Below are 55,724 nucleotides of genomic sequence, written 5' to 3' on the forward strand. Positions count from 1 at the left end.
GGCTCGGGTCGGCGAGAGGCCGCAGGAGCTGCTTCTTGGCCAGCGCGTAGCTGCTCGCCCGGTCGCCGCCGATGCAGACCCCCAGGATGGCCGGGCCGCAGCCCTGCCCCTGGGCGTTCACGACCGCGTCGAGGATCACCCGCCTGACGCCCTCCAGGTCGCGGCCGGCCTTCAGCCCGCCGTGCGGCAGGCTGTACTGGGCGCTCTGGTTCTCGCTGCCGCCGCCCTTGAGCAGCAGGTCGAAGCGGAGCGCGTCCGGCTCCTCCCACTGCTCGAAGCTGAAGGAGGGAAAGGCCTCGCCCGTGTTGTCGTTGCTGTTGGCGCCTGTCACGGAGTCCACCGCGTTGGGACGCAGCAGGCTCTCCTTGGTGGCCCGGCGGATGGCGGCCAGGGCCGCCTCCCGGATCGGGCGCACCGGGTAGTCCCAGGGGTGCTTGACGTAGAAGACCGGCGTGCCGGTGTCCTGGCAGATCGGACTCACGCAGCGCTCGGACAGCTCGACGTTCTCGAGGATGGTCGCCAGGCTGGTCGCCGCGGCCGAGCCGGCCGCCTCGCGGCCCTGGCCGGCGCCGAGGGCCGCGGTCACGTCCGCCGGCAGCTTGGTGCTCGCCCGGCGGATCAGCTCGAAGAGGTGGCTCTCCAGGTCGGGGATCGTCTTCATGCCGGCCTCGCTTCCCGGGCCCGGGCGGCGGACCCAGACCGCCAATATAGGCCAGCGGCCGCCGGCCTTCAATCGCGGCGAAGCCGCCGCCGGCGTGGCGCGCGGCGGCCCTTGCATCCCCGCCGGCCCTGAGGCACACTGCCCGGACTGCCGCACCCCGAACTCACCGCCCCGACAAGGAGTCTCCATGGCCGCCTCCGCGGTGGAGCGCGTCCTCGCCCGCGTCAAGGGCGAGGGGATCGAGGTCGTCGACCTCAAGTTCGTCAACCTCTTCGGCGGCTGGCACCACATCAGCGTGCCGCTCAGCCAGGTGGATGCCTCCCTCTTCTCGGAGGGCATCGCCTTCGACGGCTCCAGCGTGCCCGGCTTCAAGTCGCTCGAGGCCGGCGACATGCTGCTCCTCGCCGATCCGGCGACGGCCGCGCGCGATCCCTTCTGGGACCGGCCCGCGCTGTCGATGATCGCCCAGCCCGTCGAGGCCGACACGAAGGCGCCCTTCGCGCGCGACCCGCGGGCCATCCTCGCCAAGGCCGACGCCCTGCTCGCCGCGAGCGGCATCGCCACGGGCAGCCTCTGGGCGCCCGAGTTCGAGTTCTACATCTTCGACGCGGTGACCTACCTGAACGACATCAACACGGCGATGTACCGCATCGACAGCGCCGAGGCGGACTGGAACAGCGCCGTCGGTCCCGACAGCAACCTCGGCTACAAGATTCCCCGCCAGGGCGGCTACCACGCCAGCCCGCCGCTGGACCAGCTCTTCAACCTGCGCGCCGAGATGGTCGCCGAGCTGGAGGCGGCCGGCATCCCCGTCCGCTATCACCACCACGAGGTGGGCGGCCCGGGCCAGAGCGAGATCGAGGTGCTCGAGCAGCCGCTCCGCGCCGCGGCCGACAACGCCCTGCGGGTGAAGTACATCATCAAGATGACGGCGGTGCGTCACAAGAAGACCGTCACCTTCATGCCCAAGCCCCTCTACAACGAGGCGGGCAGCGGCATGCACTTCCACCAGCGCCTGATGAAGGGGCCCAGGAACCTCTTCTGGGATCCCAAGGGCTACGCCGGGCTGAGCAAGCTCGCGCTCCAGTACATCGCCGGCCAGCTCGTCCACGCGCCGGCCCTGCTCGCCTTCACCAACCCGAGCACGAACAGCTACAAGCGCCTGGTGCCCGGCTTCGAGGCGCCGGTAAAGACGATCTTCGGGCTGGCCAATCGCAGCGCCGCCATCCGCATCCCGAAGTACGCGGACACGGCGGCCACCAAGCGCTTCGAGTTCCGCCCGCCGGATGCGACCTGCAACGTCTACCTGGCGATGGCCGCGCAGCTGCTCGCCGGGCTGGACGGCATCCGCCGCCGGCTCGACCCGAGCCAGCTCGGCTTCGGGCCCTACGACGTGAACGTCTTCGCCCTGCCCGAGGCCGAGAAGGCCAGGCTCGGCAGCCTGCCGACCAGCCTGCGCGAGGCGATGCTCGCCCTGGAGGCCGACCACGAGTTCCTGCTGGCGGGGGACGTCTTCAGCCGCGAGCTGATCGCGGCCTGGATCCACGCCAAGATCGAGGACGAGTACAACGCGGTGCGCAACCGGCCGCACCCCTACGAGATCTCGCTCTACTTCGACGCCTGAGAGGCGGCCATGTTCGTCAACGACCCGATCCATGGCTTCATCGAGCTGAACGAGCTCCAGGGGGGGCTGCTCGAGCTGCCGGAGCTGCAGCGCCTGCAGTGGATCCGCCAGCTCGGGCTGAGCTTCCTCAGCTACCCGGGCGGCGTCCACACCCGGGCTTGCCACGTGATCGGGGTGAGCCACGTCGCCGGGAAGATGGCCGAGGCGCTGCAGCTGCTGCCCGAGCAGCGCTGGCTGGCCGAGGCGGCCGGGATGCTGCACGACGTCGGGCACACGCCTTTCAGCCACGCCCTGGAGAGCCTGCTGCCCGAGGACCACATGGAGCTGACGGGCAGCCTCATCACCGGCAGGGCGCGCTTCAGCTTCCCGCGGGCGGGCTGGATCCCCGAGATCCTGCGCCGCTACGGCCTGGATCCCGAGGAGGTGGCCGACCTGGTGACGGGCCGCCACCCGGACGCCATCCTCCAGCACGTCATCCACGGGCCGATCGACGCCGATCAGCTCGACTATCTCCTGCGCGACAGCTACTTCACGGGCATCGCCCACGGCAACATCGACCTCCACCGCATCCTGCACACGCTCAAGGCCGACCGGGTCCTGGGCGGGCTCTACCTCATGGAGAAGGGCCTGGACGCCATCGAGGAGATGCTCGTCGCCCGCGACCACATGTACTCGGCGGTCTACGCCCACCGGACGGGCCGCATCGCCGAGACGATGCTGCTCAGGGCGATGGAGCTGGCCGTGAGCAGCATCGAGGGCTGGTACGAGATGACCGACGGCGAGCTGATGGCCCGCCTGCGCCTGGCCGGCGGCGTCAGCGCCGAGCTGGTGGACAAGATCCAGTACCGGGACCTCTACAAGACGGCCTTCAGCATCGCGAGCCGGGGCGAGGGACAGCTCCGCGCCGCCCTCGCCGAGACCTCCCGCGGCCTGGGCCGCCAGGAGATCGAGGCCCTGCTCACCGAGCGCTGCGGCTTCGGGCCCGGCGGGCTGCTCGTCGACATGCCGGTCGACATGCTCGCCTTCACCGAGCCGCGCCTGAAGCGGGTGGAGCTGCCCATCCTGCGCAAGAGCGGCGAGCGGACGGACCTCTACGAGCTGTCCGCCCTGGCCCGGGCGCTGGCGGAGAAGGAGTCCTCGCACACGGTCTTCGCGGTCTACACCGCGCCCGAGGACCGCGCCCGCGCCCGCGCGGTGACGGAAACCTGGCTGGGGCTGTGAAGGAGATCCAATGAGCGAGCACAGGCAGCGTGGCTTTCTCGCCACCCTCTTCGACTTCAGCTTCGAGGACTTCCTCACGCCCGGCGTGCTGAAGCTCCTCTACACGATCGGCCTGCTGGCCGCCCTCTTCGGCTCCCTGCGCTTCATCGGGGGCGGCTTCGGGCGCGGCGTCTGGACCGGCATCGGCGCCCTGCTGCTCGCGCCGCTGCTCTTCCTGGTCTACAGCCTGCTGGCCCGGGTCGTGGTGGAGCTGGTGATGGTCTTCTTCCGCATCGCCGAGCACATGGAGCTGCTCGTCGAGGCCGAGGGCCGCAGCCCGCGCCGCCGGCGCGGGCGCAAGGAGAAGGCCGAGGCGGCCGAGGGCGCCGGCGCCCCGCCCGAGAGCTGAGCCGCGCCGGTCGGCCCCGGGCGACCCCCGTTAAAAAGAGCAGGGAGGGCACCTGTCCCTCCCCCGATCAAGTCACATGACCGACAAGCGGCCAGTAGAAGTTACTTCTTCTTGGTCGTGGACTTGGTGGCCTTCTTGGCAGCGGCCTTCTTCTTGCCAGCCATTGCGATCTCTCCGCGTAGTAGGGAAGGGAACTGGGCCGGGACTGTCCCGGCTTGCTCTTGGCGCGGACTATCGCGCCGGTGCCGCCAGGCATGCAAGCAAGAATCGCATGGGCGGCGAAAAAAAACGCAGCGACCCCAGCGCTCACGCGCCGCGGAGCAGGCGCGCGTGGAGCGCTGCGAGCGCGGCAGCGAGCGCGGGCTCGGGGACCAGCCAGCGGCAGCGATCGGCCGGCGCGGGGATCGCCTCTGCGTCCGCGGGCGGCGGCGCCGCGGCGCCCGGGCCACTGAAGACGAGCGAGAGCGTCGCCCAGCCGCGCTCGGGCGGCGCGAACGTGCCCGCTGCCGCGAGCCGCGCCAGCCGCGCGGGCAGCGCGGGATCGTCGGGCGCGAGGTAGCGCCCCGCGCCCGCTGAGAGCAGCTCGGGATCCAGAGCCGCGAGATCCGCGCCCGCCGCGCGCAAGAGCACCAGCCGCTCGCGCTGGGCCAGCGCCAGCGGGCGCAGGGGTCCCGTCGCCGGCCGGTGGTGGATGAGCGTGCCCTCGCCCTCATCGAAGGTGCTGAGCACGCGCAGGGGCGTCGCCCCCGGCAGCGCGGCCCGCACCGCCCGCGGGTGGACGACCTTGCTCCCCTCCTCGGCCATCGCGAGCATGGCGGCGGCGGGCAGCTCCGCCAGGTAGCGCGCGGCCGGCACGCGGCGGGGATCGGCGTCGGCGACGCCGGGCACGTCCGTGTAGATCTCCACCTCGGCGGCGCCGAGCGCGGCGCCGAGGGCGACGCCGCTCGTGTCGCTGCCGCCGCGGCCCAGCGTGCGGATCTCCCCCGCGGCGTCCGCGCCCTGGAAGCCGGCCACGACGGCGATCCGCCCCGCCGCCAGGCAGGCCGCGATGCGGGCGGGCTCGACGCGCAGGATCTCGGCCTCGCCCGCTCGCCCGTCCGTGAGGACGCCGGCCTGCGGCCCGGTGAAGGCCTGGGCCGGCAGGCCGGCGAGCGTCAGCTCGTGGGCGAAGAGGGCAGCGGCGATCTGTTCGCCGGCGGCCATCGCCAGGTCCAGTTCGCGCGGGGCGACCGGCTCGCCGGCTCCGGTGAGCAGACCGATCAGCGTGTCCGTCGCGTAGGGCTCGCCCTTGCGGCCCAGCGCGCTGACGACGATGGCCAGGCGCCGGCCCGCCGCGGCGCGGGCCGCCACCCGGCGGATGGCGGCCGCGCGGGCGGCGGCGTCGCGGACGCTGGTGCCGCCGAACTTGAGGACCAGGGTCGCCGGCTCGGCCATGGGCGCTCGCCTAGGGGGTGCGGACCAGGCCGCGGCCGATCAGCTCGCGGGCGATCTGGACCGTGTTCAGGGCGGCGCCCTTGCGCAGGTTGTCCGCGACGCACCAGAAGTTCAGGGCGTTCGGGCAGCTGAAGTCCCGCCGCAGGCGACCGACGTAGACCGGGTCCTGGCCGCTGGCCCGGATCGCCAGCGGGTAGAGCGTGCGCGCCGGCTCGTCCTCGACGACGAGGCCGGGCGAGCGGGCGAGCAGGGTGCGCAGCTCGTCCAGGTCGTAGGGCCGCTCGAACTCCACGTTGACGCTCTCGCTGTGCCCGTTGACCACCGGGATGCGCACGGTCGTCGCGGTCACTTTGATGGCGGGATCGAGGATCTTCGCCGTCTCGTTGACCATCTTCATCTCCTCCTTCGTGTAGCCGTTGTCGAGGAAGGAGTCGATGTGGGGCAGGGCGTTGAAGGCGATCTGGTGGGGGTAGACCTGCACGGCCAGGGGCCGGCCGGCGGCGTAGGATTTCACCTGGCCCTGGAGCTCCTCGACCGCCGCCTGCCCGGTGCCGCTGACCGCCTGGTAGGTGCTCACCACCACGCGGCGGGCCTTGTAGGCCTTGTGCAGGGGGGCCAGCGCCACCAGCATCTGGATCGTCGAGCAGTTCGGGTTGGCGATGATGCCCTGGTGGCCGGCCAGGGCCTGGGGGTTCACCTCCGGGATCACCAGCGGGTGCTCGGGGTCCATGCGGAAGGCGGTGCTGTTGTCGATGCAGACCGCGCCCCGCTTCACGGCCTCGGGCGCCAGCGCCTTGGCCGCCGCCTCGCCGGCGCTGAAGATGGCGATGTCGACGCCGCGGAAGGCCTCCGGCTCGGCGGCCACCACCGTGTGGGCCTTGCCGCGCCAGGTGACGCTCTTGCCGGCGTTCTCGGGCAGGTCCATGGGGACGAGGCCGGCGATCGGCAGGTCGGTGGCCGCCTCCAGGATGCTGCGCATCTCCGTGCCCACGTTGCCCAGCGCCCCGACGACGGCGAAGGTGTACTGCTTCATGCGCGGCTCCTTGCGATGGCGATGAGGTCGCTGAGGATGGCGAAGCCCGTCTGGACGCGGCCGGCGCCCGGGCCGACGACGGTGACCTTGCCCAGCAGGTCCGTCTCGAAGCTGACGGCGTTGGTGGGGCCCATGACGCCGGCCAGGGGATCGGCGAGCGGCAGGGCGACCGGTTCGACGCGGGCGTCCAGCCCGCCGCCCGGCAGGCGGCGCACGCTGCCGATCAGCTTCCAGCGCTTGCCGGCCGCGCGGGCCTTGGCGACGTCCGCCGCCTTGATGCCCGTGATGCCCTTGCACCTGACGTCGGCGGGGGAGAGCTTGCCGCCCATCAGCAGGTTGGCGAGGATCGCCACCTTGCCCGCGGCGTCGTGGCCCTCGACGTCGCCGGTCGGGTCGGCTTCGGCGTAGCCGAGCGCCTGGGCCTTGTCGAGGGCGGCGGCGTAGTCGGCGCCGGCCTCCATCTCGCTGAGGATGTAGTTGGTCGTTCCGTTGAGAATGCCCTGGATGGCCGTGAAGTCGTTGCCGGCCAGGTTCTCGAGGGCGAGGCTGAGCACGGGGGTGCCGCTCATCACCGTGCCCTCGATGCGCAGCTGCACGCCGTGCTTGGCGGCCAGGCGCGCCAGGCGAGGCTGGGCGAGGGCGGCCGGCCCCTTGTTGCTGGTCACGACGTGCTTGCCGAGCTTCAGGGCCGTCTCGCAGTGGCGGATGGCCGGCTGGCCGGTGGCGAGGTCGGTCCAGGCCATCTCCACGACGACCTCCGCGCCGCTCTCCCGAATCGTCTTCAGGGCGTCCCAGCGGCGGGCGAGGCCGGGGCCGCGATAGGCATCCAGGCTGCCCTTCTCGCGGACTGCCCTCAGCAGGCGGCCCAGATCCAGGCCCTGCGGGTCGCAGACGGCGCCCAGGCGGGCGTCGCTCACGGCCACGACACTGGCCGCGTAACCGTGCCGGCGCGCCAGCGCCGCCTTCTTGGTGTGGAGGATCTCGGCCAGTCCCTGGCCCACGTTCCCGAATCCGATCAGGGCGATCTTCTGCATCCCAGACTCCTCACAGGGCGGGCCGCGCGCGCGGCTAGGGGCTCTCCGGCAGGGGCAGCCGGGTGTCTCGCTTCAGCGTCGAGAGCACGAAAGCGCTCTTGAGCTTGCTCACGCCCTCGACGCGGGTGAGCGTGTGCAAGAGGAAATCCTCGTAGTCGCCGATCTCGGGCACCACGATGCGCAGGAGGAAGTCCTCCTCCCCGGTCAGGTGGTGGCACTCGAGCACCTGCGGCATGGCCAGGATGGCCGTCCTGAACTCCTCGATGCGCTCGCGACGGTGCAGGCTGAGCGCGACGGCTACGTAGACCTCCGTCCGCAGGCCGACGCGCGCACCGTCGATCATGGCCGCGTAGCCGCGGATCACACCCTTCGCCTCGAGCTTGCGGATGCGCTCGTGGACGCTGGGCGGCGACAGGCCCACGCGCTCGGCGATGCGGGCATTGGGCAGGCGGCCCTCGGCCTGGAGGATCTCGAGGATCCGGCGGTCGGTGGCGTCGAGACGGACACTCTGCATGGCGGGCAGGATAGAGAAAAGTGGCGCCCATCGCAACGATGCTGAGGTCCAGCCGCGCCCCTCCCTAAGCATGTGAGACCCGCATGCGCTGTTCCCGAATTGCTCAGGGATCGGCTGCCCATCGCCCTGCGCTGCAACCTGGGCGTGGCCGGCCCACCGGCGCGCCGCGAACCGGGCGGCGCGCCGGGGAAGCGGCGCCGGCAGCTCCGTCGCGAGGAGCGCCTGGCGCTGCGATCGCAGACTGGTACATATCTCTCATTGACAATATAGCGTAGGAGGCATATATTGGACTCGGGAACGTCTCCCGCATGCACGCAGGAGATGGTGAGAGAAAGCCGGGGAGAGGCGCATCCTCTCCCCGGCGTCGAACGGCGAGCGACCATGGCGACACCTCGCTCCGAGCCCGTGCTCCAGGAGCTGGCGGCCTACTTCCGCCTGCTCGCCGAACCCGCGCGCCTGTCCATCCTGGATCTCCTGGCCGGCGGCGAGCTGAGCGTGCTCGAGATCGTCGCGGAGACGGGACTCGGCCAGTCCCACACCTCGCGCCAGCTCGGGCGCATGGCGAGCGAGGGACTGCTCACGCGGCGCAAGGAGGGCACGCGCGTCTACTACGCCCTCGCTGACCCTCGGCTGCCCGATCTCCTGAGCGCCGCCGAGCGCGCCCTGAAGGCGCACCTGCGCGGGCGGCTCGGCGGTCTCGGCGGATGAGCGCCCCGCGCGAGGGCGGTGCCGCGCAGCGCGAGTCCCGCGCTTGCGGCGCTGGGGAGGGGAGCCGATAATGCCGCGCATGCCAAGCCCCGCCCTCCTGGAGCGCCTGCGCGGTCGCCTGGGCGGCCGCTCCCTGCTGGGCGGCGCGCTGCAGCTGCTGGCCGGCCACCTGCTGCGGATGCTCATCCAGTCGGCCTACTTCATCCTCACGACACGCGGGCTGGGCGTGGAGGACTACGGGCGCTACACGGGCCAGCAGGCCCTGCTGCTCGGCCTCGTGCCCTTCACGAACCTGGGCTACCCGATCCTCGCCCTGCGCGAGGTGGCGCGCGACAGCCGCGGCCGCGCCGCGATCTGGAGCGACGGCCTGCGGGTCACGCTCGTCGTCGGGGGCGCCCTCTCGCTCGCGCTGGCGGCCTTCGGTCCCGCGCTCCTGCGCGTGGACTTCCCGCGCCTGCCGCTGCTCATGCTCGCCGTGGCCGAGCTCATCTTCTACGCGCTGATCAACCTGCTCAGCGGCATCATGCAGGGCGCCCAGCGCCTCGACCGCATGGCCCAGATCGAGGTGGCCCTGGCCCTCGCGCGGCTGGCCGCGGTTGCTGCCGTGGCGCTCGCGGGCGAGCTGCACCTGGCGAGCTTCGCCGCCGCACATCTGGCGGGCAGCGGGCTCTGCCTGCTCGCCGCCCTTGCGGTCCTGGGCCGCGGCTGGGCCTGGCCGCTGGCGCCCGCGAGCTGGCCGGAGATCCGCCGCCGCCTGCGCGACGGCCTCTACGTCGCGGGCGCCGCGGCGGGCCGCAACTTCCACGTCGGCCTCGACAAGATGCTGCTCCCCTCGCTCGCGGGCCTGGCTGCGGCCGGGCAGTACGCGGCGGGCTTTCGCGTCTTCGCCTTCGCCCTGCTGCCCGTGCAGGCGCTGATGTCCGCGCTCTACCCGCGCTTCTTCCAGCAGCGGCAGGGCTCCTTCGCCGGCAGCCTGGCGCTCTGGCGCCGGAGCGCGCCGCTAGTGCTGGCCTACGCGCTGCCGGTGAGCGCCATCGTCTGGGCGGCGGCGCCGCTCTTGGGCCCCATCCTGGGCAGCGAGTACCCGGAGGCGCCACAGGTCCTGCGGGCGCTGATCTGGGTGCTCGTCCTCCAGGGGCTCTACCTGCCGCTGGGCGACGCGCTCTCGGGCGCCGACTTCTTCGGCTTCCGCAGCGCCTGCATCTTCGCGGCGGCGGCGGCGAACCTGGGGCTCAATCTGCTGCTCATCCCGCGGCAGGGCTGGCAGGGGGCGGTGATTGCCGTCTACCTCTCGCACGCGCTGCTGCTCCTGCTCTACGCCTGGGGCGCGCGGCGCGCTCTCCTGCGGGAGCGCAGGCAGGTCCAGGCGCAGGAGCGCCGGCATGGCTGAGTTGCGTGGCGCCGACATCGTCTGCGTCGGCTCGGCGCTCTGGGCGAGCCCGGCGCCGCTGAACGTCCACCACGTGATGCGGCGCCTGGCCAGCCGCAACCGCGTGCTCTACGTGGAGTCGCCGGGGCTGCGGCCGCCGGCTGCGCGCAGCGGCGGCGACTGGCGCAAGGTGGGCTGGCGCCTGCGCGGCTGGCTGCGCGGGCTGTCGGCGAGCCCGGAGGGCGTCTGGCTGCTCTCGCCGCCGCTGCTGCCCTGGCATGGCCAGGCCTGGGCGCGGGCGCTCAATCGCCGGCTATTGGTGGGGGCGGTGCGCCGGGCGATGCGCCGCCTGGACCTGCGCGAGCCGCTGCTGTGGGTCTTCCTGCCCACCGGCGAAGTCCTCGCAGGGGCGCTAGCCGAGCGCCTGCTCGTCTACCATTGCGTGGACGCCTACGCCGAGAACCCCGGCGTGGACCGGGAGGCGATCCTCGCGCTGGAGGCCCGATTGCTCGCCCGCTGCGACCTGGTCTTCACGACCTCGCCGGCGCTCCACGCCGAGAAGCGGCCGGTCCGCGGCCGCGCGCACTTCGTGCCGAACGTGGCCGATGCCGAGCACTTCGCCGCCGGCGGGCCGGAGCCGCCCGCGCTGGCCGCGATCGGGCGGCCGCGCCTCGGCTACGTGGGCAACCTCGCGGGCTACAAGCTGGACATCCCGCTGCTCGCGGCGGTGGCCGCGGCGCGTCCCGACTGGCAGTTCTGCCTGGTCGGTCCGCGGGGCGCGGGCGATCCCGGCAGCGATCTCTCGGCGCTCGAGGGCCTCGCCAACCTGCACTGGCTCGGCCTCCAGCCCTACGCGGCCCTGCCGGCCTTCGTGGGCGCCTGCGACGTCTGCCTGATTCCCTTCCGCCTCAGCGCCTCCACGCGGGCCTCCTTCCCGCTCAAGTTCTACGAGTACATGGCCGCCGGCAAAGCCATCGTGGCGACGCCCCTGCCCGCCCTCGCCGACTACGCCGAGCGGCCCGCCCTCTGCCGCTTCGCGGCCGAACCGGCGGCCTTCGTCGCGGCGGTGGAGGCTGCGCTCGCCGAGGGCGCCGCACCGGCGCTGATCGCCGCGCGCCGCGCCGAGGCGGCGGCGCACAACTGGCCCGTGCGCCTGGCCGAGATCGAGAGCGCGGTGCTGGACGCCCTGGCGGCGAAGGCCGCCGGCCACGCGGGAGCGGCGCGCTGATGGCCGGTCTGCGCATCGCCCTCTTCTCCCGTTCGACGCCGGCGCACTTCGCCGCCGGCGGCATGGAGCGCCACACCGACCAGCTCGCGCGCGGCCTGGCGCGGCGCGGCCACGCGGTCACCCTCTTCACGACCGCGCTGCCGCCCGGTGGCGCGCCGGATGTCGAGGAGGCCGGCCTCGAGTTGCGCTACCTGGCCGGGACGCGGCCTGGCGTCTACGGTGGCGGCTACTGGCCGCGTGCACGCGCGGCCTTCGCCGACGCGCGGCGCCGGCGACCCTTCGATGCGATCCTCTCGCAGAGCGCGGGCGCCTGGGGTGTCCTCGATCTGCCGGCAAGCGCTCGCCCAGCTTGCCTGGCCGTGCTGCATGGGAATCCCCGCGCCGAGATGGCGACTGCCTGGCGCAGCGCCCCCTGGCACCCGAAGACTTGGGCGCGGACGGCCATCCTCCTGGAGCAGCACTTCCAAACCCGCCGCCGGCTGCCGCAGTGCGCCGGACTGGTGGCCGTCTCGTCGGAGCTCGGCGAGCGCCTAAGGCGGGAGTTCCCCGGGCAAGTCCGGGGATTGCGCGTCATTCCCAACGGCATCGCCATCGACGCCTATCGCCAGGCCTCGCCAGCGGAAGGTCAGCGGGTGCTCTACACGGGTCGAGTGATTGCCGCCAAGGGCGTCTTCGTGCTGGTCGACGCCTTTGCCGCGATCGCCGGCGCCTACCCGGACGCCCGACTGCGGATCATCGGCGACGGCCAGCTCACGGCGCTCCGGCGGCGCGTTGCGCGGTGGGGATTGACGGCGCGGGTCGAGATCGTCGGCGCCGTGCCTCATGCGCAAATCGCGGGCGAGCTGGCAGCCGGCGCGCTCTTCGTGCTGCCGACGCAGTGCACGGAAGGCCTGCCCCTGGGCATGCTCGAGGCAATGGCGAGCGGCTTGCCCGTGGTGGCAATTGCGCGCGGGGGCATCGCCGAAGTCCTTCGCGGGGACAACGGCGGCGTTCTCCTTGCGCCGGCGGCGGCCGATGCGCGCAGCTTGGCGCGCGCGCTCGGCGACCTGTTCGCAGCCCCCGCGGAGCGCGAGCGCTTGGGGCGGGCGGCGCGGCAGCGCATCGAGACGGCCTACAGCGAAACGGCGATGTTGGCCGCCTACGAATCCTGGCTCTGCGAACTAGCGGGCGCCTAGCCCAGCCCCGGAATCCGGCATTGTCTCCGGGCGAGGCTGCGGCAATACTGGGCGGCGCGGGCTCTCGCGCCGGTGACGCCGGCGCGCGCATCCCGACTCTCAGGCCCCTGCGGGAGAACGCCGATGTCCGACACGCGCGAGGCCGGCTACTACGGCTATGCTCGCCCCGATGTGCTGGCGCTGATTCCTCCCGGCTGCCGCCGGCTGCTCGATTTGGGCTGCGGACGCGGCGAACTCGGCCGCCGACTCCAGGGCCGTGACGGCGCCTTGCGAATCACCGGCATCGAGTGGGAACCGGCGGCTGCCCGGGTCGCTGCCGGGCACTACGATCGGGTGTTGGTGGGCAGCCTGGAGGGCGAGCTGCCACGCCTGGTCGAGGCGGGCGAGCGATTCGATCTCATCGTGATGGCCGACATCCTCGAGCACACTGCAGCGCCGGGGACGATCCTCGCCCAGGCGGCGACCTTGCTGATCGAGGGCGGGCACGCCGTCGTGAGCGTGCCCAACGTGTCCCACTACTCGGTCGGCCTCGGGCTGCTCCGCGACCGGTGGGACTATGCCGAGCGCGGCATCCTCGATCGCGGCCACCTGCGCTTCTTCACGCAGCGCAGTTTCCGGGAGCTTGCCAGGTCCGCCGGTCTCAGCGTCCTGCGCGAACGGCGCAACTACCGGCTCTGGGAGCGCCGCGGTCTGCGCCATGACCGATGGGTGGCGATCCCGATCAGCCTCGGTCTCCTGCGGCATCTCTTCGTCTTCCAAAACCTCTTCCTGCTGCGCAAGGGGGACTAGTGCCCCCGCGTCGGATCGACTTCCTCGCCTGGCGCGATGCAAGCAATGCCAGTGCTCGCTGTCGGGGGGAAGCCTACGCGGCGCCTCTGGCAGCCCTTGGCTGGCAACTCCGCTTCCGCGCCCCGGCGTCGAGCGGGTTGGCGCGCTGGCTCAACCCGCGCGGTGGTCCTCTGCGCGTTCCGGCGAAGCTGGCCTATCTTCTCGTCGCACTCGTGAGGCGCTTCGTGCAGATCGCCGGCGCGCGCGGTGCGGATGCGGTCGTCGTGCAGCGCGAACTCCTGAGCCTTGGTCCGCCCGTCCTGGAGCGCCTGCTGGGTCGCTGCCACCCCTGCCTGATCTACGATGTGGATGATGCACTGGATCTGACGCCTCCCCATCTGCGTCCGCTGGCCGGGGGTCTGCGCGACGCGGGCAAGTTGCAGTGCATTGCCGGCTGGAGCCGAGCTGTCGTCGCGAGCACCGACATCCTCGCCGCGCGCCTCGGACCGCTGCCGGTTCCGGTGCGCGTGATCCCCACTCCCGTGGACCTGGGTCGCTTCCCCGCTCCGACGCCGCAGCCGGCCGCACCCCTGCGCCTGGGCTGGTTCGGAACCGGCGGCAACCTGCACTATCTCGCCGCGATCGCCCCCGCGCTGCGACGCGTCCAGGCGGAGACGGACTGCGAGTTGCTGGTCGTCTCCGAGTGGGACTTCGCGAGCCCGGGTCTTCGGGTGGAAAACCGGCGCTGGAGTCTCGAGACGGAGGTGGCCTTGCTCTTGAGTTGCCACCTGGGATTGATGCCGCTCGCCGACACGCCCTATGCCCGGGCGAAGGCGGGCTACAAGATCCTCCTGCACTGGGCGGCCGCGCGGGCAGTCGTCGCCTCGCCCGTCGGATTCAACGCGCAGCTCGTCAGCGACGGCGAGGACGGACTGCTGGCGGGGTCCGAGGACGAGTGGGTACGCGCGCTGCTTCTCCTTGCGGCTGACCCTGAGCTCCGGGAGCGTCTGGGTCGCGCCGGCCGCGTCAAGGTGGAGCGCGAGTTCAGCCTGACGGTGGCAGCGGCGCACTGGGCAGCGCTACTCGATGAGCTGGTGGGCGCGCTGCCCGGCCGCGGCGCTGAGGCCGGTGCGGTTCTTGCGAATCGCCCGGCGCCGCCGAGGGCGCCACGGCGCCGGAGAGGCGGGCCGGCGTGAGCTTCGTTCTTCTCTACGAGTACGGCGATGCCGGCGGCCGCAGGATGGGCGGCCGCTGGCGCCACGCGCGCACGGCCTTCACGCTCGACCTGCTCGCGATCCCCTCGGTGCCGCAGGGCTTCTTCTGGGTCAAGACGCCCCCGCGCAGCGAGCGGGGCGAGGCGCACGCCTGCGAGCACCTGCTGCTCGGCAAGGGGAGCAAGGGCCGGGCGGTCGCCGCCCTCGAGGAGATGACCCTCAGCGCGAGCAGCGCCTGGACGGGTCAGCTCAGCACCGCCTACCACTTCCACACCCTGGCCGGCGCGGAGGGTTTCCGCCGCAGTCTCGGCGCGCGCCTGGACGCCCTGCTGCATCCCGACTTCAGCGACGTCGAGCTGCGCCGCGAGGTGGCCGAGCTGGCCGTGGTCGAGGAGCGGGGGACGGGCCGCCTCGCGCTCGAGGAGCAGGGCACCCTGCTCGCCGAGCTGACGAGCAGCAGCGAGAGCCCGAGCACGCCGCTCTGGACGGGCATCGCCGAGCTGCTCTACGGCCCCGGCCACCCGCAGGCGCTGAACGCCGGCGGGCGCCCCGAGGCGCTCTGGTCGCTGACGCCCGCCGCGTTGCGCGCCTTCCACGCCGAGTGCTACCGGCCCGCCGGCATGGGCCTCGTCGCCAGCCTGCCGCCCACGATCGCGCCCGAGCGCGCCCTCGACTGGCTGGGGGAGATTCTCGCGCGCGTCTGGCCCGGCCCGGACGCCACGGAGACGCCCGGCATCCAGGGCCATCGACTGCCGCCGGCCGCGCCGCAGACGGCGCCGGGCACGCTCGCGCTGCGGCCCTACGCGAGCATGAGCGCGGCGAGCCCGGGCCAGGCGGTCTTCGCCTGGCCCGCGCGCCTGGACCTCGACCCAAGCGAGATCTTGAGTGCCGAGCTCTTCCTCGACACCCTGGCCGGCGGGCCCGGCAGCCCGCTGTACGCCGACCTCGTCGCCTCGCAGAGCCGCCGGCTGAACACGGGCGCGAGCGCCGTCTACGGCTATCACAGCGACGAACCCGGCCATCCCTTGATGATCGGCCTGGCGGGCCTGAACCCGGAGGGCCTGACCGAGGAGCGGCTGGCGGCGATCCGCGCGCTCATCGTCGAGCGCATCGCCGCCGTGCAGGCCTGGAGAGACGGCGACCCCGCGCTGCTCGCCTTCGACCGCGACGCGGCCAGCCGCCTCGCCGCCCGCGCGAAGGAGCTGCGCCAGGCCCTCGACCAGCCGCCGCAGTTCGGCTTCCGCCGCGGGCAGGCCGACTACTGGGAGGGCCTGATCGGCCTCGTCGAGCGCCTGCCGGGCGAGCGGCGCTCGCTGGTGCTCGCCGAGCCGCGGGCGGCGCTCGCGGCGGAGCTCGCCACCGGCGCGAACGGCTGGCGCGCGGCCATCGAGCGCTGGGGCCTGCTCGCCGAGCTGCCGCGCGGGCTGGCCGTGCGACCGGAGCCCGCGCTGCTCCAGGCAGCGGCGAAGGCGAAGCAGGCCCGGCTGGCGGCTGCCACCGCGGCGCTCGCCGCGGAGGCGGCGGGCGAGCTCCAGCGCGCCCTCGCCCGGCGTCGCGACGCGGCCGCGCGCGAGAGCGCGGCGCTCGCCGCCGCGGCCGCCGCTGACCCGATCCCCGAGTTCCTCCGCGAGCCGCCCCTTGGCCTGGACGAGGAGCTCGTCTACGAGGAGCGCAGCCTGCAGGGGGGGGTGCCGCTCGTCGTCTCGCGTTTCGAGTCGCTCGGCACGGCGACGCTCGGCCTCGCCTTCCGGCTCGACGTCCTGCCCGAGTCGCGCCTGCACCTGCTGCCCCTGCTCCCGGACCTCTTGACGCAGGCGGGACTCACGCTCGCGGGCGAGCGCCTGGACACGGCGGCGATGCAGGAGCGGCTGCGCCACGAGCTCAGCGCCTTCAACGCCAGCTTCGAGCACAGTCCCGAAACGGGGCGCTGCGAGCTGGTCCTGCGCGCCAGCGCGGCCGGGGAGGTAGAGCGGGGGCGGCTGCTCGTCTGGCTGGACGCCGCCCTTCGCCAACCGCGGCTGGACCGCGAGAACCTGCCCCGCCTGCGCGATCTGGCGGCCCAGGAATTCAGCCGCCTGCGCACGCGCATGCAGGCGGCCGAGGAGACCTGGGTGCAGGAGCCGGCGCTGGCCTGGCGCCTGCAGAGCGACCCCCTGCAGCTCAGCGTCGGCTGCTTCCTGACGGCGCTCCACCACGGCTTCCGCCTGCTCTGGTTGCTCGCCGATCCCGGCGACGAGCGCGACGCCGCCGCGCTCGCGGACTTCGTCGACGCGCTCGCCGGCCTGCCGGGCGAGCGGGCCGGGGTGGCCGAGGCCTGTCGGCGCGCGCCCGCCCTGGCGCCCGCGGCCTCGCCCGCCGCCTACGATCTGGCCGCGGAGATCCAGGCCGGTCTCGGCGCGCTGCTGCCGGACCTGCCGGCAGCCTGCCTCGCGGAGGACTGGACCCAGCTCTGCGCCGGACTGCGCGCCGACCTGCTCGCGTCGCCGGAGGCAGCGCTCGCGGCCCTGGCGGAGTCGCTCGCCGCGCTGCTCAGCGCCGACAACTGCCGCGCCTTCCTCGTCGCGAACGAGGCCGACGGCGAGGCCCTGCTGCCTGCGCTCGAGTCCTGGGTCGGGCGCCTCGCGCCGGGGCCGAGCCGGCGCACGCGCTATGGCGCCCGGCCGCGCCTGCGCGAGCGCTTGCGCGAGCGGAGGCCGGACGGGGAGGCGCCCCGCTTCGTCGGGCTCCTGGATCCCAGCGCGCGCACGGGCACCCTGCTCTTCAGCGCCCGCCTCGCTGCGCCCTGGAGCAGCGATCGCGAGAGCGCGCTGGACGCCCTGACTGCCCAGCTCTACGCGGGGGGCGGCGGCCACAGCCTCTTCATGCGCACCTGGTCGGCGGGCCTCGCCTACAGCAACGGCGTGCGCTTCCGGGCGCGCAGCGGCCTCCTGAGCTACTACGCCGAGCGCTGTCCCGACGTGGCCGAGACCCTGCGCTTCGCGGCGGCGGTGCTGCGGGAGGGCGCCTTGGACGCGGCGCGAGTGCGCTACGCGCTCGCCGTGGCCTTCAATCAATCCCGGGCGGCGGGGGCCTACGAGCAGCGCGGCGAGGCGATGGCGGCCGATCTCGCCGACGGCGTTGCGCCCGAGCGCGTGCGGGCCTACCGGCGCGCGCTGCTCGCGCTGCGGGACGCGCCGGACCTGGCGGCGGCGCTGGCCGCGCGGCTGCCGGCGGTCTACGGGAGCGCGCTGCCCGGGCTCGGCCGGCCGCTGGCCGATGGCCGCGAGGGCGTCTTCTTCCTGATCGGACCGGAGGCGCAGTTCGCCGCGCTCGAGGCGCTGCTCGCCGCGGAGGCGGCGCCCGGGGCGCCGCCGGGCGTCGAGCGCCTATACCCGCGGGAGTTCTGGCTCGTCAGTAGCCGGCCGGCAGACGGTAGCTGATCACGGAGAAGGGCGCGGCCTCACCTCTCGCCTCGTCCTCATCCTCGCTCCGCGCGCCCATGCGGATCTGCATGCTCATGTTGCCCGAGCTGGCGCTGAAGGAGCTGCTCACCATCTGCGCCTCCTTGAGGACGAAGAGCCGGTCGCCGGTGACGATGATCTCGTCGCGCTCGGGATCGTAGTCGGCGGCGAGCCAGAGCCGCTGCTGGAAGCGGCCTTCGGCGTCGAAGCGGTCGAAGGGACCGACGCGGCCGGCGCGCCGCTCGCGGCTGCCGGCGGCCGTGCTGACCCAGAGGCTGCCGTCCGGCCGCGTGAGGAAGCTCTGGATCTGGCGCAGGTAGGGGCTGATCGTGGGGCGCGGTACGCTTTCGGGAATGCCGGCCTGGCGCTCCTCGATCTCGGCGATCTCTTCGCGGCTGCGCTTGATGCGCTCGCCGTCGCGGCGGATCAGGCGGCTCAGCGTGCCGTCCGCCGCGTAGACGCGGATCAGGTACTGGTCGTAGAAGGGCGCCGTGTAGACGCGGCCGGCGGCGTCCACGTCCCACTGGGCCATGAAGTCCTCGTCCTCGCTCTCGCCGCTGCCGAAGCGCAAGACGATGCCGCCGCCCTCGTGGAACTCGGAGAGCTGGCTGTAGGTCGCAAGCAGCTTGCCCGCCGGATCGACGGCGATCAGGCGCTTGCGCGTCTCCGAGCGCTCGGGCCCGGCGATGGGCGTCATCAGGGAGAGCACGCAGTGGCCGGCCGCGGCGCGGGCGCCGTCGATCATCGAGAAGGCGGCGCCCTCGACCCCCGGGACGTGCAGATCCGAGAAGCCCTCGCCGCCCGTGCCGAGCACGGCGATGCGCGAGGGCATCATCTGCGCGACACCCAGTCTGTTCTCCGGCAGCAGGAAGAGGTGCAGGCCGTTGACGAACTCGCCCGGACCCTCGCCGTTGCGGCCCAGGCTCCTCAGGTACTCGCCCGTCGGTGAGAAGACGCGGATCTCGTGGAGCTGGGAATCGAGCAGGTAGCTCACTCCCGCATCGTCGACGACGATCTCGGTGACGCGGCCGAAGACCTCGCTGTCGTCGGCGTCTTCCTCGGCGCCGAGATGCCACAGGAGCATCGGCTCGAGCGTGATCTCACCGGCCGCGGGCGCGGCGGGGTTCCTCACCAGCTCCACCCCGGCTTCGCTGCCGACGCTGCCTTGCCAGGCGGCGCCGGCGCGGATCGTGAGGGAGCCGAGCAGCAGGGTGCCGAGACCGAGGCGCAGGGAGAGCGAGAGGCAATTGCGCAGGGGCATCGCCGTCCTCCAGGCAGGGTTTTGGGGGGAAGCGCCGGAGTGCGAGCCAACGCGAAGCGCGGTGGGGAGTTCCCGGCGAGCCGGGGCTCCCCACCGCGCCCGATCCATCAACCGCCGGCCTGGGCCTCGGCGGCCTCCTTCAGCTTCTCGTTGGCCATGATCGCCACTTCGACGCGGCGATTGGCCTGCTTGCCCGCGGCGGTCGTGTTGTCCGCGACGGGGCGGGTCTCGCCGTAGCCGGTCGTCGTCATGCGGGCGCTGACCACCTGGTTCATGGCGAGGAAGCGCGCCACGGAGCCGGCCCGCTGCTCCGAGAGCGTCTGGTTGTAGGCTTCGCTGCCGTCGGAGTCGGTGTGGCCGTCGACCATGATGTTCGTGTCCTCGTACTTGTTGAGGATCGTCGCCATCTTGGTCAGGTTGGCCTGGGCCTCGGCGCTCAAGTCGGACTTGTTGACGGCGAAGAGGATGCCCGAGTCGAAGGTGATCATGATGCCCTCGCCGACGCGCTCGATGCGCGCGCCCTGGAGGTCCTGCTCCAGTTCGGCCGCCTGCTTGTCCATGTAGTTGCCGATGACGGCGCCCGTGGCCCCGCCGACGGCGGCGCCGATGATGGCCCCGGCCGCCGTGTTCTTGTTGTGCTTGCCGATGAGACCGCCGATGACGGCCCCCGCCGTGCCGCCGATGGCGGCGCCCTTCTCCTGGCGGCTCATGCTCGCGCAGCCCGTGGGGCCGACGAGCAGGGGCAGTAGGCTGACGATCACCAGGGACGAAACGATGCGCTGCTTCATGTTCACCTCGCGGTTGGAGTCCGGCGGAGCCCAGGCCCCGCCGCATTCATCGAGATCCTCGGCCGCCAGCCGCGGCCACGCCAGCTTCGCAAGTAGGAGGCCCCGTTGACGTCCACGATGGCGCCGGTCGCGAAGGCCGGCGCCTCGGTGGCCAGCCAGAGCACGGTGGCGGCGATTTCTTCCGCGCTGGCCACCCGGTTCAAGGGGCTCTGGGCGCGGACGGCGGCGCCGCCCGCCCCGTGAAGGTACTCCGCCGCCATGTCCGTGTCCACCCAGCCGGGGGCCACGGTGAAGACGAGGACGCCGGCCGGGGCCAGGGCCAGGTCCGCGCGCAGCAGCGGGTGCGGCCCGCCCGGCAGGCGCGCGAGGCACCGGTCACGAGCGCGCGTCGCTCCGGGGGGATCGGCATGCCTTCCGCCTCCTCGTCGTGCCCGGAAGGGATAGCGCGTCGGGCGCCGGCGGGACAGCAAAAAAGGAACCGGCCGCGTGGGGCGGCCGGCTCGGGGGGTTGGCAGGTTGAGGAGGCTCTAGGGCGTCGCTTCCGCCACGTTGGCCAGCTGGGCGTGCTCCATCATGTGGCGGCCGATCCACTGGGCCATGACGTCGGCGGGCATCGGCGCCAGCGTGAGCTTGATCTCCTTGTTCATGTCCCCGCGCTTGATCGTGTAGCTCACTTCCTGGCCGGGCTTCCACTCCTGGCGCGCGGCCTTGAGCTTCTCGCCGTTGGCCTCGGTGAACTCGATGCCGTACATGGCGAAGAGGAGGTCGCCGGGCTGGAGGCCGGCGGCTTCGGCCGGGCTGCCGGGAATGACCTTGGTGAGGCGGTACTTGCCCAGGGCCTCGTCCGTCTCCATCTCGATGCCGACCCAGCCGCTGGTCTTGAGCATCTCGGTCATCTTGTTCAGGCACTCCTGGGTGGCAGCAGTGCACTTCTTCTCGGACTCACCGGCCCAGGATGGAATCGCGCTCGAGACGGCGAGGAGGAAGAGCACGAGCACGGTCGCCAGGGAAAGGGTGACTCGCGGCATGGCATCTCCTTCGATTCGGGTGGGGGAGCCGTCCCTGCGTGGAAGGTCTCCGTTGGCTTGGCTCACGGGAGAAGTCTAAGGCAGCGCCAGGTAAAAGGGGTGAGGCCGAGGGTAAAATGCTGTCAAAGCTGTATCCGGGCTGTAAAATGGGGCCGCATTCGCCGACCCTCGCTGCGCGCCAGCCGCTGGCGCGGTAGAATCCCGGCGAAGGGGAGACGCGATGGCCGATCGACTCCGCATCCTCCGCGGCCCGCTGCACTGGCTCGGTCTCGCCGCCGTCGTCGCCTCGCTCGCCCTCCTGCTCGGCCTGCAGTACCGCTGGCTGCAGCGGCTGGGCGAGGCGGGCGCCCTCCTGCGCGAGGCCGCCCTGCGCGGCTTCCTCGAGGCGGTCTGCACGGAGTTCGAGTACTACTACCGCACCCGCGCCGAGCGCTTGCTCAACGTGCCGGCGGAGCTCTTCACCGAGGGGCGTCTGCAGAAGCTGGCCAAGACCTGGGAAGGGCAGGAGCTGGCCGGCACGCGCACGCTCTTCCTCGTCGATTTCACACGTGCCGAGTTCGGCAACTTCCTCGTCTACCGCGCGGACACCGGGGGGCTCGAGACGCCACCGGCCTCCGACGAGAGCCTGGCGATCATCATCGCCTGTGCGCCGTGGCAGGCGCGGGGCGGCCGGCGCACGCTCGCGGGACCCGGCCCCCTGCGCGTCGACGAGGGCGATCCCGCGCACCGTATCCTGCTCAATCCGATCACCGACGAGACGGGCAGCCTGGTCGGCATCTCCGGCTTCGTCGTCGACGAGCCCTACCTGCGCGAGTCCCTGCTGCCCGCGCTGGTCAAGAAGGCGATCCGCGACCACTTTCCGCCGGAGCGGCAGGCGGACATCGGCGTGCTCGTCACCGACGGTGACGGCCGGCCGGTGCTCGGCGAGGCGGCCTTCGCCGGCGCGGTCACGGCAACCCGCTCCCTCCCCTTCCTCTTCACGGACTGGACGCTCCACCTCGCCAGCACGGGCAAGGGCGAGGCGGACTGGGCGCGCGGCAACTTCGCGATCAACCTCGCGCTCTCGGCGCTGCTCGCGCTCGTGCTGACCGCCGGCCTGCTCTTCTCGCTGCGCGCTGCCCAGCGCGCAACGCGCCTGTCGGCGATGAAGTCCGACTTCGTCTCCAACGTGAGCCACGAGCTGCGCACGCCGCTCGCCTCCATCCGCGTCTACGCGGAGCTGCTGCGCACGGGGCGGGCGAAGGAGCCGGAGCAAGTGCGTCGCTACGGCGAGACGATCGAGGCCGAGGCCACGCGGCTATCGCGGCTGATCGAGAATCTGCTCGACCTGTCGCGCATCGAGAGCGGGCGGCGCAGCTACCGCTCGGTCCCGCTCGACCTGGCGGCCGTCGCGGAGGAGACGATCGCCGCCTTCCGCCAGCGGCCGGGCGGGGCGGATTGCGCGGTCAGCTATCGCGGCCCGACGACGCCGCTGCCCGCCCTCAGCGGCGACGCCGAGGCGCTCGGCCGGGCGCTCGGCAACCTGCTCGAGAACGCCTGCAAGTACTCGCCGGAGCGGCGCGGGATCACGGTCGCGCTCGAGCAGGTAGGGGGCGAGGTCCGGCTCGCGGTGATCGACCAGGGCATCGGCATCCCCCGCGAGGAGCAGGCGCGCATCTTCGAGCGCTTCCACCGCGTGGGCAAGGGGCTGGTGCACGATGTCAAGGGCAGCGGGCTCGGCGCCGCGATCGTGCAGCATATCGCGAGGGCGCACGGCGGGCGGGTGAGTCTGGACAGCGAGCCTGGCCGGGGCAGCACCTTCACGCTGCACCTGCCCTTTGGTTCGGCGGGCGGCCTGGCGGCTGCGCCCGCCAAGGAGGAACATGCCGAGGATCCTGATCGTCGAGGATGAGCCGGCGATGGCGGCTGCGCTCATGGACGGCTTCGCCTACGAGGGTTACAAGGTGGAGCACGCGGCCGACGGCGAAGCGGCGCTGGAGGCCGTTGCCGAGCGCCCACCCGACCTGATGATCCTGGACATCATGCTGCCCAAGAGAAGCGGGCTGGATGTCTGCAAGGAGCTGCGCGTCGACGGCAACGCGCTGCCGATCATCCTGCTGACGGCCAAGAGCCAGGAGCTGGACAAGGTGCTCGGCCTCAAGCTGGGCGCCGACGACTACGTGACCAAGCCCTTCAGCTTCGCCGAGCTGCTCGCGCGCGTGGAGGCCGTGCTGCGGCGGGCGGCGGGGCAGGCGCCGCTGGAGCCCGCGCTGGGGCGGCGCCGCTTCGGCGACATCGAGGTGGACTTCACGGAGGGTCTGCTGCGGCGGGCCAGCAAGTCGCTCGAGATCTCGCGCCGCGAGCTGCGCCTGCTCGAGTACTTCCTGCGCCACAGCGGGCAGGTGGTGAGCCGCGAGCAAATCCTCGACGCCGTCTGGGACTACGACACGGCGCCCCTCACGCGCACGGTGGACATGCACGTCTCCAAGCTGCGCGCCAAGATCGAGGCGGACCCGGCGAACCCGCGCTGGATCGTCACCGTGCACCGCGTGGGCTACAAGTTCACCGGCTGAGGAGCGCCGTGGCCGACCGGATCCACCTGGCTGACAATCTGGCGGTGCTGCGCACGCTGCCGGACGCCTGCGTGGATCTCGTCTACATCGACCCGCCCTTCAACACGGGCCGCGCGCAGCGGCGGACGCAGCTGCGCACCGTGCGCGCTGCCGGCGGCGATCGCACCGGCTTCCACGGCGAGCGCTACGCGACGGTCGCCCTCGGCACGCGGCGCTTCAGCGACCGCTTCGACGACTACCTCGCCTTCCTCGAGCCGCGGCTCGTGGAAGCGCGCCGCGTGCTCGCGCCCGCGGGCAGCCTCTACTGCCACCTCGACTACCGCGAGGTGCACTACGTCAAGGTGCTGCTGGACGCCATCTTCGGGCGCGCGTGCTTCACCAACGAGGTCATCTGGGCTTACGACTACGGCGCGCGCACGAAGCGGCGCTGGCCGCCCAAGCACGACAACATCCTCGTCTACGCCCGGGACCCCGGGCGCACCCACTTCGACGCCGAGGCCCCCGCGCGCATCCCCTACATGGCGCCCGGGCTGGTCGGGCCCGCGAAGGCGGCGCGGGGCAAGCTGCCCACCGACACCTGGTGGCACACGATCGTGCCCACGAGCGGCAAGGAGAAGACCGGCTATCCGACGCAGAAGCCGCTGGGCATCCTGCGGCGGATCCTGCAGGCTTCCTCGCCGCCCGGCGGCCTCGTGCTGGACTTCTTCGCCGGCAGCGGCACGACGGGCGCCGCGGCGCGCGAGCTGGGGCGGCGCTTCATCCTCGTCGACGACAACCCGGAGGCGATCGCGGTGATGGCGCGGCGCTTCGCGGGGCTCGCCGGCATCGAGTGGGTGGGCTGCGATCCGGCGGCCCTGCGCGCGGCGGGGGCGGACGGCGCCTCACTCTAGTTGCCAGCCGCGCGGAGAAGGTCCACACTGGCAGTCGTCGAAGGAGGTCCCCATGGCCCCGCTCACTTGGACGGATGCCCTCACGGTCGGCGTGAAGGAGAGCGACGAGCAGCACCGGGCGCTCGTCGCCCAGGTGAATGCGCTCAAGCAGCGCTTCGACACGGGCGGCCTGGGGCTGGATGCCGAGGTCGCCGAGTCGCTGGGCGTCTGGCTGACGGAGCACATCGTCGAGGGCCTCAGCAACTGCGAACCCGCCGCCACGGATGCGGACTGACCCAGAGAGGCCGTATGCTCGTCCTGCGCTGCACGCAGAAACTGCTCACGGAGCTGAAGCTGCCCAAGGACGAACTTGGTGATCCGGCGGATGGCTTCCTGGGCAGTTGGTTCGCCCATCTCTTTCGGCTGGAGCGCCGCAAGTGCGTGCTCTTCACAAACAGCCAGACGCTCTACTGCGTGCTGCTCTTCGGGCTGCTGAAGTACGACTTCGAGCGCCTGCCCCTGCGCTTCGTCGACGCCTTGACGGCGAACCTTGAACAGGAGGGCATACCCGCCGAAGCCGTGGCGCGGCTGCGCTGGGCCTGCCACCCGGTCACCTGGGGTCCCACGAACAACCGCAGCGTGCTGGGCTCGGCGAATGAGTACATCCAACTGCTCAAGCACCGAAGCCAGTTCGCGCCATTGGAGAGCCCGCAGAACGCGGCCGAGCTGAGCGCGCGGCTGAATCGGACGCCAATGAGCGCTCTCCCCGATGTATTCCCAATCGATGCCATCAGTGCGGCGCTGCACGCCTGAGCGCCTTGGACGAAGGGAGGTTCTGATGGCACTGCCCGCTGACTGCGATCAAGAGAAGCTTGCCGAAGTAGCGATGGGGATGCTCTGGCTGACCCTGCATGGGCCGGCCGAATTCCCGCGCGCCTGGAAAGGGATGGACTGGGACTTGGCCAACCTCCTGTTTCAGAAGGGTTGGATCGATGATCCGAAGAGCAAGGCCAAGTCGGTGGCGCTGACGGAAGAGGGTGCACGTCTCGCGGAGGTCTACTTCAGGAAGCACTTCGGAGCCGAGGCTTGATGCTCCGCGCTTGGCTGGTCGGGCTGTTGCTGATCGCGGCACCGAGTGCCGCCGAAGGGGCCGGCCGGCAGCTCGCGGCAGCGGCGCGCGAGCAGGTGGGCGTCACCCTGCACTACGATCCGAGCTACCGGCGCCTGGACTACCCCGGCGGCGATCCGCCTGCCGAGCGTGGCGTCTGCACGGACGTGCTCGTGCGAGCCTACCGCCGGCTCGGCGTGGACCTGCAAGTGCTCGTGCACGAGGACATGCGCGCGGCCTGGGATGCCTACCCCAAGCTCTGGGGACTCGCGCGGCCGGACGCGAACATCGACCACCGGCGCGTGCCGAACCTGGCGACCTTCTTCGCGCGCCACGGCGAGCGGCTCGCCGTGAGCCGCGTGGCGGCCGACTATGCCGCCGGCGACCTGGTAACCTGGCGGCTGCCCTCGGGCGTGCCGCACATCGGGATCGTCTCCGATCGCGCGGCGCCGGATGGGACGCCGCTGGTGATCCACAACATCGGCGCCGGGGCGAAGGAGGAGGACCTGCTCTTTCGCTACCCGATCACGGCGCACTATCGCTATCTGCCGGAGGCGCCGGCGGTCGGCGACTAGCACCTCTGCCGCGGAGGGGGAGGATGAGGATGCGCGGAAGCCACAGCAGCGAAGATCCTTTGGCGCAGGTGCGCTGGATACCGGCGGGCGAGAACCCGCTGGGGATCGAGCTGCTGGACTGTCGGCCCTTCGCCAAGACCATGCGATCCTTCTCGCAGGATCCGGACATCGCCACGCGCTTCCTCGACCAGCGCCAGGCGCTTGGCGAGGAGCATCGCGACGCTTCGCTTGCACCGGAAACGACCGCCGATTGCGCGCTGGCCTATGTCCATCGCGGCCCGACGCGTGACGGACCCCTGTTCAAGGCCGAAGCGATGGAGGATAAGTGGGACGTCTACCTCTACGATGGGCAGCTCTACTTTGCGCGCAGTTGGACGGGTGATCTCTGTCTGCGCGCGCGCATGCGCTTCAGCGAAGGGAAGGCCGAGCTGCTGGCCGTAACCGCCCGTGAGGACGCGGTGGGGGGAGACGGTCGCTACGCGGTCGCAATGGTCGACTTCCTGATCTGCAGCTATCTCTATCGCCGGGTGTCGCCGCATCCCCTGCCGACGCACCTCGGGCGCGACAAGGCCCAGCTCGCCCTCTTCTCCTTTTCGCAGCACGGTCGTTGGGGTCTTTACGGCAGCTTCGCCGATACGACGGCGCTGCCGCTCATCGATCCGGCGGCGCGGCTCGAGCCCTGAGGCGCCTGGAGCCGGCGGGTGACGCCGGTGCTGCAGGCGGCAGTTCCCCTGAGATCCTGGAGCTCCCGTTGCCAGAACAGCGGGTTGCCCTCGCGGCAGGAGCCTGAGTCTCCGGATCACCCCACGCGATCGGCAAGGCCCATCGGGGTAGCTTCGAAGCCTGTGCGCAGCGGCGCGGCGGACCGGGCATGCTCTTCGCACCGCACTTGTCGCGGCGCTCCCCCGGCGCTACAATCCCTAGCACTGCCTCCCGCGATCCATACCTAGGCTGGATCCTGGGATGTTGGTTCGTGAGGTCCTGCGCCTCCTGGAGCGGGAGGGATGGCAGCTCGTACGTCAGCGGGGAAGTCACCGCCAGTTCCGTCATCCGCGCAAGCGCGGGCTGGTCACGGTGGCAGGCAAGCCAAGTGCGGACGTGGCACTAGGCACGCTGAACAGCATCCTCAAGCAGGCGGGGTTGAAGCCATGAGATTCCTGATCGTGATCGAGAAGGCCGAGCGCGGATTCTCCGCCTACTCGCCGGATCTCCCCGGCTGCGTGGCAGCGGCAGCGACTCGCCGGGGCGTCGAGAAGGCCATGCGCGAAGCGGTCGAGTTCCACATTGAGGGGCTGCGTGAGGAAGGCTGCCGAGTCCCCACGTCGCGCAGCTACTCGACCTATGTGGAAGTACCGGCTTAGATTCTGGCGCCCGCGCTTACTCGGCTGACCGGTCTACGAGCCCTCGGCGTGTCCCGACTCGTCCCTTCTTGCCAGCCGGAGGCGTTCCAATCGGCTTCTAAGATCAGCCAGTCCTTCTTGCTTCACTGCACCGGGATACTGCCGATCTGAGGCCTCTAGGAAGCGAATCTGCGCTACCAGCCGATGTACATCTCCCGCTTTGAGGGTCGATGCCAACAGCTCCGCCACGCTTCGGTAGTTGTGGAGGAATGGTATCCCATCCAGTAGTGCGCCTCGTGTGGCGAAGAGCTCAATGTCGTCAGTTAGCGATTCACTTGCGTCTGCACCTCGGGCCTCGCAATAGAGCCCATAGCAGAGCCTCAGACATGCTAGGAACTGCATGCTGGCCCCTTCTGCCCTGCCCCATCTCCCATAGGCCGCTATCACGTCCAGGGGTGGCGAGGATAGATTCAGGACTACCCGAAGCTCGGGCATCGCTGCCGTCAAGGCCGAGGGGAGTTCTTCCACGGTGCTGCAGTCTGGAATGCCCCGCTCGCGGAGGGTGCGGGCAAACTGCTCGAGCAGCGCATTGACTTGGCTGAGTGCAGAGTAGCGTCCGATCTTCTCGATCTCTACCCTCTGCAGAGCGATCTCCTGTAGTTGGTTCGCTATCTGCTTTCGCTGGAGCCGGATCTCCTCGGACTGCTGGCGGATGCCAGCAATTAGCCACACCACGGCGATAGCGGATGTAACAGCTGCGATGAACTCACCGAGGTTCGCAGCCGACTCCCCGCTTGAAGCCAACGAATAGGCGAGGATCGCGACAACAAGCAGGGCTCCGGAGATCAGCCAAGCGATCTTCATTGAGTCGATCTGCCTTGGACGCCTGAGACCGCGATCAGCAGCTCCGCCACGTCCTTCGTCGCCACACTCTCCCCCGCCCCCTTGGCCTTGACGCCGTCCGAGAGCATCGTCAAGCAGAAGGGGCAGGCGCTGGCGACGGTGGCCGCGCCGGTGGCGATCGCCTCCGCAGCGCGGTTCTCGTTGATGCGCGTGCCGAGGGTCTCCTCCATCCACATGCGGCCGCCGCCGGCGCCGCAGCAGAAGCCCTTCTCGCGGCTCCGCGGCATCTCGACCAGCTCGGCGCCGGCCGCCTCGAGCAGGGCGCGCGGGGCGTCGTAGATGCCGTTGTGCCGGCCCAGGTAGCAGGAGTCGTGGTAGCTGACCTTCTGGCCGGCGAGCGTGGCCGCGGGCCTCAGCCGCCCGGCCACAACGAGGCGCGCGAGGAACTCGGCGTGATGGGTCACCTCGAAGCTGCCGCCGAAGTCGGGGTACTCGCTCGCCAGCGTGTTGAAGCAGTGCGGGCAAGCGGTAAGCACCTTCTTCACCCCGAGCGCCTTGAACTGCTCCACGTTCGTGCGCGCCTGCATGTCGCCGAGGTACTCGTTGCCGATGCGCCGGGCGGGATCGCCGCAGCACTTCTCCTCGGCGCCGAGGATCGCGAAGTCCACGCCCGCTTCCTTGAGTAGCCGCGCAAAGGCGACGCTGATCTGCTTGTTCCGGTCGTCGAAGCTGCCCAGGCAGCCCACGTAGAAGAGGTACTCGGCGTCCGGCTTTTCGGCGAGCGTCGGGATGCCCAGCCCCGCGGCCCAGGCGCCACGCTCGGTGTAGGGGATCTGCCAGGGGTTGCTGTTCGTCTCCAGGTTCTTGAGGGCGAGCTGCACTTCGGGCGCGACGGCGCCCTGCATCATCACCAGGCTGCGGCGGTAGTCGACGATCTCCTGGATGTGCTCGTTGAACACCGGGCAGGCGGCTTCGCAGGCGCCGCAGGTGGTGCAAGCCCAGATGGCGTCCACCGCGAAGACCTCGCCGACCAGGGCGGCCTTCGCCTTGGCGGGCGCACTGTCGGGCAGCGGCCCGCCGGCGCTCGCCAGCAGCGCGCCGCCCTTGGCGATCACGTGCTCCTTCACGTGGTGCATCATCATGTAGGGCGAGAGCGGCTTGCCCGTGGCGTAGGCCGGGCACTCGTTCTGGCAGCGCCCGCACTCGGTGCAGGCGTAGTGGTCGAGCATCTGCTTCCAGGTGAGGTCGGCCAGCTCGTCCTTGCCGTACTTGGTGAGCGTCTCGTCGGCGAAGTTGATCGTGCTCAGGCGCGCGCGGGCCTCGCCGGGCAGGCGGCGGAAGATCATGTTCGGTGCCGCCATCAGGATGTGCAGGTGCTTGCTGTAGGGGATGTAGGCGAGAAGGCCCAGAATCAGCAGGTTGTGCAGCCACCAGCTCGCCGCGATGATCGCTGCCAGCCCCTCCGCACCGCGCGCGCGGAACAGCCCCACCCACCGCTGGCTCACGAAAGAGAGGCGCATGCCGCCGCTCCACTCGCGCGCGCCCTCCATCCAGGCCAGGCGCGCCTCGGCTGCGCGGCCGATCCACATGAGGAGCACGAGCGCCGCGATCCAGCTCAGGATCAGCGTCGCGTCGCGCCGCGTGCCGGGGTCGTCGCTCTCCAGGCGCTTGGGTTTCACGGCCCAGCGGCGAACGAGCGCGACGGCGATCGCCACCAGCACCGCGAGGCCGAGCAGGTCCAGCAGCAGCCCGAAGACCGCGTAGGCGCCGGGCCCGACGATGGCCTCGTAGGTGAAGCCGCCCGCAAAGGCGCGGATGAAGCTCTCCAGCGTGCCCAGGCTGAGCAGGATGAAGCCCCAGAAGATGAAGAAGTGGCCTAGCCCGGCCGGCTCGCGCAGCACGCTCCGCTGCCCGAAGAAGTAGACGAGGATCGCCCGCCAGCGCTCGTCCATGCGTTCGCTGCGCGCATCGGGCTTGCCGAGCATGAGGATGCGCACCAGCCGCCGGAGGGTCCAGGCGAAGAACGCGAGCGTGGCGACGAGGACGAGGGCGAAGAGCAGGTTCGTGGGGAACTGGCCGGGCAGCATGGGCGCTCCTTATCGCGGCGCTAGCGATCCTTCGCGAACGCGAAGCCGACGCCGAGCGCCTTGGCATTCGCCTCGATCAGGTTCTTGCGCTTGAGCGCGAGCGGCAGCGTCTGCTCCATGGCCGCCAGACTGAGGATGCCCGACTTCGCCAGGTAGGCGCCGACCATGATCGTGTTCGCCATGCGCGTGTTGCCGAGATCCTCGGCCATCTGCGTGGCCGGCACGGCGAGCGCTTCGATGTCGCCGCGCTTGGGCGGCACGTCGATGATCGTCGAGTCGTACATGAGCAGCGCGCCCGGGTGCAGGTCCGCCGCGAACTTCTCCAGGCTGGGCCGATTGAAGGCCATCAACACGTCCGGGTGTGTCACGGTAGGGCTGCCGATCGGCTCCGCGTTGATGCAGACGAAGCAGTAGGCGGTGCCGCCGCGCATCTCAGGGCCGTAGCTCGGGATCCAGCTCGTGTGGAAGCCCTGCTCCATGCCGGCGTTGGCGATCATCGCCCCGGCCGAGAGGATGCCCTGACCGCCGAAGCCGGCCAGCTTGATGCTCGGGTTCGCGTAGCGCGGATCCCGCAGCGCGCTCGGCAGGCGCTTGGGTTCGGCCAGCGCGAGGTCGAGCGCCGCGAGCAGCGCTTCGTCCTCGACGGCGATCTTCTCGCGGAACCAGGGTTCGCGCTGCTCGCGCAGGTCCTTCGTGATGCCGAGCGGGAAGAAGGGCCCCATGTTCTCCTTCATCCACTCGGACTGATGGGCGGGATCGACCTTCCAGCCCGACGGGCAGGCACTGAGGATCTCGACCATCGAGAAGCCGCGCCCCTCCATCTGACAGCGCAGGGCGTTGCGGATGGCCCGGCGCGTGTTCGAGATCGCCTTGTTGTCCCAGAGTGCCGTGCGCTCGATGTAGGTGGGGCCCTCCAGGTTGGCCAAGAACTCGGCCATCTTCATCGGCGGGCCCTCGTTGTGGATGTCGCGACCGTAGGGCGTGGTGGTCGTCTTCATGCCGGGCAGCGAGGTCGGCGCCAACTGGCCGCCCGTCATCCCGTAGATGGCGTTGTTCACGAAGAACACGGTCAGGTGTTCGCCACGGTTGGCGGCCTGGAGAATCTCGTTGCCGCCGATCGCCGCCAGGTCGCCGTCGCCCTGGTAGCAGACGACGATCGCGTGCGGGTTGGCGCGCTTGAGCGCGGTGGCCACCGCCGGCGCCCGCCCGTGCGCGACCTGGATGTTGCCCGTGGCGAAGTAGTAGTAGACGAAGACCGAGCAGCCGACCGGGCTGACCATGATCATCCGGTCCTGGAGCTCCAGATCCTCGATGGCCTCGGCGATCAGCTTGTGGATGTTGCCGTGGCCGCAGCCGGGGCAGTAGTGCGTCGCGCCCTTGTCGCCCGGCTTGCGCTCGAATTCCGCGTAGAAGCCCTTGGGCCGCTCCAGGATCTTCTTGGCCATCAGGTCCTCCTCAGGCGGTGGCGGTGACGGACAGCTGGCCCTTCACCACGGCGTAGATCTCCTCGACCGTCGGCACGTTGCCGCCCATGCGGCCGTAGAAGTGCACCGGCACCCGCCCCTCGACGGCGAGGCGGATGTCCTCGACCATCTGACCGTTGGACAGTTCGCAGACCAGGAAGCCCTTCACCCGGCCTGCCAGCTCCGCGACGCGGACGCTCGGATAGGGGCAGAGTGTGATCGGCCGCAGGAGGCCGAGGCGATGGCCGTCGGCGCGCCCGCGCTCGACCACCGAGCGCAGGATGCGGCTGACGATCCCGTAGCCGACGAGCACGAAGTCGGCGTCGCCCGTGTGGTACTCCTCGACCATCACCTCGCGCTCGGCGATCAGCGCGTACTTCGCCTGCAAGTGCCGGTTGTGGCTCTCCAGCTCGTCCGGATCCAGGAAGATCGAGTTGATCAGGTTCGCGTCGCTGATCTTCTCGCCCCGGAGCGCCCAGGGCTTCGCGGGCAGGCCCTTCACCGGCGGCGGAAACTCGACGGGCTCCATCATCTGGCCGATGTAGCCGTCGGCGAGGATCAGCGCCGGGTTGCGGTAGCGATCCGCGAGTTCGAAGGCCCTGATCGTCAGGTCGCACATCTCCTGAGCGCTGTTGGGGGCGAGTACGATCAGCTTGTAGTTGCCGTGTCCGCCGCCCTTGACCGCCTGGAAGTAATCGCTCTGCTCGGGGGCGATGTTGCCCAGCCCCGGACCGCCGCGCATGATGTCGACGACGACGCAGGGCAGTTCGCTGCCGGCCAGGTAGCTCAGGCCCTCCTGCTTGAGGCTCATGCCGGGGCCCGAGGAGGCGGTCATCGTGCGCTCGCCGGCCGCGGCGGCGCCGTAGACCATCTGGATGGAGCCGATCTCGCTCTCGGCCTGCAGGAAGGTGCGCCCGACGCGCGGGAAGTACTTGGCCGCCGCGTGGGCGATCTCGCTGGCCGGCGTGATCGGGTAACCGTAGAAGGACTCGCAGCCGGCGAGGAGCGCGGCCTTGACGATGGCATCGTTGCCCTTGATGAACTCCTTGGCCACGGCGGACCTCCCCTCAGTCCGAGTACTCGGCGCCCTTCTTGTAGACCGTGATCGCGGCGGGCTCCGGGCAGGCGTAGAAGCACATGCCGCAGCCCGTGCAGCCCTCGCCGAGGTAGTGGGCCGGGTGGTAGCCGCGGCTGTTGAAGCTGGAGCGCAGGGCGAGGCAGCTCTGGGGACAGGCGATCACGCAGAGGCTGCAGCCCTTGCAGTGTTCGGGCGAGACGACAGTGATGGCCTGGTCGAGGATGCGGATCATGCTCGGACGCCCGCCTTTCTTCGCTGCCGGCGAAGCCGCCGTCGCGCGGGCCCGGCGCCGCGGCCATACCGGAAATGCAGGCCCTGACGGCCGATTCGGCCACAAAGTAGTGAGGGCCTCAGGGGATGTCAACCCGGCGAGGGCGGGGCGGCAAACGCGCAAGGCGGCGACCTGCGATCGCCGCCTTGCGCCGAGACCAGACGGCCCGCCCGGGGTCAGACCTAGTGGTAGTAGTCGTCCTCGCTGCCGCCGTCGTAGTCGTCGAGGCTGGGACGGTGGTTGCCGCTGCCGTCGTCGTCCTCGCCGGCGAGGACATCTTCGAGGGAAACGAAGCGCTCATCGTCCTCGCGCTCGAACCCCTCCTCGGGTGCGGCCTCGAGCGCCCAGTCGGCCTCGGCGGGATCGGGATCGCCGACCAGGGCCGCGGCGCCCTCCAGGGCGCGCGCCTTCACCGGCACCGGCGGCGTCAGCGAGAACTCCGCGCTGCCCAGGCCGAGCGCCTGCAGCTCGTCGACGACGGCCGCTTTCAGGCTGCCCTGGCCGGCGGCGAAGGCGCCGAGCAGCTCGTCGGCCAACTCGCCGAAGGCCGTCGCCGCCAAGCCGCTGCGGTTGAACTGGTTCACGGGTCGCCCGCGCTTGGCCACCTCGGCCAGGCGCACGCTGCGGGGGATGACCGTCGTGAACACCTGACCCGCGTACTCCTCGCGCACGCGAGCGACGACATCGGCGGCCAGACGCGTGCGCGGGTCGACGAGATTGAGCACGATGCCGAGTAGGCCGGGGATGCGCCGGCCCTGGCGGCGCATCTCATCGAGCCCGTCGAAGAGACGCGGCAGGGCGCGATAGGCCAGCTCCTCGGCCTGCAGCGGCACGAGGAAGTCGTCGGCAGCCTGGAGCGCGGCGCTCGTGAGCGCACCGAGGTTCGGCGGGCAATCGAGCAGCACGCAATCGTAGCTGCGCTTGAGTCGCTCGACCTGCGCCGCGAGGCGCTCGGGAAAGCGCTGCGCGCCATCCTGCAGCTCGCGCTCTTCCTCGCGCGACCAGACGTTGCTCGTGATGAAGTCCAGGTTCGCCGTTCCGCTTGGCTGGATCGCGGCGCCGGGATCGCCCTCGAGATCGAAGAAGTCGAGCAGACCGTTGTCGATGTCGAAGCGGCTCTTGCCGAAGCAGCTGACGATCCCGCACTGTGGGTCGATGCCCACGAGCAGGCAGCGCTTCCCCTTCTCGGCGAGGGTCGCCGCCAGGTTGACCGCGATGGTCGTCTTGCCGACCCCGCCCTTGGGGCAAACAACGGCGACACTCCGTCCCATGTGACCTCCTCTGGTGCGAACGCTCCGGGTCTCGTCGAGCGGCAGGAGCTGCTGAACAGGTTCAGTGTGCGTGCGGACCCGCGCACTCTAAGCGCGGGGGTCGGGCCTGGCAAGTGGATTTGCAGGGACCGGAAACTCGGGCCGGTGCCGCGGGCCTAGCCCCAGAGGGCCTTCACGTTGCTCCAGCTCGTCGGAGCGACGTCCGTGGCGCGAGTGGCCAGCGCGGCGCTGTCCGGCGTCGGCTCGGCATTGCCGGCCGGCGCTTCGCGATTAACTTCAGGGGCCGGGGGCGGGCTCTCGGGGGGCGGCGCGGCGGTCTCCTCGGCAAGGGCGAACCCCGCGAGGCTCAGCAGGAGCAAACCGATCAGGACGCGCGAACCGGTGTGCATGGGGATCCTTCCTGCTTGTGATCGGATGCGGTTGCGGGCACAATTCTAGTCCAGCCTGGGAGCCGCTTCAAGGCCCCCGGTCCGAAAGGTCGCCGTGGCGGAACTCCGGTTTCGGATCAAGGGCATGAGTTGCGCCTCCTGCGTCGGCAAGGTGGAGAAGGCGCTGGCCGGCATTCCGGGCGTGGAACAGGTGAGCGTCAACCTGGCGACGGCCGAGGCCCGGGTCCAGGGACGGGGCCACCTGCCCGCCCTGGGGCTGCTCGAGGCCGTCCACCGGATCGGCTTCGAGGCCGACCCCCTGCTGGACGACGAGTTCCTCCACGAGCCGCCCTCGGCGATCGAGGACCCGGCCGCCCTGCGCCGCGACCTCTGGCTGGCGCTGCCGCTCGCCGCCCTGCTCATGGTCCTCGGCATGTTCGGGCCCATGGACCTGCGCTGGGGACTCGTTCAGGGGATCCTGGCCACGGTGGTGCTGGCCTGGCCCGGCCGCCGCTTCTTTCGCCGCGCCTGGCAGCTCGCCCGCCACCGGCAGAGCGCCATGGAGACCCTGATCGCTCTCGGCACCGGCGCCGCCTGGCTGAGCTCCTGGACCAGCCTGCTGCTCGGCGCGCAGCAGGGCGGGCACGCCAGCCACCTCTACTTCGAGAGCGCGGGGGTGATCATCGCCCTCGTCCTGCTCGGCCGGAGCCTGGAGGGCGGCGCCCGCGACCGCGCCGCCGACTCCCTGCGCGAGCTGGCGCGCCTGCTGCCCGAGCGCGCGCTCCGGGTCAACGACGAGGGCGGCGAGGAGGAGGTTCCCACGGGCGCCGTGCGCCCAGGCGACCGCCTGCGCGTGCAGGCCGGCAGCAAGGTGCCGGTCGACGGCAGCGTCATCCTCGGCGAGGGAGCACTCGACGAGTCCATGCTCACGGGGGAGAGTCGCCAGGTGCGCCGTCAGATCGGCGAGGCGGTGACCGCGGGCACGCTGCTCGTCGACGGCTCCTTCGAGATGCGCGTCGGCGCGGTGGGGGAGCAGACCGTCCTCGCCGGCATCCTCCGCCTGGTGCGCGACGCCCAGGCCTCGAAGGCGCCCGTGCAGCGGCTGGCCGACCGGGTCGCCGGCATCTTCGTGCCGATCGTGCTCGGCCTCGCCCTGCTCACCGTGCTGCTGCACTTCGCGATCGCGCCCGAGCTGGGGGCCGTGCAGATCCTGATGCGGGGCGTCGCGGTGCTGATCATCGCCTGTCCCTGCGCGCTCGGGCTCGCCACACCGACGGCCATCCTCGTCGGCAGCGGCCTCGCCGCTCGGCACGGCATCCTCTTTCGCGAGGCCGCCAGCCTGGAGCGCTTGCAGGCCGTGCGCATCCTGGCGATGGACAAGACGGGCACGATCACCCGCGGCCGGCCGCAGGTGGCGCGCTTCCTGCCCGTGGGCACCGAGCCGCGGGAGCAGCTGCTGCGCTTCGTCGCCGCGGCCGAGAGCGCCGTCAGCCATCCCATCGCCCAGGCCCTGCGCGACTACTGCCGGGAGCGCAGCGAGGGGACCGCCTTCGCCCTGGCCGTGGTCTCGCGCCCGGGCGGCGGCCTGCGCGCGGAGATCTCGGGCAAGCAGCTCGTGGTCGGCGCGCCCTGGTTTCTCGAGAGCGAAGGCATCGATCTCTCCGAGTCCGGCGAGCTGCTCGGCGAGCTGGAGGAGAGCGGTCTGACGCCGGTGCTGGCAGCGCTCGAGGGCCGCCTCGAGGCCGCGTTCGGCCTCGAGGACGCCCTGCGGCCGGAGGTGCCGGCCCTCGTCGCGCAGCTCAAGGCGCTGGGCATCGAGCCGCTGCTGCTGTCCGGGGATCGCCCCGAGGCGGTGCGGCGCGCGGCCGCCCAGGCGGGCATCGAGCGCTTCGCCGCCGGCCTGCGCCCCGATCAGAAGGCGCGGCGCCTGCGGGAGGCCTCGCCGGAGGGCATCGGCGTCGCCATGCTCGGCGACGGCGTCAACGACGCACCGGCGCTCGCCGCCGCCGAGGTCGGCATCGCCCTGGCGAGCGGCAGCGATCTCGCCATGGCCAGCGCGCCGGTGACACTGGTGCACGGTCACCTCGGCCGCGTGCTCGACGCCTTCCGCCTCTCCGCGCGCACCCTGCGCACCATCCGCGAGAACCTCTTCTGGGCCTTCGTCTACAACGTGCTCGCGATTCCCCTGGCCGCATTCGGCGTCCTGAACCCGATGATCGCCGCCGCCGCGATGGCGGCGAGCAGCCTCTTCGTCGTTTCCAACAGCCTGCGGCTGCGCGCCTTCAGCTTCGGCAAGGGGCGCTGATGCGGCTGCGTTGACAGGGGCGCCGACCTGTGTTTCCCTGCAGCGGAGCCCGAACCCCGACCGCCTGGAGAAGAACCATGGCCGAGCCGACTGTCAGCATCGAGTTCTGCGTCGTTTGAGACTACGAGCCCCGCGCCGCCAGGCTGGCGGCCGAGATCCAGACGCGCTTCGGGGTTACGCCTGCACTCCTCCGTTCGGCGGGCGGCGTCTTCGAGGTCGTGGTGAACGGGAAGACCGTGTTCTCCAAGAGAGCGCTCGGGCGCTTTCCTGAGGACGAGGAGATCTTCGCGGCGATCGCCGCCGAGCGCTAGCCGATGGTCAACAACAAGGCCTTCTATCGCAAGCTGGACGGGCTGCTCGGCAGCATCGTCGTCGAACGCAGTCCGCACCACGACCTCGCGCGCGCGGTCGACCAGATCGTCCAGGCCTTCCGGGAGGACCTCGGCACGATCAGCGGCCGGCTCTACGTGCTCCACGACGGCAGCTACTACCTGCGCCACAGCACGGCGCCGCTGGGCGAGGACCTCAAGGGCTTTGCAATCCCGGCGAGCTACCCGCCGATCCAGGCCATCCTCAGCGAACGAATCGTCGCCGTCCACGAGGACTTCCCGGGCTACGATCCCGCACTGGAGCGCCGCCTTGGCGTCAGCAACTTCGCGGCCTTCGCGCTCGACTCCGGCCGCTATCTCGTCTCCTTCGGACTCGACAGCCAGGCCGAGGAAGAGGCCCTGCTCTTCGCGCTCGGCGCCATCCAGCACAGCCTCAGCCTGCGCCTGAAGCAGGCGGCGATGGTGGCGGAGATCAACGAGGCGGAGGCGATCCAGCTCAGCCTCTTGCCCAGCCATCCGCCGCGCTTCGAAGGTTTCGACATCAGCGCCCGCACGCACGCCGCCGAGGCGACCGAGGTGGGCGGCGACATCCACGACTTCATGGATCTGGCGCCCGATGCGCTGGGCATCGCCGTCGGCGACGCCAGCGGCCACGGCCTGCCCGCGGCCCTGCAGGCGCGGGATGTCGTGACCGGCCTGCGCATGGGCGTCGAGAAGGAGATGAAGATCACGGCGGTGATCCGCCGGCTCAACCAGGTCATCCACGCGAGCCGCCTGGCGACGCGCTTCGTGAGCCTGTTCTATGCGGAGCTGGAGCGCAACGGGACCCTGCTCTACGTGAACGCCGGCCACTGCGAGCCGATGGTCATCGGCCCCGGGCAGGCCGTGGAGCGGCTGACCATCGGCGGCCCCATCCTCGGCCCGCGGGGGGACGCGATCTACCAGCGCGGCTTCAGCAACCTGACGCCAGGCCGCCAGCTCCTCCTGTTCACGGACGGGCTCATCGAGCGCCGGCGCGGCGAGGAGGAGTGGGGCGAGACCCGCCTCCTCGAGGTGTTTCGGGCCTGCTTCCACCTGTCATCGGCCGAGACGGTCGAGCGCATCGTCAGCGAGGCCCGCGCCTTCGGCGGGGCCGCGCCCTGGGAAGACGACCTCACCGTTCTGGTCATCAAGCCCGTCTGAAAGGGCGTCCACCGGACCCGCGATGCCTATTGACAGCAGGCAGCGCAGCCGCTAAGTTGAGCACTTCAAGGCAAATTTTTCCTTTTCTCGTAGACCCTGTCCAGCCGGAGGAAGATCCGTGCTCTACTCGAAGGCCGCCGAGTACGCAATTCGCGCCATGGTCTATCTGTCCGAGCAGCCCCCGGGCGAGCTCATCCAGCTCAAGGATGTCGCCGAGAAGGAGAACATCCCCTTCCATTTCCTGGCCAAGACGATGCAGATCCTCTCGCGCAAGGGCCTTGTGCGCTCCCACCGCGGCCCGCGGGGGGGCTTCTGCCTCTCGCGCAAGCCGGAGGAGATCACGCTCTACGACATCGTCGACCCCATCGACCACATCGCCAACTACGACGAGATCTGCATTCTGGGCATCGACGTTTGCAGTGACGAGGCGGCCTGCCCTCTGCACGATGACTGGACGAAGATCCGCGCCCAGATCCGTCTGACCCTCGAGGGCAAGAGCCTGGCACAGATGGTCGGGAAGCTCGAGGAGAAGCGCCGGATCGTCGCCGAGAAGGGGTTGCAGTAGCCCCCTTTTTTTGTGTAGATTCTGGACAACAAGGCCCGGTTGTGACATACTGGCGCCCGAGATCGCCGGGCGGGACGAACGCATGGACTGAGAGGACTTCGAGGATTGCCGGGCTGGTTGGCTGTTCGCCGTGGTGAGCAGTGAGGGGTAAGCAGGTAGTCCGGTCTTCGAAGTGGTGAGGGGGTTCAGGTTTCGTTCCGCCCGCTCGTCTAGGCCGGCTCCTCATCGAGGGGCCGGCCTTCCCTTTGCGCGCCCTCGACGCGGCGCAACTGGCCGACGAGATGCCCCAACTCGGGCAGGAGCAGGCGCTCGAGCCCGAGACGCACGGCCGCCGGCGCGCCGGGCAGCGCGACGAGCAGGCGTCCCTCGCGCAGGCCGGCGCAGGCGCGGCTGAGCATCGCCGCGGATCCGATCTCCTCCCAGCTCAGGCGCCGGAAGAATTCGCCGAAGCCCGGCAGCTCCCGCTCCCAGAGTCCGGCGAGCACCTCGGGTGTGCGGTCGCGCGGGCTGACGCCCGTGCCGCCGGTCAGGATGACGGCGCTGCAGTCCACCGTGGCGAGGGCGCCGAGCACGGCGCCCTCGATGCGCTCCGGGTCGTCGGGAACGAGATGGCGCGCGACGAGGTGGTGGCCCGCCGCGAGGAGCAGGCGTTCGGCGAGCGCACCCGAGTGATCGCTGGCGCCACTGCGGCTGTCGCTCACCGTGATCAGCGCCACGCCCAGGGCCCGCGGACCCTCGCGGCGGTGCTGCTGGCGCCCGGAGGCCGCGTCCGGCGGCCTCTGGCTGCTGCTCATGGCACCCTCCCCGGCCGCACTTGCGGCTCGCCGCCCGCGAGGATACCCTGGACCGCGCCCGAATGCCAGCCGAGGTGCCCGTGTCCTTCCCCCGCCGCGACCGCGCCCTGCGCCGCCTCCTCCTGGCCTGGTTCGACCGGGGGCGCCGGCCGCTGCCCTGGCGGGATGCACCCACGCCCTACCGCGTCTGGATCTCGGAGATCATGCTGCAGCAGACGCAGGTCGCGACCGCCATTCCCTACTTCGAGCGCTTCGTCGCCCGTTTTCCGGATCTCGCGAGCCTTGCTGCGGCCGAGGAGGAGGAGCTGCTCGCGCACTGGAGCGGCCTGGGCTACTACTCGCGGGCGCGCAACCTGCTGGCGGCGGCGCGTCAGCTGCAGGCCACAGGCGGCGCGCTGCCGGCGGACCCGGCTGCGCTCGTCGCGCTGCCGGGCGTGGGCCGCTACACGGCCGGCGCCGTCGCCAGCATTGCCTTCGGGCAGCGAGTGTCCGCGCTGGACGGCAACGGCATCCGTCTGCTCACGCGCCTCGAGGCCTGGGCCGGCGATCCCCGCCGCGCTCCCCTCGCGGGAAGACTCTGGGCCCGTCTCGACGCGCTCGTGGACTGCGCGCGCCCCGGTGACCTCAACCAGGCGGTCATGGAGCTCGCCGCCCGCGTCTGCCGCCCGCGCGCGCCGCGCTGCGGGGACTGCCCGCTCGCAGCGCTCTGCTGCGCCCGGGCCGCGGGCCGGCCCGAGGCTTATCCCCAGAGGGCGCGGCCGGCGCCGGCACAGGCGCTGCGCGTGGAGGTCGGGCTCTTCCGGCACCCGGCGGAGGACAGCCGTCTGCTGCTCGCCCGCGGCGCGCGGCCCTTTCTCGGCACGCTCTGGAACCTGCCCTATCGTGTCGCGGGTGGCGCCGTGATCGCCGCCGAGCGCTGGCGCGCGCTCGGCCTGCGGATCCGCGAGAAGCGCCGCCTGGGCGAAGCGCGTCACGGTATCACGCGCTACGCGCTCCAGCAGACCGTGCTCTCGGGGATCGCCGAACTCGCCGCCGGCGAGCGAAGGGTCGAGTACCGCTGGGCGGCGCCTGCGGAGTTGGACCGCCTGGGGCTACCCGCCTTCAGTCGCAAGATCCTGCGACGCTTCGGCCCCCGCGGCGAGGAGGGGGAACTTCTCCGATCCGAATGAGTTTGGCTCCCACCCCCCCTGCCGCTAGGATCCAGAGCGCGTGCCGCCCGCTGGCGGCGCCCCCAACCCGCGAACGCGAGGAGCGGCGATGCGGCCCTTCCTTTCCCCGCGCCCAGCGGCGCTGCTGGTGCTGCTGATCACGCTCGCGCTGGCCGGCTGCAGCCTGGGCACCGAGGCCTGGGAGCGCGATCTGCACGCGGATCCCGAGATGGCGCTCGACCACGACGCCATCGACCAGGCGCTCGACGAGCACATCTACTTCAGCAAGGAGGCCTCCAGCGGCGGCCAGGGCTTCGGAGGTGGCGGCTGTGGCTGCAACTAGGCCGATCAGCGGCGCGCTCGCTGCGGCCTGCGCGCTCGCCGGCGTCAGTGCTCCCTCGCGCGCCGTGGAAGTCGAGACCGCCGTCATGGTCTACAGCGAGGCCGATCGCGTGGCCGCGCTCGAGCCGGTCATCCGGATGACGCACGCGCTCTCACCGACCCGCACGCTCGGCCTCAAGCTCGTGCTCGACACGCTGACGGGCGCCTCGCCCAACGGCGCCGTGCCGAGCACGCAGGCGCAGACCTTCACGCGGCCCTCGGGCAACAGCAGCTACACGGCGCCGCCGAACACCACGCCGCTCGACGACGCCTTCAGCGACCGGCGCGGCGAGCTCGATCTCAGTCTCGAGCAGCGCTACGGGCTCCTCACGCGCGCGAGTTACGGCGTGCACGGCTCGGTCGAGCAGGACTACCTCTCCGGCGGCGCCAGTCTCGTCATCAAGCGCGAGTACGATCGGCGCAATCGCCTGCTCACGCTCGGCCTCTCGGTCGGCTTCGACAGCGTGCGGCCGCAGGGGGGGGCGCCCGCTGCCCTCACCGAGATGGCGGCGCCCGGCGAGGGCGAGGACGATGATCTGCGCGAGGACGACGAGGGCGAGGGCGGCGGCAGCGAGCTGAAGACGACCGCCGACCTCCTGCTCGGGCTCACGCAGATCGTCGACCGGAGCACGGTGCTGCAGCTCAACTACTCGGCGTGCCGGGCGAGCGGCTACCTGAGCGATCCCTACAAGTTCGTCAGCGTGGTCCAGTCCGGGCTGGGCACGGCGCCGGGCGAACCCCTGCGGCAGCTCTACGAGGGCCGACCCGACACGCGGCTCAAGCAGAGCCTCTACGGGCGGGTGAAGCGGCACCTGGGCCGGGACATCCTCGATCTCTCGTACCGCTACCTCTGGGACGATTGGGGCATCCGTTCCCAGACCGCCGAGCTGCACTACCACCTGCGCGCCTGGGAAGCGCTGGGCATCGAGCCGCAGTTGCGGTGGTACACGCAGACGGCGGCCGATTTCTATCGGCACAGCCTGGTCGACGGCGAGGTGCTGCCGGCCGACGCCTCCGCCGACCCGCGCCTGGCCGCCCTCACGGCCTGGACCTACGGTCTCAAGCTGCGGCACCGGCTCGCGAGCGGCCACGAGCTCAGCCTGCGCGGTGAACTCTACCGGCAGGGTGGCGAGGACCATCCCGCCGACGCCATCGGCCAGCTCCGCCGGCAGGACCTCTTCCCCGACCTCGAGGCCTTCATGATCCAGCTGGCCTACCGCTTCGACTTCACGCCCTGAGGTCGGCCATGAGGGAGCACAGGGAGTCGTCGTCTCCCAGCCCCGCGCCGGGGGAGGCGCCGGCGGCCGCGGCGCTCACTGGCGAGCGCGGCGATGGCGTCTGGATCCTGCGTTTCGCGGCGATGGCCGGCCCCTGCGAGATCCAGCTCGCGCTGGCCGACGGGGAGGAGGCGACGGCCCTCGGGCGCGCGGCAGCGGCGGAAGCCTGGCGCATCGAAGCCAAGTACAGCCGCTACCGGGCGGACAGCGCCGTCTCGCGGATCAACGCGGCAGGCGGCGCGCCGATCGCCGTGGATGCGGAAACCGCCGGGCTGCTCGACCTTGCCGCCCGCTGCCACGAGTTGAGCGGGGGGCTCTTCGATGTCACGGCCGGCGTGCTGCGCCGGGTCTGGCGCTTCGATGGCGAGGGTCGACTGCCCCCGCGGGCCCAGGTGAAAGCGCTGCTGCCCCTCGTGGGCTGGGAGAAGCTGCGCTGGGAGCCACCCACGCTCACGCTGCCGGCCGGGATGGAGATCGATCTCGGCGGTCTCGGCAAGGAGTACGCGGTCGATCGCTGCCTGGCCCTGATCGGAGCCTGCACGGCGGCGCCCTGCCTCGTCAACTTCGGGGGCGACCTGCGCGTGAGCGGACCGCGGGCCGGCGAGCGGCCCTGGCGCGTCGCGCTCGAGGACCCCGCGCGGCCCGAGACGCCGCTCCTGCGTCTGGATCTGCGCCGCGGTGCGCTCGCGACCAGCGGCGATAGCCGTCGGTTCCTGCTCCACCGCGGCCGCCGCTACGCGCACGTGCTCAACCCGCATACCGGTTGGCCGGTGAGCGGCGCGCCGCGCTCGGTGAGCGTCGCCGCGCCGAGTTGCCTCGAGGCCGGCCTCCACGCGACGCTCGCCCTGCTGCATGGCCGACGCGCCGCGGCCTATCTCGCGGCTCAGGGCCATCGCCACTGGATCGTGGCCTAGGCCGCGCCGGCCGGGCGAGGAGAGCCACGGTACCCCCTCGGCGAGGCGCGGGCGGCGCCCAGGCCGAAGGCGACGGCGGCGACCCACCGCGCCTCGCCTGTGGCAGCCTCGACAGCGAGCAGCTGGTCCTGCTAAGCTTGGAACGCCAGCTGAGCCTCGGCTGCCGCCGCTCGCGAAAGGATGCCCGATGAGACCGCGACTTGCCGCCTGCCTCGGCCTGTTCACCGTGCTGGTCCCCACTGCGCTGCCCGCGGGCGAACTGCACCCGGGCCTGCGCGAACGCCTGGCCCAGGCGCCGGCCGGCGCGACCCTGCCCGTGATCCTGCACCTGGAGGCACAGCTCGACCTGCGGCCCTACACGGGGCGCGACGCGGCCGGCCAGCTCATTCGCGATCTGCAGGCGCTGGCCGCCCAGAGCCAGGCGCCCCTGCTCGCCGCCCTCGCCGATCGCGGCCTGGCGGTCGGGGCGAGACCCTTCTGGATCGACAACTGTATCGCCCTGCGGGCCACGCCGGCACAAATCGAGGCTCTGCGTGCGCTTCCCGGCCTGGCACGGCTCGACTACGACGAGCCGGTAGTGGGCGAGTTCGCCCTGCCCGCTGAGGGCGGGCGCACGCCGGTCTGGAGCCAGGTGATCATCCGGGCGCCGGAGGTCTGGAGCGCCCACGGCCTGGACGGCAGCGGCATCGTGCTGGGCTCCATGGACACGGGCGTGGACATTGGCCATCCGGCCCTGGCCGGCAAGTGGCGCGGCGGCGACAACTCCTGGCTCGATCTCGTGAACGGCCAGCCGTCCCCCTACGACGACCACGGCCACGGCACCCACACGATCGGCACGATGGTCGGCGGCGACGGCCTCGGCCCCTTCACCACCGACATCGGCACGGCGCCCGGCGCGCAGTTCATCGCGGTCAAGGTGCTGGACGAGGACAACAGCTTCGGCAGCACGAGCATCGTGATCGCGGGCGCGCAGTGGATCCTCGATCCCGACGGCGATCCGGACAGCGATGACTTCCCCCAGATCGTGAACAACAGCTGGTACTTCTTCAGCCAGACTTACGACGGCTACCACGCGACGGTGGCCGTCTGGCGGGCCGCCGGCATCCTGCCCGTCTTCTGCCTGGGCAACAGCGGGCCCAATGCGGCCACCACGCATCCGCCCGGCAACTACGACAACACCCTCGGCGTGGGCGCCACGACGAGCAGCGATCTCATCTGGACCTTCAGCTCGCGGGGACCCGCCCCGGCGGGCTGGGCCTTTCCGGCTGACGGCCGCAAGCCGGACCTCTCGGCGCCCGGCGCCTCCGTGCTGTCCTCGCTGCCCGGCGGCGGCTACACCGCCTGGAGCGGCACGTCGATGGCGGCGCCCCACGTGAGCGCAACGGCGGCGCTGATGCTGCAGGGGAACGCCGACCTGGGTCCTGCCCAGCTCATCGGCGCCTTGAATGGCAGCGCCGCCGATCTCGGCGCCGCCGGCTACGACCACAGCTTCGGCTACGGCCGCCTGGACGCCTATGCCGCGGTGACGGCGGCCATCTCGCCCTCGGCGGCGGATCCGGTCTCCACCGCCGCGCCGGCCTTGAGCGCCCATCCCAATCCCTTCGGCGAGCGTGTGCGTCTCGACTTCGCCTTGCCGCAGGGGCAGGCGGCGCGGGTGGGCATCTACGATCTCCAAGGCCGCCTCCAGCGGAGCCTCGTGGCCGAGGCCGCGGCCGGCAACCTCCTCTGGGACGGGCGCGACAGCGCGGGCCGTGCGCTGCCCGCGGGCCTTTACCTTGCGCGGCTCGACGGCGGCAAGACAGGCGCTGTCTGTCGCCTGCTTCGCCTGCGCTGAGACCGGCGCGCACGGGACGCCGGGCGCTTGCGTCAAGGCGCGGCTTGCATTATAACGCCGCCTATTCCGGGCCCCGGCGGCCCGGCCCGCCGACCGCACCGGCAAGGACGACCGATGCCCTACGATCCCATACGCATCGAGCCCAAGTGGCAGCGGCTCTGGGAAGAGCGCAAGACCTTCCGCGCTGCGCTCGATCCCACGCGCCCCAAGCGCTACGTGCTCGACATGTATCCCTACCCGAGCGGCGACGGCCTGCACGTCGGCCATCCCGAGGGCTACACCGCCTCCGACATCATGGCCCGCTTCTGGCGGATGCGCGGCTTCAACGTGCTGCATCCGATGGGTTGGGACGCCTTTGGCCTGCCGGCCGAGAACTACGCGATCAAGACGGGCACGCACCCGCGGACGACCACGGACCGCAACATCGCCAACTTCCGGCGCCAGCTCAAGCTGTTCGGCTTCAGCTTCGACTGGGAGCGCGAGATCGACACCACGCAGCCCGCCTACTACAAGTGGACGCAGTGGATTTTCACGAAGCTCTACGAGCGCGGGCTGGCCTACGAGGCCGAGGTGGCGGTGAACTGGTGCCCCGCGCTCGGCACCGTGCTGGCAAACGAAGAGGTCATCGACGGCAAGAGCGAGATCGGCGGCCATCCGGTGATCCGCCGGCCGATGCGCCAGTGGATGCTGCGCATCACGGCCTACGCAGAGCGCCTGCTCGCCGACCTCGAGGGTCTGGACTGGCCGGAGAGCATCAAGGAGCTGCAGCGCAACTGGATCGGCCGCAGCGAGGGCGCCGAGGTGGACTTCGCGGTGGCGGACGCCGCGCCGCCCTTGACGCTGCGCGTCTTCACGACGCGGCCGGACACGCTCTTCGGCGCCACCTACATGGTGCTCGCGCCCGAGCATCCCCTGGTCGGCCCGCTGACGACCGCGGCCCAGCGCGCCGCCGTGACGGCCTACTGCGAGGCGGCCGCGCGCAAGAGCGAGCTCGATCGCGGCATGGCCAAGGAGAAGACCGGCGTCTTCACGGGCGCCCATGCGGTGAATCCGGCCAGCGGCCAGCGCATCCCGATCTGGGTGGCGGACTACGTGCTGATGGGCTACGGCACCGGCGCCATCATGGCCGTGCCCGGCCAGGACGAGCGCGACTGGGAGTTCGCCGAGACCTTCGACCTGCCGATCCTGCGCACGGTGCAGCCACCGGCGGGCTGGGCGGGCCAGGCCTACACGGGCGAAGGCCCGGCCGTGAACAGCGGCTTCCTCGATGGGCTGACGATCGGCCCGGCCAAGGCGAGGATGACGGCCTGGCTCGAGGCCGAGGGCAAGGGCAAGGCGACCGTGCAGTACAAGCTGCGCGACTGGCTCTTCAGCCGCCAGCGCTACTGGGGCGAGCCCTTCCCGCTGCTGCACCTGGAGGACGGCAGCCTGCGCGTGCTCGCCCCGGACGAGCTGCCCGTCTTGCTGCCCGAAGTGGAGTCCTACAAGCCCGCCGGCACGGGGGAGAGCCCGCTGGCGGCGATTCGCGAGTGGATCGAGACCGCCGATTTTCGCACGGGACGTCCCGCGCGGCGCGAGAGCAACACGATGCCGCAGTGGGCGGGCTCCTGCTGGTACTACCTGCGCTTCCTCGATCCACACAACGGCGCGGCGGCCTGGTCGCCCGAGGCCGAGCGCTACTGGATGCCGGTGGACCTCTACGTCGGCGGCGCCGAGCACGCCGTGCTGCACCTGCTCTATGCGCGCTTCTGGCACAAGGTGCTCTTCGACCTCGGCCTCGTCTCGACGACGGAGCCCTTCATGAGCCTGCGCAACCAGGGCATGATCCTCGGCGAGGACGGCGAGAAGATGAGCAAGAGCCGCGGCAACGTCGTCAACCCCGACGACGTGATCCGCGAGCACGGTGCCGATTCGCTGCGCCTCTTCCTGATGTTCCTCGGGCCTCTGGAGCGGGACAAGCCCTGGAACACGCAGGGCATCGAGGGCATCCACCGCTTCCTCTCGCGCGTCTGGCGGCTCTTCTTCGACGAGGAAGACCGCCTGCACTCTGCGCTCACGGACGCGCCGGCCGACGCGGAGACGCTGCGCCTGCTGCACCGCACGATCGCCGAGGTCACCACGATGACCGATGGCCTGCACTTCAACACCGCGATCAGCCAGATGATGATCTTCGTCAACGAGATGACGCCGCGCACGGAGCGCCCGCGCCCCGCGCTCGAGGCCTTCCTGCGCCTGCTCGCGCCCTACGCGCCGCACCTGGCGGAGGAGATCTGGGAGCGGCTCGGGCACGCGGAGCCGATCGCGCTCGCGCCCTGGCCGGAGCACGATCCGGCCTACCTCGGCGTGGCGACGGTGACGGTCGTCGTGCAGGTGAACGGCAAGGTGCGCGATCGCCACGAGCTGCCGGCCGACGCGAGCGAGGAGCAGGTGAAGGCGATTGCCTTCGCCAGCGCGCAGCTCGCGCCCTGGCTGGCGGGCAAGCAGATCGTGAAGGCCGTCTACGTGCCGGGCAAGCTGCTCAACGTGGTGGTGAAGTAGGCATTCGCCGGCGGCGGGGACACGATCGAGGAGTGGCTGGCCGACAAGGCCGCCTCGCGCGCGCGCCGCGAGCGGTGCGGAAGCTGGTCCTCAGCCGCTAGGCGGGGACTACTTCAGGCGCTCGCGGAACTTCGCGCGGAACTTCTCCAGCTTGGGCGCGATGACCAGCCGGCAGTAGCCCTGCTCGCCGTTCTCCGCGAAGTACTCCTGGTGATAGTCCTCGGCGGGATAGAACACGGTCAGCGGCTCGATCTGCGTCACCGCGGGCTGGCCCCACTCGCCCGACTCGTTCAGGGCCGCCAGTGCCGCCTCGGCCTGCCGTCGTTGTTCCTCGCTCATCGTGAGGATGATCGAGCGGTACTGCGTGCCGACGTCCTCGCCCTGCCGGTCCTTCGTCGTCGGATCGTGGATGGCGAAGAAGATCTCGAGCAAGTCCGCGTAGCTGATGACGGCCGGGTCGAAGGTGACCTGCACAACCTCGGCGTGGCCGGTCGTCCCCGTGCAGACGAGCTTGTAGTTCGGAGTAGCCACGCTACCGCCGGCGTAACCGGAGACGGCCGCCTGGACGCCTTGCACCTGCTCGAAAACGGCTTCCAGGCACCAGAAGCAGCCGCCGCCGAGGACGGCGGTCTCGGTCTTAGCGTTCATTGTATCGGCTCCTGTGCGGGGCGCCAGCGCCGTGAGGACGGCGAGGGCGAGAGTGAGGGGGCGGATCATAGCTCAGCTCCGGGGTTGGGGCCGGGCCGTCCTGGGGACCGGTCCAGTACTGATAAACAGCGGGGCGCGCCGCGTCAAGGGGCATCACGCCCAGGCCCGGCTAGCCGCGAAAGGCCGGCCTGAACTCCTCGGCGAGCACCGCATAGAGATAGTGATCGCGCGGCGCGCCGTGGTGCAGCATGAAGCTGCGCAGGCGGCCCTCGCGGCGCATGCCGAGCTTCTCCGCCACGCGGCGACTGGCGCGATTGACCACATCGCAGGTGAGGTAGAGGCGCCGCAGACCCAGCGGCCCGAAGCCGTACTCCGCGAGCAGTCCGGCGGCGTGCGTGGCGAGCCCGTCGCCGGCGCGATCGCTGCGGATCCAGTAGCCCAGTTCGCCGCTCTGGTTGCCGGGTCGCAGCATGAGGCCGACGCCGCCGATCAGCTCCTCGCTCTCCAGATCGAAGACGTTCAGGTGCAGGCCGCGGCCGCGGCGCGCCTCCTCGCGCGAGAACTCGAGGAACTCCCGCGCGGCGGCGACATCGTAGCTCGGCTGCGCCCAGGGCAGGTAGGGGGCGAGCGCGTCGAGGCTGAGGCGCACGGCGCGCGCGAGCTGCGGCGCCTCGCTCATGCGCGCGCGACGCAAGCAGAGCAGCTCGTCACGCAGTTGAACGTCCTTCATCCCACTTCCCCCTCACCCGCAGTCGGGAGCGGCGCCAGAGCCAGGCCGCAGAGCGCCCAGGTGAGCAGCGCGATCTCGGCGTCGCCGAAGTTCCACTCGAAGAGCCCGCCCAGCATGAAGCCTAGCCAGCAGGCCAGCGCGGCCAGGGTCCAGCCTGCGGCGCCCGGTGGTGCGCGCTCGGCGAGCCGGGCGAGCGTCCACCAGCGCTTCGCAAGCGCAACGGCGAGCGCGCCCAGGAAGCCCAGCGCGAGGACGAGCCCCGGCCAACCCCAGAGCACGGCGAACATCACCGGGTTGCTGTGCAGGTGCCCCTTGACCTCGACCGACTCGCCGGCGTGCCGGGCGCGGTAGATCGCCTGCAGGTCGAGATCGCCGACGCCGGTCAACGGGTACTCCGCGAGCAGGTCCCAGCCCGTGCGCCACATGATGACGCGCTGGACGTTGTTCGTATGCCGCGGATCGAATGAGGACAGCAGCCGCTCACGGAAGCCGGCGGGCGCGAAGAATCCCGCGGTGAGCAGTAGGCCCAGGAAGAACGGCGCGAAGCGGGGCCGCACGAGGACGAGGGCGAGCAGCGCGCCCGCCGCGAAGCCGAGCCAGGCGCTGCGCGTCTGCGTGAAGACGAGTGCGACCAGCGTGAGCGCGAAGGCCGGCCAGAGCCAGCGCCGCCGGCGCGGGCCGCCCGGCAGGAGCAGGAAGACGAAGAGCAGCAGCGCGGCAAGCATCATCAGGCCGCCGGCGGTCATGTAGCCCTGCGTGAGCTGGGCGCGCCCGGCCAGGCCGCGCGGCCCTTGCAGGTAGGCGATGATGCCGTAGGCTGCCACGCCCGCCGCACCCGCGCCGAGCGCCGCGAGCAGTCGCCCGCGGAGTACCGCGCGCGTGCCGGCCTCGGCGTAGAGCCAGAGCGCGGGCAGGAGCAGGAAGCGCTTGGCGTGGCGCAGGCTCTCGCCCGGGACCTGCGAGAAGGCGATGTCCAGGAGCGCCCAGCCGACGAAGGCGAGCGTGATCAGCGTTAGCCCGCGGCCCAGCTTGGCGGGCGCCCGCCCGCCTGCCCACTCCGCCAGACGCAGCAGCAGGGCGACGGCGAAGGCGAACTGCGAGATCGCGATCGAGAAGGGCATCGCGAAGGCGGCGAGCACGAGCGCCCACTCGCGCGCGGGACGCAAAGGCTCCCGCCAGCCGCCTTGCATCAGCCGCGGCTCCGCTCGCCCGTTTCCTGCGCGAGGCCGACGTGCCGCTCCACGAGCGCGCGGCTGCCGGCGGCGCCGAGCTGCCCGATCAGGAAGCCGAACTGCTCGCGCAGGGCCGCGCGCAGCGTGGCGCGCAGCGGCGCCGGCAGACCCCAGAGCTGCGCCTTGAAGGGGCCCCAGCTCTTCTTGCGCAGCTTGTAGACGAACTGCTCGTCGCTGTCGCCCGCGGCGCGCTCGTTGCCGTGCGCGCGGAGCAGATGGGCGTCGATCTCGGCGAGCAGCGCGGGCGGAAACTCGGGGTGCGCGTAGATCAGGTTCTGGAAGCCGGTCGCCAGATGGATCTCGCTGCAGCAGCTCGCTGGGAAGCGGTGGAAGAGGCTCTCGGGCAGGGTGCTCGCGCCGTGCTGCACCGCGCCGCTCAGGCCGTAGCCGCGACGCGCACGGCCGCCGATCGCCGCGAGGACGCCGAAGTCGAGCTTGACGGCCGCGATGCTGCCGTCGGCGAGCGGCACGCCGCCGTGACTCGTGCCTGTCTGCACGCTGATCTTGCTGAGGCCGAGCGCGCCGGGCGCGAGGCGCGCCAGCTCGCGCTGGTAGCCGGCCATGTAGGCTTCGAACGCCTCGACGGTGGAGTTGGCCGTGCCCACCTCGCCGATCTCGCCGCCCACGGAAACGCTGACGCCCGCCGGCTCCTCGCCGCGGATGAGGGTCGTCAGGCGCGCGGCGAGCTGGTAGTTGAGGCGCTGCTGGGCGTCGAGGTCGGGCTGGGCGAGGTCGACCAGGGTCGAGGTATCGACGTCGATGTTGTAGAAGCCGGCCGCGATCTCGGCGCGGATCAGGCTCTCCAGGCCGGCCAGCTCGGCCGCGGGGTCGGCGGTGTACTGTTTCGGCCGCACCTGCACGTGGTCGCCCTGGATGAAGACGGGCCCGCGGTAGCCGGTGGCCACGGCCGCGGCCAGGATCACCGCCGCGAACTCCGCCGGCGGCTGCGGCGTGTAGCCGATCTCCGTGCGCGCGATCTCGAAGATGAAGGCGCCGCAGTCGGCCGCGAGCGCGGCCTCGAAGAGCGCGCCCGCGACCTCGAAGCTGAGGCCGCGCACGTTGACGGCCGGCACGGTGAGCCGGTCCACGTCGCCGCGGCCCATCGCGGCGTAGAGGCCCTGGATCGAGGCCGGCCAGGCGCCGAGCGCGGCGGCCAGCGCGCGCAGGTCGCCGATGGCGGCCGCCTTCACGCGCGGATCCGGGTTCAGCGCGGCGTTCGTGGCAAGGCGCGCGGCGACCTGTTCGCGGCAGTAGGGCTCGCTGAGCACGACGAGCCGGTCCCGCTCATCGCAGGCGTAGCCTCGCGCGAGATCCGCGCGCAGGGCGCCGATGCTGTCGTAGAGCATGCGTCTCCTTGAACTGCGCGCGACACCCAGCCGGAGCGCCGCGCGCGTTCTGCAGTACCGCCTAGAGGCGCTCGACGAGAAGCGCCGCCGCCTCGCCGCCGCCGATGCAAAGACTCGCCAGCCCGCGCTTAGCCTGGCGGTCCCTCATGGCGTGGAGGAGCGTCACCAGCACACGGGCGCCGCTTGCGCCGATGGGGTGCCCCAGCGCCACCGCGCCACCGCGCACGTTCACCTTGGCCGGATCGAGGCCGAGGAGCTGGTTGTTGGCCAGCGAGACGACCGCGAAGGCCTCGTTGATCTCGTAGAGGTCGATGTCGCTCGCCTTCAGGCCGGCCTTGGCCAGGGCCTTCTCGATGGCCTTGGCCGGCGCCGTCGTGAACCACTCGGGCGCCTGGGCGGCGCTGGCCTGGGCGACGATGCGCGCGAGCGGCTTCACGCCGAGCTTCGTCGCCACGTTCGCGGCCATCACGACCACCGCGGCGGCGCCGTCGTTGATGCTGCTCGCGTTGGCGGCCGTCACGCTGCCGTCCTTGATGAAGGCCGGGCGCAGGGAGGGGATCTTCGCGAAGTCGACGCGGCCGGGCTCCTCGTCGGTGTCGACGAGGACGGGGTCGCCCTTCTTCTGGGGGATCGGCACCGGCGCGATCTCGGCCTTGAACTCGCCGGCCGCGATGGCGGCCTGCGCGCGCCGGTAGCTCTCGACGGCGAAGGCGTCCTGCGCCGCGCGGTCGATCTTGCACTCGCTGGCGCAGAGCTCGGCGGCATTGCCCATGTGGTAGTCGTGGTAGGGGTCCCAGAGGCCGTCCATCACCATGCCGTCCTTGAGCGTCCAGTCGCCCATTTTCGTGCCCACGCGGTTGCTTTGAACGTAGTGCGGCGCCAGGCTCATGTTCTCCATGCCGCCGGCGACGACGATGTCGGCGTCGCCGACGGCGATCGCCTGCGCGGCGAGCATCACGCTCTTGAGCCCCGAGCCGCAGACCTTGTTGACGGTGATGCACTCCACCTGCTGCGGCAGGCCGGCGTAGAGGGCCGCTTGGCGGGCCGGCGCCTGGCCGACGCCCGCGGGCAGCACGCAGCCCATGATGCACTCGTCCACCTGGTCGCCCGAGAGCCCGGCCCGCTCGAGCGCCGCCTTGATGGCGATGGCGCCGAGCTTGGGGGCGGGCACGGTGGACAGCGCGCCCAGGAAGGAGCCGATCGGTGTGCGGGCGGCCGAAACGATGACGACGTCGCGGAGCTCTGCCATGGTCTTCTACCTCGTGCAAAGGTGGCCGGGGGAGCGAGGGGATTTCATCGTAGTCCAAGGCCGTGGCGCGTGCAAGGGCGCTGCTGGGCTTGTCAGGCGCGCGCAGAGCGGCTAGGGTGGCGGCCTTCGAGACGGCCGGAATGCCGCGTGGGGGAGTTGATGGCAGGCAGCAGCGGGCAGGTGCGGGAGGCGAGCATCATCGTGCCGGGCGCGCGCGCGGGCTCCACTGTCGAGGCCTGGCGCCTGGCCTACCCCACCGTGATCGGCATGCTCTCGGCCACCTTGATGTGGACGGTGGACACCCTGCTGCTCGGCCGGGTCGGCAAGGTGGAGCTGGCGGCGGCGGGGCTGGGCGGCGTGCTGGTGTGGACCCTCTACACCTTCTTCGTCGGTCTCGTGCAGGGCGTGGCGACCTTCGTCGCCCAGGCGAAGGGCGCCGGTCGCCACGGCGAGTGCGCGCTCTTCGCCTGGCAAGGCCTCTATCTCGCCCTGCCGGGTGCGCTGGTGCTGGCCGTCTTCTACTGGCAGGCGGGGAACCTGCTCGCACTGGCCGGTCCCGATCCCGCCGTTGCGGGCGAGGCGCTGCGCTACATGCGCGCCCGCATGACCGGCGCCTACTTCCTGCTCGCCACCTTCGTCTTCCACAGCTTCTTTCGCGGCATCGGCAGCGTGCGCACCTCGATGGCGATCTCGCTGGTGTCGAACCTGGTCAACCTGGTGCTCGACCTGCTGCTCATCTTCGGGCCCGGGCCTTGGCCGCGCTGGACCACCTTTGGCGCCGGACTGGCCACGAGCATCGCCGATCTCTCGGCGGCCCTGCTCGGCTGCGCGCTCTTTCTCAGGCCGCGCGTGGCGATACTCTACCATCCCTGGCGGGCGCGGGCCCTGCGGCTGGACGCCCTGCGCCGCCTCCTGCGCGTCGGCGCGCCGATCGGCGTGCAGACCTTCCTCGACATGGGCAGCTTCACCGTCTTCATGGCGCTGATGGGCCGGCTCGGCACGGACGAACTGGCCGCCAGCCAGATCGCGGTGCAGCTGCTCAGCTTCTCCTTCATGCCGGCCAACGGCATCGCCAAGGCCGCGACGACGATGGTGGGTCAGTACCTCGGGGCCGGCCGCGCCGCGCTTGCCGCGCGCTGCGGCTGGGTGAGCCTGCGCATGAACCTGGTCTACTCGCTGGCGGTGGCGCTGATCTTCTTCGGCGCGCGCGCGCACCTGTTCAGCCTCTTCAACGGCGATCCGGGCGTGGTGGCGGCGGGCCTCGGCATCGTGCCGCTGCTCGCGCTCTTCCAGATCGGCGACGCGGTGCAGATGACGATGAGCGGCGCCCTCCAGGGCGCCGGCGACACGCGAGCGCCGATGCTGATCACGGGGATCGGCTCCTACGCGATCTTCCTGCCGCTCGCGCTCGTCTTCGCCTATCGGCTGCAGTGGGGGATCTTCGGCGCCTGGCTCGGCGGGGTGATCGCCTTTGCCTGCATCGCCACGCTGCTGACGCTCCGCTTCCGCCACGGCGCCTGGCAGCGCACGCGGATCTAGACGCGGGGGCCGCGCCGGCAATGAGGGGCGCTCTGATGCCTTCCCCTCGCTCACGCTTCGCAGTTCGCACGGGAAAGGCATCAGAGCGCCCACCACGATCGACACCGCCCCCGCGCCGAGCAGCGTGGGACGCCGGGTGCCGTGGCCAAAGCAATGCCCCTGCGCCGCGGGGCGCAGGGGCTTGTGCTGTGCGAGCCGCAGGAGCGCTGCGACCTTCGGCCTGCGATGCCGAGCCGCGCGGCTCCTGTGGGCCACGCGAGCATCAAGGCGGCTGCGTGACCTCTCTGCGAGCGACTTCGAAGCGGAGCGAGCGGGAAGGTCACGCAGCCGCTTCGTTGGTCGCTTGTTTCACTTGAGCAAGGTCAGCTTCTTCGTCTCGCTGGCTCTGCCCACCTTCAGGCGCGCGAAGTAGATGCCGCTGGGCAGCTCGCTGCCCGCCTCGTCGCGGCCGTCCCACTTGTGCAGGTAAGTGCCGGGCGCCAGGCTGCCCGCGGTGAGGCTCCGCAGCCGGCGGCCGCGCAGGTCGTAGATCTCCAGACGCACGTCCTGTGCGCTGGCGCCGCCCACCGTGAAGCGGATGTTCGTGCTCGGGTTGAAGGGGTTCGGCCAGTTGTCGTCGAGGCGGAAAACGCGGCCCGCCGGCAGCGGGTCCTCATCATCCACCCCGACCACCCAGTCGATCGTGCTCGGGTTGCCCGTCCGGTGGAAGTCGTGCATGTAGGTGTACCAGGGCATCATCGCGGGATCGTAGGCCGTCGGGAATTCCCAGATGTAGACGTTGCGGTCCCATCCGACGAAGACCATGTCGAGCAGGCCGTCCTCATCCACGTCGAGCAGGCTGGCCGCGGAGCGGGCATACTCGCTGGTCACGAGCGGGAAGCCGTCCACCGGCGTGCCGTCGTGGTGCCAGGCGTCGATCTTGCCGTTCTCGTGCGGCAGGACGACCTCGAAGTCGCCATCGCCGTCCAGGTCACCGACGGTGGCGCCGGCCTGGCTGTGG

The 55,724-nt window shown here is 71.3% G+C and carries 53 protein-coding genes and 1 pseudogene (1 of these 54 running past the window's edge); 31 read left to right on the forward strand and 23 right to left on the reverse strand.

Annotated features, from left to right (window positions below; translation table 11 throughout):
• Positions 1-952: fumarate hydratase (locus FJ251_00265; protein ID MBM4116176.1), on the reverse strand; the 952-nt coding region annotated here is incomplete at its 3' end.
• On the opposite strand from FJ251_00265, the gene glnA reads away from it, so the two are divergent.
• Genes glnA through FJ251_00280 form a run of 3 tightly spaced genes read left to right on the forward strand, consistent with a single transcriptional unit; the run spans position 849 to position 3,894 of the window.
• Positions 849-2,285: a type I glutamate--ammonia ligase gene (glnA, locus tag FJ251_00270; protein MBM4116177.1), complete on the forward strand. Its 1,437-nt coding sequence runs from the start codon at positions 849-851 to the stop codon at positions 2,283-2,285. The genes FJ251_00265 and glnA overlap by 104 nt on opposite strands.
• Before the next feature lie 9 nt (positions 2,286-2,294).
• On the forward strand, positions 2,295-3,506 hold the full coding sequence (locus FJ251_00275) for an HD domain-containing protein (protein MBM4116178.1): 1,212 nt from the start codon (positions 2,295-2,297) through the stop codon (positions 3,504-3,506).
• Between the two features lie 10 nt (positions 3,507-3,516).
• Positions 3,517-3,894 (forward strand): DUF4282 domain-containing protein, encoded by a 378-nt coding sequence (locus tag FJ251_00280; GenBank protein ID MBM4116179.1) that lies wholly within the window; start codon positions 3,517-3,519, stop codon positions 3,892-3,894.
• Between the two features lie 306 nt (positions 3,895-4,200).
• On the opposite strand, the gene FJ251_00285 is transcribed toward FJ251_00280, so the two are convergent.
• The 4 genes from FJ251_00285 to FJ251_00300 are packed head-to-tail and all read right to left on the reverse strand — an operon-like array spanning position 4,201 to position 7,981.
• The gene (locus FJ251_00285; protein ID MBM4116180.1) at positions 4,201-5,328 is read right to left on the reverse strand and encodes an aspartate kinase; all 1,128 of its coding nucleotides are present in this window, start codon (positions 5,326-5,328) and stop codon (positions 4,201-4,203) included.
• Positions 5,329-5,338: 10 nt separating this feature from the next.
• Positions 5,339-6,361, reverse strand: coding sequence for an aspartate-semialdehyde dehydrogenase (locus tag FJ251_00290; protein MBM4116181.1), 1,023 nt, complete (start codon positions 6,359-6,361; stop codon positions 5,339-5,341).
• Positions 6,358-7,395, reverse strand: a complete 1,038-nt coding sequence (locus FJ251_00295; GenBank protein ID MBM4116182.1) for a homoserine dehydrogenase — start codon at positions 7,393-7,395, stop codon at positions 6,358-6,360. Before FJ251_00295 ends, FJ251_00290 begins: the two co-directional genes overlap by 4 nt.
• A 34-nt stretch (positions 7,396-7,429) precedes the next feature.
• The gene (locus FJ251_00300; GenBank protein ID MBM4116183.1) at positions 7,430-7,981 is read right to left on the reverse strand and encodes an Lrp/AsnC family transcriptional regulator; all 552 of its coding nucleotides are present in this window, start codon (positions 7,979-7,981) and stop codon (positions 7,430-7,432) included.
• 249 nt (positions 7,982-8,230) lie between these two features.
• Between FJ251_00300 and FJ251_00305 the strand changes: the two genes are divergently transcribed.
• The 7 genes from FJ251_00305 (at position 8,231) to FJ251_00335 (ending at position 17,790) form a co-directional block, all read left to right on the forward strand.
• Complete coding sequence (locus FJ251_00305) at positions 8,231-8,617, forward strand: helix-turn-helix transcriptional regulator (protein MBM4116184.1); 387 nt, start codon at positions 8,231-8,233, stop codon at positions 8,615-8,617.
• Between the two features lie 70 nt (positions 8,618-8,687).
• Positions 8,688-10,007, forward strand: coding sequence for a hypothetical protein (locus tag FJ251_00310; protein ID MBM4116185.1), 1,320 nt, complete (start codon positions 8,688-8,690; stop codon positions 10,005-10,007).
• Complete coding sequence (locus FJ251_00315; protein ID MBM4116186.1) at positions 10,000-11,214, forward strand: glycosyltransferase family 1 protein; 1,215 nt, start codon at positions 10,000-10,002, stop codon at positions 11,212-11,214. Before FJ251_00310 ends, FJ251_00315 begins: the two co-directional genes overlap by 8 nt.
• Positions 11,214-12,389 carry a glycosyltransferase family 4 protein gene (locus FJ251_00320; GenBank protein MBM4116187.1) on the forward strand — a complete coding sequence of 392 codons (1,176 nt, stop codon included), beginning with the start codon at positions 11,214-11,216 and terminating at the stop codon, positions 12,387-12,389. The genes FJ251_00315 and FJ251_00320 overlap by 1 nt, the downstream gene beginning before the upstream one ends.
• A gap of 123 nt (positions 12,390-12,512) precedes the next feature.
• On the forward strand, positions 12,513-13,178 hold the full coding sequence (locus tag FJ251_00325; GenBank protein ID MBM4116188.1) for a methyltransferase domain-containing protein: 666 nt from the start codon (positions 12,513-12,515) through the stop codon (positions 13,176-13,178).
• Positions 13,094-14,353 carry a glycosyltransferase family 4 protein gene (locus FJ251_00330; GenBank protein MBM4116189.1) on the forward strand — a complete coding sequence of 420 codons (1,260 nt, stop codon included), beginning with the start codon at positions 13,094-13,096 and terminating at the stop codon, positions 14,351-14,353. Before FJ251_00325 ends, FJ251_00330 begins: the two co-directional genes overlap by 85 nt.
• Positions 14,350-17,790 (forward strand): insulinase family protein, encoded by a 3,441-nt coding sequence (locus tag FJ251_00335; GenBank protein MBM4116190.1) that lies wholly within the window; start codon positions 14,350-14,352, stop codon positions 17,788-17,790. The genes FJ251_00330 and FJ251_00335 overlap by 4 nt, the downstream gene beginning before the upstream one ends.
• On the opposite strand, the gene FJ251_00340 is transcribed toward FJ251_00335, so the two are convergent.
• From FJ251_00340 to FJ251_00355, 4 genes are all read right to left on the reverse strand, one after another.
• A complete protein-coding gene (locus FJ251_00340) occupies positions 17,762-19,072 on the reverse strand; it encodes a hypothetical protein (GenBank protein MBM4116191.1) in 1,311 nt (436 codons plus the stop codon). The two genes, FJ251_00335 and FJ251_00340, sit on opposite strands and share 29 nt — an antisense overlap.
• Before the next feature lie 107 nt (positions 19,073-19,179).
• Entirely contained in the window at positions 19,180-19,860 is a 681-nt protein-coding gene (locus FJ251_00345) for an OmpA family protein (protein MBM4116192.1), read from the reverse strand.
• 2 nt (positions 19,861-19,862) lie between these two features.
• A complete protein-coding gene (locus FJ251_00350) occupies positions 19,863-20,375 on the reverse strand; it encodes an SDR family oxidoreductase (GenBank protein MBM4116193.1) in 513 nt (170 codons plus the stop codon).
• A 12-nt stretch (positions 20,376-20,387) separates the two neighbouring features.
• On the reverse strand, positions 20,388-20,888 hold the full coding sequence (locus tag FJ251_00355) for a PDZ domain-containing protein (GenBank protein ID MBM4116194.1): 501 nt from the start codon (positions 20,886-20,888) through the stop codon (positions 20,388-20,390).
• 220 nt (positions 20,889-21,108) lie between these two features.
• Between FJ251_00355 and FJ251_00360 the strand changes: the two genes are divergently transcribed.
• The 10 genes from FJ251_00360 (at position 21,109) to FJ251_00405 (ending at position 27,353) form a co-directional block, all read left to right on the forward strand.
• The gene (locus tag FJ251_00360) at positions 21,109-22,779 is read left to right on the forward strand and encodes a hypothetical protein (protein ID MBM4116195.1); all 1,671 of its coding nucleotides are present in this window, start codon (positions 21,109-21,111) and stop codon (positions 22,777-22,779) included.
• Positions 22,751-23,440, forward strand: coding sequence for a response regulator transcription factor (locus FJ251_00365; protein ID MBM4116196.1), 690 nt, complete (start codon positions 22,751-22,753; stop codon positions 23,438-23,440). Before FJ251_00360 ends, FJ251_00365 begins: the two co-directional genes overlap by 29 nt.
• A complete protein-coding gene (locus FJ251_00370) occupies positions 23,437-24,330 on the forward strand; it encodes a site-specific DNA-methyltransferase (GenBank protein ID MBM4116197.1) in 894 nt (297 codons plus the stop codon). The genes FJ251_00365 and FJ251_00370 overlap by 4 nt, the downstream gene beginning before the upstream one ends.
• Before the next feature lie 52 nt (positions 24,331-24,382).
• Complete coding sequence (locus FJ251_00375) at positions 24,383-24,604, forward strand: hypothetical protein (protein MBM4116198.1); 222 nt, start codon at positions 24,383-24,385, stop codon at positions 24,602-24,604.
• A gap of 14 nt (positions 24,605-24,618) precedes the next feature.
• On the forward strand, positions 24,619-25,122 hold the full coding sequence (locus tag FJ251_00380; protein ID MBM4116199.1) for a hypothetical protein: 504 nt from the start codon (positions 24,619-24,621) through the stop codon (positions 25,120-25,122).
• 25 nt (positions 25,123-25,147) lie between these two features.
• Positions 25,148-25,399 (forward strand): hypothetical protein, encoded by a 252-nt coding sequence (locus FJ251_00385; GenBank protein MBM4116200.1) that lies wholly within the window; start codon positions 25,148-25,150, stop codon positions 25,397-25,399.
• A complete protein-coding gene (locus FJ251_00390; protein MBM4116201.1) occupies positions 25,399-25,992 on the forward strand; it encodes a DUF1287 domain-containing protein in 594 nt (197 codons plus the stop codon). Before FJ251_00385 ends, FJ251_00390 begins: the two co-directional genes overlap by 1 nt.
• 29 nt (positions 25,993-26,021) lie before the next feature.
• Complete coding sequence (locus FJ251_00395) at positions 26,022-26,675, forward strand: hypothetical protein (protein MBM4116202.1); 654 nt, start codon at positions 26,022-26,024, stop codon at positions 26,673-26,675.
• Between the two features lie 280 nt (positions 26,676-26,955).
• Positions 26,956-27,144, forward strand: a complete 189-nt coding sequence (locus FJ251_00400; GenBank protein ID MBM4116203.1) for a type II toxin-antitoxin system HicA family toxin — start codon at positions 26,956-26,958, stop codon at positions 27,142-27,144.
• A complete protein-coding gene (locus FJ251_00405) occupies positions 27,141-27,353 on the forward strand; it encodes a type II toxin-antitoxin system HicB family antitoxin (GenBank protein MBM4116204.1) in 213 nt (70 codons plus the stop codon). Before FJ251_00400 ends, FJ251_00405 begins: the two co-directional genes overlap by 4 nt.
• A gap of 33 nt (positions 27,354-27,386) precedes the next feature.
• Here the strand turns inward: FJ251_00405 and FJ251_00410 are convergent, their stop codons facing one another.
• From FJ251_00410 to FJ251_00440, 7 genes are all read right to left on the reverse strand, one after another.
• On the reverse strand, positions 27,387-28,196 hold the full coding sequence (locus FJ251_00410; protein MBM4116205.1) for a hypothetical protein: 810 nt from the start codon (positions 28,194-28,196) through the stop codon (positions 27,387-27,389).
• On the reverse strand, positions 28,193-30,262 hold the full coding sequence (locus FJ251_00415; protein MBM4116206.1) for a (Fe-S)-binding protein: 2,070 nt from the start codon (positions 30,260-30,262) through the stop codon (positions 28,193-28,195). Before FJ251_00415 ends, FJ251_00410 begins: the two co-directional genes overlap by 4 nt.
• Positions 30,263-30,282: 20 nt before the next feature.
• Complete coding sequence (locus tag FJ251_00420; protein MBM4116207.1) at positions 30,283-31,707, reverse strand: 2-ketoisovalerate ferredoxin oxidoreductase; 1,425 nt, start codon at positions 31,705-31,707, stop codon at positions 30,283-30,285.
• Between the two features lie 10 nt (positions 31,708-31,717).
• Entirely contained in the window at positions 31,718-32,779 is a 1,062-nt protein-coding gene (gene vorB, locus FJ251_00425) for a 3-methyl-2-oxobutanoate dehydrogenase subunit VorB (protein MBM4116208.1), read from the reverse strand.
• A 13-nt stretch (positions 32,780-32,792) separates the two neighbouring features.
• The gene (locus FJ251_00430) at positions 32,793-33,035 is read right to left on the reverse strand and encodes a 4Fe-4S dicluster domain-containing protein (protein MBM4116209.1); all 243 of its coding nucleotides are present in this window, start codon (positions 33,033-33,035) and stop codon (positions 32,793-32,795) included.
• A 221-nt stretch (positions 33,036-33,256) separates the two neighbouring features.
• Complete coding sequence (locus FJ251_00435; protein MBM4116210.1) at positions 33,257-34,345, reverse strand: ParA family protein; 1,089 nt, start codon at positions 34,343-34,345, stop codon at positions 33,257-33,259.
• 155 nt (positions 34,346-34,500) lie between these two features.
• Positions 34,501-34,734 carry a hypothetical protein gene (locus tag FJ251_00440; GenBank protein ID MBM4116211.1) on the reverse strand — a complete coding sequence of 78 codons (234 nt, stop codon included), beginning with the start codon at positions 34,732-34,734 and terminating at the stop codon, positions 34,501-34,503.
• Between the two features lie 124 nt (positions 34,735-34,858).
• On the opposite strand from FJ251_00440, the gene FJ251_00445 reads away from it, so the two are divergent.
• The 4 genes from FJ251_00445 to FJ251_00460 all read left to right on the forward strand — a co-directional run bounded on the left by FJ251_00445 (position 34,859) and on the right by FJ251_00460 (position 39,094).
• On the forward strand, positions 34,859-37,018 hold the full coding sequence (locus tag FJ251_00445) for a copper-translocating P-type ATPase (protein ID MBM4116212.1): 2,160 nt from the start codon (positions 34,859-34,861) through the stop codon (positions 37,016-37,018).
• A 143-nt stretch (positions 37,019-37,161) separates the two neighbouring features.
• Positions 37,162-37,329, forward strand: coding sequence for a SelT/SelW/SelH family protein (locus FJ251_00450; protein ID MBM4116213.1), 168 nt, complete (start codon positions 37,162-37,164; stop codon positions 37,327-37,329).
• Positions 37,330-37,332: 3 nt separating this feature from the next.
• Positions 37,333-38,529, forward strand: coding sequence for a hypothetical protein (locus FJ251_00455; GenBank protein MBM4116214.1), 1,197 nt, complete (start codon positions 37,333-37,335; stop codon positions 38,527-38,529).
• 118 nt (positions 38,530-38,647) lie between these two features.
• Positions 38,648-39,094 carry an Rrf2 family transcriptional regulator gene (locus FJ251_00460; GenBank protein MBM4116215.1) on the forward strand — a complete coding sequence of 149 codons (447 nt, stop codon included), beginning with the start codon at positions 38,648-38,650 and terminating at the stop codon, positions 39,092-39,094.
• A 209-nt stretch (positions 39,095-39,303) separates the two neighbouring features.
• On the opposite strand, the gene FJ251_00465 is transcribed toward FJ251_00460, so the two are convergent.
• The gene (locus tag FJ251_00465; protein MBM4116216.1) at positions 39,304-39,888 is read right to left on the reverse strand and encodes a MogA/MoaB family molybdenum cofactor biosynthesis protein; all 585 of its coding nucleotides are present in this window, start codon (positions 39,886-39,888) and stop codon (positions 39,304-39,306) included.
• 62 nt (positions 39,889-39,950) lie between these two features.
• On the opposite strand from FJ251_00465, the pseudogene FJ251_00470 reads away from it, so the two are divergent.
• The 6 genes and pseudogenes from FJ251_00470 to FJ251_00495 all read left to right on the forward strand — a co-directional run bounded on the left by FJ251_00470 (position 39,951) and on the right by FJ251_00495 (position 47,980).
• Positions 39,951-40,619: pseudogene (locus tag FJ251_00470) on the forward strand (A/G-specific adenine glycosylase).
• A 526-nt stretch (positions 40,620-41,145) separates the two neighbouring features.
• Positions 41,146-41,379 (forward strand): DUF4266 domain-containing protein, encoded by a 234-nt coding sequence (locus FJ251_00475; GenBank protein MBM4116217.1) that lies wholly within the window; start codon positions 41,146-41,148, stop codon positions 41,377-41,379.
• On the forward strand, positions 41,258-42,655 hold the full coding sequence (locus FJ251_00480) for a DUF3570 domain-containing protein (GenBank protein MBM4116218.1): 1,398 nt from the start codon (positions 41,258-41,260) through the stop codon (positions 42,653-42,655). Before FJ251_00475 ends, FJ251_00480 begins: the two co-directional genes overlap by 122 nt.
• An 8-nt stretch (positions 42,656-42,663) precedes the next feature.
• Complete coding sequence (locus tag FJ251_00485; GenBank protein MBM4116219.1) at positions 42,664-43,608, forward strand: FAD:protein FMN transferase; 945 nt, start codon at positions 42,664-42,666, stop codon at positions 43,606-43,608.
• A gap of 316 nt (positions 43,609-43,924) precedes the next feature.
• Complete coding sequence (locus FJ251_00490) at positions 43,925-45,442, forward strand: hypothetical protein (GenBank protein MBM4116220.1); 1,518 nt, start codon at positions 43,925-43,927, stop codon at positions 45,440-45,442.
• A 114-nt stretch (positions 45,443-45,556) separates the two neighbouring features.
• The gene (locus FJ251_00495; protein ID MBM4116221.1) at positions 45,557-47,980 is read left to right on the forward strand and encodes a leucine--tRNA ligase; all 2,424 of its coding nucleotides are present in this window, start codon (positions 45,557-45,559) and stop codon (positions 47,978-47,980) included.
• 108 nt (positions 47,981-48,088) lie between these two features.
• Here the strand turns inward: FJ251_00495 and msrA are convergent, their stop codons facing one another.
• From msrA to FJ251_00520, 5 genes are all read right to left on the reverse strand, one after another.
• Positions 48,089-48,628 carry a peptide-methionine (S)-S-oxide reductase MsrA gene (msrA, locus tag FJ251_00500; GenBank protein ID MBM4116222.1) on the reverse strand — a complete coding sequence of 180 codons (540 nt, stop codon included), beginning with the start codon at positions 48,626-48,628 and terminating at the stop codon, positions 48,089-48,091.
• 169 nt (positions 48,629-48,797) lie between these two features.
• Positions 48,798-49,358: a GNAT family N-acetyltransferase gene (locus FJ251_00505; GenBank protein MBM4116223.1), complete on the reverse strand. Its 561-nt coding sequence runs from the start codon at positions 49,356-49,358 to the stop codon at positions 48,798-48,800.
• Positions 49,355-50,548: an O-antigen ligase family protein gene (locus FJ251_00510; GenBank protein ID MBM4116224.1), complete on the reverse strand. Its 1,194-nt coding sequence runs from the start codon at positions 50,546-50,548 to the stop codon at positions 49,355-49,357. The genes FJ251_00505 and FJ251_00510 overlap by 4 nt, the downstream gene beginning before the upstream one ends.
• Complete coding sequence (locus FJ251_00515) at positions 50,548-51,936, reverse strand: aldolase (GenBank protein MBM4116225.1); 1,389 nt, start codon at positions 51,934-51,936, stop codon at positions 50,548-50,550. The genes FJ251_00510 and FJ251_00515 overlap by 1 nt, the downstream gene beginning before the upstream one ends.
• 61 nt (positions 51,937-51,997) lie before the next feature.
• On the reverse strand, positions 51,998-53,185 hold the full coding sequence (locus FJ251_00520) for an acetyl-CoA C-acetyltransferase (protein ID MBM4116226.1): 1,188 nt from the start codon (positions 53,183-53,185) through the stop codon (positions 51,998-52,000).
• 159 nt (positions 53,186-53,344) lie between these two features.
• On the opposite strand from FJ251_00520, the gene FJ251_00525 reads away from it, so the two are divergent.
• Positions 53,345-54,724, forward strand: coding sequence for an MATE family efflux transporter (locus FJ251_00525; protein ID MBM4116227.1), 1,380 nt, complete (start codon positions 53,345-53,347; stop codon positions 54,722-54,724).
• A 348-nt stretch (positions 54,725-55,072) separates the two neighbouring features.
• Here the strand turns inward: FJ251_00525 and FJ251_00530 are convergent, their stop codons facing one another.
• On the reverse strand, positions 55,073-55,724 hold the final stretch of the coding sequence (locus tag FJ251_00530) for a T9SS type A sorting domain-containing protein (GenBank protein ID MBM4116228.1). 4,064 nt of this gene lie beyond the right edge of the window; only the last 652 of its 4,716 coding nucleotides appear in the window; the start codon falls outside the window, past its right edge — the gene reads right to left on this strand; its stop codon occupies positions 55,073-55,075.

The organism is bacterium (assembly GCA_016873475.1).
GTDB lineage: Bacteria > Krumholzibacteriota > Krumholzibacteriia > JACNKJ01 > JACNKJ01 > VGXI01.

Bases quoted from the DNA above. Each gene is read 5' to 3' on its own strand.
- FJ251_00390 (MBM4116201.1), top strand. From the start codon at position 25,399: ATGCTCCGCGCTTGGCTGGTCGGGCTGTTGCTGATCGCGGCACCGAGT.
- FJ251_00340 (MBM4116191.1), bottom strand. From the start codon at position 19,072: ATGCCCCTGCGCAATTGCCTCTCGCTCTCCCTGCGCCTCGGTCTCGGC.
- FJ251_00515 (MBM4116225.1), bottom strand. From the start codon at position 51,936: ATGCTCTACGACAGCATCGGCGCCCTGCGCGCGGATCTCGCGCGAGGC.
- FJ251_00420 (MBM4116207.1), bottom strand. From the start codon at position 31,707: ATGGCCAAGAAGATCCTGGAGCGGCCCAAGGGCTTCTACGCGGAATTC.
- FJ251_00510 (MBM4116224.1), bottom strand. From the start codon at position 50,548: ATGCAAGGCGGCTGGCGGGAGCCTTTGCGTCCCGCGCGCGAGTGGGCG.
- FJ251_00310 (MBM4116185.1), top strand. From the start codon at position 8,688: ATGCCGCGCATGCCAAGCCCCGCCCTCCTGGAGCGCCTGCGCGGTCGC.
- FJ251_00380 (MBM4116199.1), top strand. From the start codon at position 24,619: ATGCTCGTCCTGCGCTGCACGCAGAAACTGCTCACGGAGCTGAAGCTG.
- FJ251_00325 (MBM4116188.1), top strand. From the start codon at position 12,513: ATGTCCGACACGCGCGAGGCCGGCTACTACGGCTATGCTCGCCCCGAT.
- FJ251_00305 (MBM4116184.1), top strand. From the start codon at position 8,231: ATGGTGAGAGAAAGCCGGGGAGAGGCGCATCCTCTCCCCGGCGTCGAA.
- FJ251_00300 (MBM4116183.1), bottom strand. From the start codon at position 7,981: ATGCTTAGGGAGGGGCGCGGCTGGACCTCAGCATCGTTGCGATGGGCG.
- FJ251_00285 (MBM4116180.1), bottom strand. From the start codon at position 5,328: ATGGCCGAGCCGGCGACCCTGGTCCTCAAGTTCGGCGGCACCAGCGTC.
- FJ251_00375 (MBM4116198.1), top strand. From the start codon at position 24,383: ATGGCCCCGCTCACTTGGACGGATGCCCTCACGGTCGGCGTGAAGGAG.
- FJ251_00505 (MBM4116223.1), bottom strand. From the start codon at position 49,358: ATGAAGGACGTTCAACTGCGTGACGAGCTGCTCTGCTTGCGTCGCGCG.
- FJ251_00290 (MBM4116181.1), bottom strand. From the start codon at position 6,361: ATGAAGCAGTACACCTTCGCCGTCGTCGGGGCGCTGGGCAACGTGGGC.
- FJ251_00360 (MBM4116195.1), top strand. From the start codon at position 21,109: ATGGCCGATCGACTCCGCATCCTCCGCGGCCCGCTGCACTGGCTCGGT.
- FJ251_00395 (MBM4116202.1), top strand. From the start codon at position 26,022: ATGCGCGGAAGCCACAGCAGCGAAGATCCTTTGGCGCAGGTGCGCTGG.
- FJ251_00275 (MBM4116178.1), top strand. From the start codon at position 2,295: ATGTTCGTCAACGACCCGATCCATGGCTTCATCGAGCTGAACGAGCTC.
- msrA (MBM4116222.1), bottom strand. From the start codon at position 48,628: ATGAACGCTAAGACCGAGACCGCCGTCCTCGGCGGCGGCTGCTTCTGG.
- FJ251_00320 (MBM4116187.1), top strand. From the start codon at position 11,214: ATGGCCGGTCTGCGCATCGCCCTCTTCTCCCGTTCGACGCCGGCGCAC.
- FJ251_00415 (MBM4116206.1), bottom strand. From the start codon at position 30,262: ATGCTGCCCGGCCAGTTCCCCACGAACCTGCTCTTCGCCCTCGTCCTC.
- FJ251_00430 (MBM4116209.1), bottom strand. From the start codon at position 33,035: ATGATCCGCATCCTCGACCAGGCCATCACTGTCGTCTCGCCCGAACAC.
- FJ251_00520 (MBM4116226.1), bottom strand. From the start codon at position 53,185: ATGGCAGAGCTCCGCGACGTCGTCATCGTTTCGGCCGCCCGCACACCG.
- FJ251_00485 (MBM4116219.1), top strand. From the start codon at position 42,664: ATGAGGGAGCACAGGGAGTCGTCGTCTCCCAGCCCCGCGCCGGGGGAG.
- FJ251_00295 (MBM4116182.1), bottom strand. From the start codon at position 7,395: ATGCAGAAGATCGCCCTGATCGGATTCGGGAACGTGGGCCAGGGACTG.
- FJ251_00445 (MBM4116212.1), top strand. From the start codon at position 34,859: ATGAGTTGCGCCTCCTGCGTCGGCAAGGTGGAGAAGGCGCTGGCCGGC.
- glnA (MBM4116177.1), top strand. From the start codon at position 849: ATGGCCGCCTCCGCGGTGGAGCGCGTCCTCGCCCGCGTCAAGGGCGAG.
- FJ251_00345 (MBM4116192.1), bottom strand. From the start codon at position 19,860: ATGAAGCAGCGCATCGTTTCGTCCCTGGTGATCGTCAGCCTACTGCCC.
- FJ251_00385 (MBM4116200.1), top strand. From the start codon at position 25,148: ATGGCACTGCCCGCTGACTGCGATCAAGAGAAGCTTGCCGAAGTAGCG.
- FJ251_00280 (MBM4116179.1), top strand. From the start codon at position 3,517: ATGAGCGAGCACAGGCAGCGTGGCTTTCTCGCCACCCTCTTCGACTTC.
- FJ251_00355 (MBM4116194.1), bottom strand. From the start codon at position 20,888: ATGCCGCGAGTCACCCTTTCCCTGGCGACCGTGCTCGTGCTCTTCCTC.
- FJ251_00435 (MBM4116210.1), bottom strand. From the start codon at position 34,345: ATGGGACGGAGTGTCGCCGTTGTTTGCCCCAAGGGCGGGGTCGGCAAG.
- FJ251_00455 (MBM4116214.1), top strand. From the start codon at position 37,333: ATGGTCAACAACAAGGCCTTCTATCGCAAGCTGGACGGGCTGCTCGGC.
- FJ251_00400 (MBM4116203.1), top strand. From the start codon at position 26,956: ATGTTGGTTCGTGAGGTCCTGCGCCTCCTGGAGCGGGAGGGATGGCAG.
- FJ251_00315 (MBM4116186.1), top strand. From the start codon at position 10,000: ATGGCTGAGTTGCGTGGCGCCGACATCGTCTGCGTCGGCTCGGCGCTC.
- FJ251_00365 (MBM4116196.1), top strand. From the start codon at position 22,751: ATGCCGAGGATCCTGATCGTCGAGGATGAGCCGGCGATGGCGGCTGCG.
- FJ251_00405 (MBM4116204.1), top strand. From the start codon at position 27,141: ATGAGATTCCTGATCGTGATCGAGAAGGCCGAGCGCGGATTCTCCGCC.
- FJ251_00525 (MBM4116227.1), top strand. From the start codon at position 53,345: ATGGCAGGCAGCAGCGGGCAGGTGCGGGAGGCGAGCATCATCGTGCCG.
- FJ251_00440 (MBM4116211.1), bottom strand. From the start codon at position 34,734: ATGCACACCGGTTCGCGCGTCCTGATCGGTTTGCTCCTGCTGAGCCTC.
- FJ251_00410 (MBM4116205.1), bottom strand. From the start codon at position 28,196: ATGAAGATCGCTTGGCTGATCTCCGGAGCCCTGCTTGTTGTCGCGATC.
- FJ251_00330 (MBM4116189.1), top strand. From the start codon at position 13,094: ATGGGTGGCGATCCCGATCAGCCTCGGTCTCCTGCGGCATCTCTTCGT.
- FJ251_00475 (MBM4116217.1), top strand. From the start codon at position 41,146: ATGCGGCCCTTCCTTTCCCCGCGCCCAGCGGCGCTGCTGGTGCTGCTG.
- FJ251_00465 (MBM4116216.1), bottom strand. From the start codon at position 39,888: ATGAGCAGCAGCCAGAGGCCGCCGGACGCGGCCTCCGGGCGCCAGCAG.
- FJ251_00495 (MBM4116221.1), top strand. From the start codon at position 45,557: ATGCCCTACGATCCCATACGCATCGAGCCCAAGTGGCAGCGGCTCTGG.